This is a genomic window from Maribacter dokdonensis DSW-8, assembly GCF_001447995.1.
Classification (GTDB): domain Bacteria; phylum Bacteroidota; class Bacteroidia; order Flavobacteriales; family Flavobacteriaceae; genus Maribacter; species Maribacter dokdonensis.
In genome coordinates, this window is sequence record NZ_LDPE01000005.1 from 115,344 (window position 1) to 157,120 (window position 41,777).

The 41,777-nt window shown below is 36.1% G+C and carries 38 protein-coding genes (1 of these 38 only partly in view); 10 read left to right on the forward strand and 28 right to left on the reverse strand.

Annotation, left to right across the window (positions count from 1 at the left end; genetic code table 11):
* Positions 1-375, forward strand: partial view of a glyoxalase superfamily protein gene (locus tag I600_RS16270; protein ID WP_058105621.1) — the 3' portion only. The gene continues 6 nt to the left of window position 1, outside the view; 375 of the gene's 381 nt are visible here — the last part of the coding sequence; its start codon lies beyond the left edge, outside the window; it ends in the stop codon at positions 373-375.
* A 43-nt stretch (positions 376-418) separates the two neighbouring features.
* Positions 419-1,402, forward strand: coding sequence for an SDR family oxidoreductase (locus I600_RS16275; RefSeq protein ID WP_058105622.1), 984 nt, complete (start codon positions 419-421; stop codon positions 1,400-1,402).
* A 311-nt stretch (positions 1,403-1,713) separates the two neighbouring features.
* Here the strand turns inward: I600_RS16275 and I600_RS16280 are convergent, their stop codons facing one another.
* From I600_RS16280 to I600_RS16330, 11 genes are all read right to left on the reverse strand, one after another.
* The gene (locus tag I600_RS16280) at positions 1,714-2,457 is read right to left on the reverse strand and encodes a DUF6090 family protein (RefSeq protein ID WP_058105623.1); all 744 of its coding nucleotides are present in this window, start codon (positions 2,455-2,457) and stop codon (positions 1,714-1,716) included.
* A 52-nt stretch (positions 2,458-2,509) separates the two neighbouring features.
* On the reverse strand, positions 2,510-4,003 hold the full coding sequence (locus I600_RS16285) for a M28 family peptidase (protein ID WP_058105662.1): 1,494 nt from the start codon (positions 4,001-4,003) through the stop codon (positions 2,510-2,512).
* Positions 4,004-4,078: 75 nt separating this feature from the next.
* Positions 4,079-4,705, reverse strand: a complete 627-nt coding sequence (locus tag I600_RS16290) for a Pycsar system effector family protein (RefSeq protein ID WP_245188905.1) — start codon at positions 4,703-4,705, stop codon at positions 4,079-4,081.
* A 23-nt stretch (positions 4,706-4,728) separates the two neighbouring features.
* On the reverse strand, positions 4,729-5,769 hold the full coding sequence (locus tag I600_RS16295) for an adenylate/guanylate cyclase domain-containing protein (RefSeq protein WP_058105624.1): 1,041 nt from the start codon (positions 5,767-5,769) through the stop codon (positions 4,729-4,731).
* A gap of 4 nt (positions 5,770-5,773) precedes the next feature.
* Positions 5,774-6,148: a response regulator gene (locus I600_RS16300; RefSeq protein WP_058105625.1), complete on the reverse strand. Its 375-nt coding sequence runs from the start codon at positions 6,146-6,148 to the stop codon at positions 5,774-5,776.
* Positions 6,149-6,199: 51 nt separating this feature from the next.
* A complete protein-coding gene (locus tag I600_RS19020) occupies positions 6,200-9,847 on the reverse strand; it encodes an ATP-binding protein (RefSeq protein ID WP_082643013.1) in 3,648 nt (1,215 codons plus the stop codon).
* Positions 9,848-9,865: 18 nt separating this feature from the next.
* Entirely contained in the window at positions 9,866-11,980 is a 2,115-nt protein-coding gene (locus tag I600_RS19505) for a sensor histidine kinase (RefSeq protein ID WP_245188906.1), read from the reverse strand.
* A gap of 6 nt (positions 11,981-11,986) precedes the next feature.
* The gene (locus tag I600_RS19510; RefSeq protein WP_058105627.1) at positions 11,987-14,164 is read right to left on the reverse strand and encodes an ATP-binding protein; all 2,178 of its coding nucleotides are present in this window, start codon (positions 14,162-14,164) and stop codon (positions 11,987-11,989) included.
* Positions 14,157-14,384, reverse strand: a complete 228-nt coding sequence (locus I600_RS16320) for a hypothetical protein (RefSeq protein WP_058105628.1) — start codon at positions 14,382-14,384, stop codon at positions 14,157-14,159. Before I600_RS16320 ends, I600_RS19510 begins: the two co-directional genes overlap by 8 nt.
* A gap of 271 nt (positions 14,385-14,655) precedes the next feature.
* Positions 14,656-15,348 carry a Type 1 glutamine amidotransferase-like domain-containing protein gene (locus tag I600_RS16325; RefSeq protein ID WP_058105629.1) on the reverse strand — a complete coding sequence of 231 codons (693 nt, stop codon included), beginning with the start codon at positions 15,346-15,348 and terminating at the stop codon, positions 14,656-14,658.
* Between the two features lie 50 nt (positions 15,349-15,398).
* The gene (locus I600_RS16330; RefSeq protein WP_058105630.1) at positions 15,399-16,706 is read right to left on the reverse strand and encodes a DEAD/DEAH box helicase; all 1,308 of its coding nucleotides are present in this window, start codon (positions 16,704-16,706) and stop codon (positions 15,399-15,401) included.
* 467 nt (positions 16,707-17,173) lie between these two features.
* Between I600_RS16330 and I600_RS16335 the strand changes: the two genes are divergently transcribed.
* Positions 17,174-17,410 (forward strand): hypothetical protein, encoded by a 237-nt coding sequence (locus I600_RS16335; RefSeq protein WP_058105631.1) that lies wholly within the window; start codon positions 17,174-17,176, stop codon positions 17,408-17,410.
* Between the two features lie 260 nt (positions 17,411-17,670).
* Here I600_RS16335 and I600_RS16340 read toward each other — a convergent pair whose 3' ends face one another.
* From I600_RS16340 to I600_RS16365, 6 genes are all read right to left on the reverse strand, one after another.
* Complete coding sequence (locus I600_RS16340; RefSeq protein WP_058105632.1) at positions 17,671-19,221, reverse strand: NAD(P)/FAD-dependent oxidoreductase; 1,551 nt, start codon at positions 19,219-19,221, stop codon at positions 17,671-17,673.
* Positions 19,222-19,295: 74 nt separating this feature from the next.
* Positions 19,296-19,907 carry an alpha-ketoglutarate-dependent dioxygenase AlkB family protein gene (locus tag I600_RS16345; RefSeq protein WP_058105664.1) on the reverse strand — a complete coding sequence of 204 codons (612 nt, stop codon included), beginning with the start codon at positions 19,905-19,907 and terminating at the stop codon, positions 19,296-19,298.
* A 132-nt stretch (positions 19,908-20,039) separates the two neighbouring features.
* Complete coding sequence (locus tag I600_RS16350; protein WP_058105633.1) at positions 20,040-20,519, reverse strand: hypothetical protein; 480 nt, start codon at positions 20,517-20,519, stop codon at positions 20,040-20,042.
* 104 nt (positions 20,520-20,623) lie between these two features.
* Entirely contained in the window at positions 20,624-20,998 is a 375-nt protein-coding gene (locus I600_RS16355) for a hypothetical protein (protein ID WP_058105634.1), read from the reverse strand.
* A 1-nt stretch (position 20,999) separates the two neighbouring features.
* Complete coding sequence (locus I600_RS16360) at positions 21,000-22,472, reverse strand: potassium/proton antiporter (protein ID WP_058105635.1); 1,473 nt, start codon at positions 22,470-22,472, stop codon at positions 21,000-21,002.
* Positions 22,473-22,594: 122 nt separating this feature from the next.
* On the reverse strand, positions 22,595-23,011 hold the full coding sequence (locus tag I600_RS16365) for a hypothetical protein (protein WP_058105636.1): 417 nt from the start codon (positions 23,009-23,011) through the stop codon (positions 22,595-22,597).
* A gap of 116 nt (positions 23,012-23,127) precedes the next feature.
* Between I600_RS16365 and I600_RS16370 the strand changes: the two genes are divergently transcribed.
* Together I600_RS16370 and I600_RS16375 are read left to right on the forward strand one after the other, a co-directional pair.
* Entirely contained in the window at positions 23,128-23,397 is a 270-nt protein-coding gene (locus tag I600_RS16370; RefSeq protein ID WP_058105637.1) for an ArsR/SmtB family transcription factor, read from the forward strand.
* Positions 23,398-23,450: 53 nt separating this feature from the next.
* Positions 23,451-24,461 (forward strand): LLM class flavin-dependent oxidoreductase, encoded by a 1,011-nt coding sequence (locus tag I600_RS16375; protein ID WP_058105638.1) that lies wholly within the window; start codon positions 23,451-23,453, stop codon positions 24,459-24,461.
* Positions 24,462-24,472: 11 nt separating this feature from the next.
* Here the strand turns inward: I600_RS16375 and I600_RS16380 are convergent, their stop codons facing one another.
* The 3 genes from I600_RS16380 to I600_RS16390 form a co-directional block, all read right to left on the reverse strand.
* The gene (locus tag I600_RS16380; RefSeq protein WP_058105665.1) at positions 24,473-25,399 is read right to left on the reverse strand and encodes a carbon-nitrogen hydrolase family protein; all 927 of its coding nucleotides are present in this window, start codon (positions 25,397-25,399) and stop codon (positions 24,473-24,475) included.
* A 69-nt stretch (positions 25,400-25,468) separates the two neighbouring features.
* Positions 25,469-26,119: a peroxiredoxin-like family protein gene (locus I600_RS16385; protein ID WP_058105639.1), complete on the reverse strand. Its 651-nt coding sequence runs from the start codon at positions 26,117-26,119 to the stop codon at positions 25,469-25,471.
* Positions 26,120-26,396: 277 nt separating this feature from the next.
* Positions 26,397-27,266, reverse strand: coding sequence for an AraC family transcriptional regulator (locus I600_RS16390; protein ID WP_058105640.1), 870 nt, complete (start codon positions 27,264-27,266; stop codon positions 26,397-26,399).
* Between the two features lie 171 nt (positions 27,267-27,437).
* On the opposite strand from I600_RS16390, the gene I600_RS16395 reads away from it, so the two are divergent.
* Genes I600_RS16395 through I600_RS16405 form a run of 3 tightly spaced genes read left to right on the forward strand, consistent with a single transcriptional unit; the run spans position 27,438 to position 32,942 of the window.
* Positions 27,438-30,929, forward strand: a complete 3,492-nt coding sequence (locus tag I600_RS16395) for a PVC-type heme-binding CxxCH protein (RefSeq protein WP_058105641.1) — start codon at positions 27,438-27,440, stop codon at positions 30,927-30,929.
* A 9-nt stretch (positions 30,930-30,938) separates the two neighbouring features.
* Complete coding sequence (locus I600_RS16400; protein WP_209439208.1) at positions 30,939-31,802, forward strand: sugar phosphate isomerase/epimerase family protein; 864 nt, start codon at positions 30,939-30,941, stop codon at positions 31,800-31,802.
* Between the two features lie 3 nt (positions 31,803-31,805).
* Complete coding sequence (locus I600_RS16405; RefSeq protein ID WP_058105643.1) at positions 31,806-32,942, forward strand: Gfo/Idh/MocA family protein; 1,137 nt, start codon at positions 31,806-31,808, stop codon at positions 32,940-32,942.
* A 128-nt stretch (positions 32,943-33,070) separates the two neighbouring features.
* On the opposite strand, the gene I600_RS16410 is transcribed toward I600_RS16405, so the two are convergent.
* From I600_RS16410 to I600_RS16440, 7 genes are all read right to left on the reverse strand, one after another.
* Positions 33,071-33,949 (reverse strand): PhzF family phenazine biosynthesis protein, encoded by an 879-nt coding sequence (locus tag I600_RS16410; RefSeq protein ID WP_058105644.1) that lies wholly within the window; start codon positions 33,947-33,949, stop codon positions 33,071-33,073.
* A gap of 62 nt (positions 33,950-34,011) precedes the next feature.
* Positions 34,012-34,542: a sigma-70 family RNA polymerase sigma factor gene (locus I600_RS16415; protein WP_058105645.1), complete on the reverse strand. Its 531-nt coding sequence runs from the start codon at positions 34,540-34,542 to the stop codon at positions 34,012-34,014.
* A 47-nt stretch (positions 34,543-34,589) separates the two neighbouring features.
* Positions 34,590-35,078, reverse strand: a complete 489-nt coding sequence (locus I600_RS16420) for a GNAT family N-acetyltransferase (protein WP_058105646.1) — start codon at positions 35,076-35,078, stop codon at positions 34,590-34,592.
* A 156-nt stretch (positions 35,079-35,234) separates the two neighbouring features.
* Complete coding sequence (locus I600_RS16425) at positions 35,235-35,702, reverse strand: type II secretion system protein GspG (RefSeq protein WP_058105647.1); 468 nt, start codon at positions 35,700-35,702, stop codon at positions 35,235-35,237.
* A 199-nt stretch (positions 35,703-35,901) separates the two neighbouring features.
* The gene (locus I600_RS16430; protein ID WP_058105648.1) at positions 35,902-36,546 is read right to left on the reverse strand and encodes a hypothetical protein; all 645 of its coding nucleotides are present in this window, start codon (positions 36,544-36,546) and stop codon (positions 35,902-35,904) included.
* Between the two features lie 69 nt (positions 36,547-36,615).
* Positions 36,616-37,110 carry a hypothetical protein gene (locus I600_RS16435; RefSeq protein ID WP_058105649.1) on the reverse strand — a complete coding sequence of 165 codons (495 nt, stop codon included), beginning with the start codon at positions 37,108-37,110 and terminating at the stop codon, positions 36,616-36,618.
* 216 nt (positions 37,111-37,326) lie between these two features.
* Positions 37,327-38,034, reverse strand: coding sequence for an SIMPL domain-containing protein (locus I600_RS16440; protein WP_245188907.1), 708 nt, complete (start codon positions 38,032-38,034; stop codon positions 37,327-37,329).
* A 310-nt stretch (positions 38,035-38,344) separates the two neighbouring features.
* Here I600_RS16440 and I600_RS16445 point away from each other — a divergent pair, with 310 nt between their 5' ends.
* Positions 38,345-39,400: an IS110 family RNA-guided transposase gene (locus I600_RS16445; protein WP_058105650.1), complete on the forward strand. Its 1,056-nt coding sequence runs from the start codon at positions 38,345-38,347 to the stop codon at positions 39,398-39,400.
* A 349-nt stretch (positions 39,401-39,749) separates the two neighbouring features.
* Here I600_RS16445 and I600_RS16450 read toward each other — a convergent pair whose 3' ends face one another.
* Positions 39,750-40,346, reverse strand: a complete 597-nt coding sequence (locus tag I600_RS16450; protein ID WP_058105651.1) for a HEAT repeat domain-containing protein — start codon at positions 40,344-40,346, stop codon at positions 39,750-39,752.
* A gap of 343 nt (positions 40,347-40,689) precedes the next feature.
* Here I600_RS16450 and I600_RS16455 point away from each other — a divergent pair, with 343 nt between their 5' ends.
* The gene (locus tag I600_RS16455; protein WP_058105098.1) at positions 40,690-41,658 is read left to right on the forward strand and encodes an IS110 family transposase; all 969 of its coding nucleotides are present in this window, start codon (positions 40,690-40,692) and stop codon (positions 41,656-41,658) included.
* Positions 41,659-41,777: the final 119 nt, after the last annotated feature.

Here is a 41,777-nt window from a genome sequence, read left to right on the forward strand (position 1 = left end):
GAAAAAGGCTATTTACATCAAATTCACCCTGTGCTTCCGGTTTGGGATGTGGTTGAAGCGTTAGATTTTTATGTTAACCGATTGGGGTTTAAGATTGCCTTCGCAGATGATGCCAAAAACCCAAAATATGCGGGTATCTTAAGGGACGATATTGAGATTCATTTGCAATGGCACAATAAAAAAATGTGGGAGGTAGATATAGATAGACCTATGTTGCGCATTGTATCTCAAAACATAGAAGCTTTGTACAATGAGTATTCAAACGTAGATGTTTTTAATGCACATACATTGCTAAGGGAAACCGCATGGGGAACACGGGAGTTTGCTTTTTACGATCCATTTAAAAACGGATTAACATTTTATAGAGATGTTTAGACCGTTCAGTTTCATGGAATCATCAAGAATTTAAAATATAGAAATGAAAGTATTATTTATAGGAGGAACAGGGAATATAAGTACACCAAGTAGTAGATTGGCGGTTGCCAAAGGAATGGATTTGTACCTATTAAATAGGGGCAAAGCCAAAGTTGATATTAAGGGCGCACAAAGTATTATTGGTGATATCAACAAACCGGATGAACTTGAAGAGCTGAAAAAACATGAGTGGGATGTTGTGGTGAACTGGATAGCGTTTACACCTGATGATATTGAGCGCGATATTGAATTGTTTAAAGGAAAGACCAAGCAATACATTTTTATAAGTTCGGCATCTTGTTATCAAACGCCATTGAGCTATCCTGTAATTACGGAGTCTACTCCGTTACATAATAATCTATGGGATTATTCTCAAGGTAAAATTCAATGTGAGGACAGGTTACAGAAAGCATATCGTGAGGAAGGATTTCCTATTACCATAGTAAGACCATCCTTAACGTATGATACGGTAATACCTATAGCCGTTGGTGGATTTGATAAGTTCAATACCGCACAGCGAATATTAGAAGGTAAAGAAATAATTGTACATGGAGACGGAACCTCACTTTGGACAGTGACACATTCAGATGATTTTGCAAAGGGATTTGTAGGTTTATTAGGATTACAGACCGCAATAGGGCATGCTTTTCATATTACTTCAGATGAGGTGCTGACCTGGAATATGATTTATAAGATTTTGGCTGATGCCTTAGGGAAGGAAGCAAAAGTAGTTCATATAGCGTCGGACTTTATTTGTAAAGTAGAGCCGTCATTTACGGGTACACTTTTAGCGGACAAAGCAGAAAGTGTCTTGTTCGATAATACCAAGATAAAAACTTTTGTACCGGGGTTTAAAGCTACAATTCCGTTTTCAGAAGGGATAAAGAGGACCGTAAAGTGGTTGTTAGAGCATCCAGAACATCAAAACATAAATGAGGAGACAGAGGCTAAGATTGAGAATGTGTTGAAGGCTTATAAAGATTTGTAGATTTTTGAGAGCACTAGCAGGTTGATTCACTATTCGTATTACCCACCCCTTAATCCCCTCCCGGGAGGGGAGGAATACGTGATATTTGTGAGTATTTAGCGTTTTTAAATGTTAATTTACACGTATCATTCTATGAATTGGTTGGAGTAAAGCAATTAAACATTCCCCTCCTTGGAGGGGCTAGGGGTGGGTTCTTTGAGTCTGCTAAATTTTTCTTTTATGTGAAATGATAATAGAAGTATACACTGTGCACAATCATTTTCTTTACCTTGGAGTGGTAAGTGATGAGTAATTAAAAACTAGCTTGAATCTTACTTTTCATGATGCTCTAAATAATTATCTATTCTGTGATATAAGAGTGCAGCATCTTTTTTGACATACTCAAGCCTATTTAGAATGGAATAGGCATAGGTTAATTCTGAATTAGTGAGTTGGTAAAATTTATCCTTACGCATCATTTTTAAAAGAATGGGGATTTCGGCGGGGCTTACTGAATCTGGAAATTTAGGGTTAAATACTTTATATGAGTTCATAAAATGAGGATAATCACTACGTGAATCGGCCCCATATTCATATAAGAATTCTAAATTTAAATAGTACGCAACAATCTCATCACGAATGTCTTGGTCTGAGATTAGGCTAATATTACCTGTACTTGACAACTCATTATAAGTTCTGTTATTAGGGGTAAGCCTGCCGATGCCATAAATACCACCATAAGCTACATCATTTATAAATGTGATGGTATCGGTTGGTATAATACCGTTCAGATAATAATTTTTAGCTTTATTTAAGCCTTGTATTTTTTTATCACCTCTTTTAAACCAACTTCTTTCAAAATATAAAGAATCCGATAGTATATCTTCTTGAATGTTCTTGAGGTAATTCAGTTCTACTTCTCTGCTTTTACGATACTCATTCCAATTATTAATCTGTAATGCAATTAATATTCCAACAACAACGAGAATAATTTCACCGATGGCGTATTTTAAGTACTTGGAGACTTTGCCTTCTTCGAGCAGGTTTCTGCGGATTTTTCTAAAGAAATTAATCATTGGTCAATTGTTCTGATTTCTTGGCGTCAAATTGATTTATTTTAGAGGGGGTTCAATTTTTAATTGGAGCTTCAGGAACCTTACCATACAACACATTACCTGCAGCTTCATATTTATCATCTTTCATCCAAAAAGGAGTTTCAGGGTCATTGGCTATCAACCTACCTGAAAGCACATAGCCTTGGTAAAATTTCACTAGATAATCATAATCCAAACTATCCGCCTCATCACCAGGTTGGTGGTAATATTTGTTAATTTCATCATCAAAGGCATCAAAACCAGTTGAATAAGTAGGAGCGGGAACACCCTTACTGGCAAAGCTTACATTATCGCTACGATCAAATAGTCCTTGTTCAGGAGCAGGGTCATCAATGGCTTTTAAACCAAAAGTTGCGGCACCTGAAACAATATGTTTTTGTGCTGTTGTTCTATTTAATCCAATTACGGTAGCCAATTTTGTATTGTTATACCCTCCACCATCGGTATTGAAACCATATACTATTTGCTTGAGTGGAAATATAGGGTGCTCAACATAATATTGACTACCTAATAAACCTTTTTCCTCTCCGGTAAAAAAAATGAATATAGCTGACCGTTTTGTAGGAAACTTTCCAATATTCTCTGCCATACTTAAAACAGCAGTAGTGCCTATGGCATTATCCCGTGCACCATTATAAATACTATCACCCACAGCATCAGGTTTACCAATACCCACGTGGTCATAATGTGCAGAATACATAATGAATTCTTCTTTTAATTTTGGATCGGTACCTTCTAGAACACCTATTACATTTTGTGTTTCTAGTGTTTCTTCTTTTATTCCGTCAGTTTCTATTGCATATGCTAGCTTAGCATTATTGAATGTAGCAAGTTTATTAGCTGAGGAATTTACCCAAAGATGAATAAAATCTGGTTTTGGCATTTGTTCATTTTTAGTATCAGGTATCTTAACACCTTCTTCCATGAAATGAGAAACCCTGGTCCACCAATCTTCTTCAAGTAAAGTCATCTCAAGTAACCCTATTGCCCCATTTTTGATTGCTAATTCCTGTTTTTCTTTATGTGCATTATAAACTGCTCTAGCATCTGAAGCTTCTGAAGTTCCACCTTTTACTATAATAAGTTTTCCGTTGACATCTTTTCCTTTGTAATCTTCTTCAATTCCAAAATTAAGATAGATTGCTTCTCCGGAAAGATCACTCCCTTTTGCTTCCACTGCAATGGTGTGTGGATAGTTTTCCCCATTTATAGAAACCTTAAGTACTTTGGGTGCAGTGGTTTGTATTAAATTAAATTTCTGATAGTAAGAATTTATGGCAGAATGCGGTTTTATGCCATACCCGCGTAAAGTATTAGCTAGATAGGATGCCGCTATTTTTAATTCTGGAGATCCAGTAGCACGACCTTTTAGGGCATCATCGGCCAAAAAATATATATGTCCCTCAATTTCATTTTTATCAACGGTCATCTCTGCTTTTTCTGAATCTGTCTGAGCAAAAACCAGAGTGGTCAAGCATAAAGTTATAAGTAGTAGTAAAGGTTTCATAGTATTCATTATATGGGTTATTTGATGTTAGTTTTAAATAATACATTTAAGTGTTATAGCGGTGTGTGCTTATGGTCACATAATTCTTAACACTCCATAATAAACTGCTGTTAATAGCAGTAGCACAAGGCTAATAGCTAAAAAGAATATAGATCGTTGAACGTTTCTAAACTTCCACGCAGATATTTTTGAATTGATGTAAATCTGTTCCCCCAGTTGCTCAAAAACTTCTTGTTCATTAATGCTCACGTTGTAAAATTTCCTTGAAAATTCTTTGATGGTTCCAAATTTGGTAATGACATCTCCAAAATAAAACACATTATCACTGTAGTTCCCTTCAAGTTTTGGAATAAAGCAGCGTACACTAAAAAAAATGGAAACTACGGTAGCTACAAACCACAGTCCAATTAGTATATAGAACAAAATGGCATTTGACACGGAATGCATTACGGGAGCAGCACTTTGGTAGATGAAATTGAGAATAATACCGTAAAAAGAGAGTATAAGTCCCGCCTTCAATTCCGAAGCCTTTATGAGTCCAGATACATAATTAATGGTGCCCCAATAATGATCTACTAATTCTTCTGCATGTCCCTTGGATTTTAATTCATCTAAAAGACCTTTCTCAAAAGCGGACAATGGGTTATGCTCTTGTTTGGTTTTATTGGAATTCTTGTTTTTATTGTCAATCGGTTTGGTCATGGCTTTAAGTTTAATATCACAAACTATTCTATCACATTGTATACGGTAAGCGGTTGCGATTTATTTTTCATATTGATACTACCTAAGTTTTCACATTTAAAGGCTTCTTTTACCTGTTCATAACAACTTTCACAGATGATAATTTGATTTTCTTTAGCGGCATCTTGCAATCTAGCGGCAGTATTTACCGAGTCTCCTATAACAGTGTAATCTAGACGCTTAAGGGTAGCGGAACCAATATTTCCGGAAATCATTTCACCACTTTTAATACCTATAGAAACTTTTGGCTGGTATGTTTCTTTGCCTTCCTCTTTGGGTAAGCTGTTCACTTGATTTCTAATGGCCAATGCGGCATCAATGGCACGGTCTAAATGATATTCTCCTCTAAAAACGGCCATAACGGCATCACCTATAAATTTATCTATGATACCATCTTGCTCCATTATTTCTTTTACCATGGTATCGAAATAGGTATTTAGCATTGAAACAACAATGTCAGGACTAGTGGTCTCACTAATTTTTGTGAATCCGCATACGTCTACAAACATTATGGTACCTTCAATATTCTCGTTTGCCATTATCTTAGACTCATATTCTTGGCCACCCATAAAATTGAGTACGTTTTCATCAACATACATTTTTAGAATATTGTTTTCTTTAATGGCTTGCAGCGTTTTTCTAATTTCCATGGCATGCTTTAGGGTCTTTTCCATGGTAATGGTCAAGTCTTCAAAGTTTATGGGTTTGGTGATAAAATCAAATGCACCTCGGTTCATGGCTACACGAATATTTTCCATGTCACCATAGGCGGAAACAATAACCGATTTAATTAAAGGGCTAGATTCATGCAATTCCGAGAGTAGGGTAAGACCGTCCATCTCTGGCATGTTAATATCGCTCAAAACAATATCTATACCGGGATTTTTCCCAAGTTTCTCTAGCGCATCTCTACCGTTTATAGCAAATACAAACTCGTATTCGTTCTGCCGTATCTGTTTTCTAAATTTCTGTTTGATGAGTATCTCTAAGTCCGTCTCATCATCTACTACCATTATTTTTGCCATAGTCTTACGTTAAGGTTATAAGCTTGTCTTTAAGAAGTGAAAAATCTAAAGGTTTGGTTAGAAAGTCGTCTGCACCTAGATTTTTTGCCATTGTTCTATTTTCATCATCTCCATAAGCGGTAATCATCATAACCATTGGTGGTGGTTTCACATAATTTTTTTTGATATTCTCCAATAACTCTAAACCGCTCATGCCAGGCATATTGATATCTGATAAAATCAATACCGCTTCATGCTGCATTGTTTTCATAATTTTGAGTGCATCTTCTCCCGAGAATGCAAAAACAAATTCTAGTTCCTCTTTTCTTATTTCTTTTCTAAAACGCTGTTGAAAAAGCACTTTTACATCTTGTTCGTCATCTACAACTAATATCTTCATAAGGTGGATTTTTTATAATTTTTAATACTTTTTATGGGGAACATTAATTGTTTATTTCATTGGTAATGAGATGGTGAAGGTGGTGCCTTCTCCTTGTTTTGTTTCTACCGTTAATTCGCCACCATGTACCTTTACAATATCATAGCTTAGCGATAGTCCTAATCCGGTGCCTTCACCAGAAGGTTTGGTAGTAAAAAAGGGCTGAAATATTTTATCCAATACCTCTTTAGGCACTCCATTACCATTATCAGATACTTTAATGAGCACCATTTTGCCCAGTTTTTCTGTACTTACAGAAACGGTAGGTTCGTAACCTTTTGGGTTTTCTTCTTTTTTCTTTTTTACCACATAAAAGGCATTGGTAATGAGGTTTAGAATAACCCTCCCAATATCCTGGCCAACAATGTTTATTTTACCGATAGCATCATCAAAGTCGGTATTTAACGTGGCATTGAAGCTTTTGTCCTTTGCACGTAAACCATGGTAGGCTAGGCGTAGGTATTCATCTGATAAAGTATTGATATCAGTCATTTCTTTTTGACCGGTGCTGCTACGGCTATGCTGTAGCATTCCTTTCACGATACCATCGGCACGTTTGCCATGAAAGATAATTTTATCTTCGTTGGCAGATACATCTTTAGCCAAAGCTTTTACTTCATCATAATTACCATTTTCAATTTCTTCTTCCAGTTCTTCCAGAAGTTCTTTATTTACCTCAGAGAAGTTGTTGACAAAGTTTAGCGGATTTTGAATTTCATGGGCAATCCCGGCAGTGAGTTCACCCAAACTTGCCATTTTCTCGGATTGTATAAGCTTTGATTGTGTAGACTTTAATTCGTCTATTTTAGTCTTAAGCTGAACCGTTCTATGAGAAACACGTTCTTCTAAGATTCTATTCTCTTTAGTTAATTTTCTGGCTCTAAAAACAATATATGCCCTTAAAATACTAGCTGCAATTAAACCGAAGAGCAAGTATGCCCACCAAGTTTGCCACCATGGCGGATTTATTTTAAATGAAAGTGTATCTGGAACGGACCAGTCGCTATTCCCACTTCTATCAGCCACTTTGAAGGTGTAATCCCCTGGTTTTAAGTTATAATAGTTTTTGGTCTTGGTAGCATTTGCAGCATAGCTCCAATCTTCATCTTCACCATCTAGAATAAAACGATAGTTTAATTTATCCCTGTTGAATATATCATTACTTCCATAACTAAAACTAATACTGTTCTGGTCATAGGGTAGGATAAGGCCTTGAGGTAGGTTGTAAAGATGTTTTACCGACTCCCATGTTATACCATTGGTATTGGCATAGGTTGAAGTTTGCACCTTTGTAGAATCTTTCTTTAGATTGAACCCGAACCCCGGGTTTTCATCCATGACGAAAATGTTGTTAATTTTCACTGTTCCAGTAGTACTATCTTGTTGTGGTTCTGAATTAAGAACAAGTAGTTTCCACTCATTGGAATCATTCGTAACACCTGACCAAAACTGGCCGTTTTTTAAAAATTTAGGTGAATTTTGTAAATAATCATTCGATTTAAAACCGAGTCCACCATTAAAATTGTAGAAGCCTTTATCTGTTGTTTTTGCAGTGGCTTTTTCCATGGCAATTAAACCATTACCACTAGCCGCATACATAAAGTTCCCTCTTTCAACTAGGTCGTAAAAATCTAGTGGGTATAATCCATTTTCACTTTCAATAGTAGTAAGCGTATTTTGTTCTAAATTAAGTATGTCTATACCGTTTAAGGTTGCTATCCATAATTCACCTTCATTAGAAAGTTTTGCTGAAGATACATTTTCATGGCTAAGACCTTGCTCTTTACTAAGATAACTAACAGAGTTCGTTTTTAAATTTAGTTTGGCTAGTCCGTTTGTAGTAGGAACCCAAAGAATTTCTTTGTCATAAGCTATGATGGATCCGCTTCCTGCATTTAAAATTTCCTGGCCATTTTTAGAGACTGCTTTTTTAACGGTGTTGTTTTCAATATTAAATATGTACAGTCCTAATCTAGAGTAGTTCGCAATTGTACCTTCATTTAAAATAGAAATTCCTGCACCAAAAATGTTGGAAGAATTGGCATAGACGGAAAGTTTATTTTTCTTTTTATCAAGAATAGAAAAGCCGGGCCTTGTGCTTAAATAATACATGTCCGGTGATATTTCTTTGATAAAATTGATTGTATTGGGTGCACTATGTAATTGCTCAAAACTTAGGGTTTTTATAGTATTTTTATTTAAGTCAATAATATTTATACCCGCAGCGGTTCCAAGCCATAGTTCACCCTTTGAGTCTTCTTCTATTTCCCAAACTTGGTCATCTATTAAGCCTCTGGTGGTATCAAAATATTCTGTTTGTAAAGTAAATTCATTGGCGATAATTACTCCATTATCAGTGGAGGCAATCCAAAGTGACCCATCCTTACGCTTTAAGGGTGTTGGTATTTTAAGGGATTCTTCTCGTTTAGCGTTTAGCTTAATTTTTTTAGAGGCATTTCTATTTGCACTTAGAATATATGCCTCTCTAGGGCCAAATATCCATAAGTTGTCGTCAGAATCAAATTCCATATTGTCACCCTTTATGGTATATCCGTTTTCTTCACCTAATACACTAACTTTATTCTTATCTAATGCTATTCTTAAAATGCTTGGAGTGGTTTTAGTATCAGGATTTGGGTAAGGGTAACTTAACCAAATACCATTTTGTGCATCTTCTTTAAATTCATAAACAACAGAATTTATTTCTAAATTGGCTATAGTTGAGATTGTTTTAATCTCAGTTCTTTCTTTATTCAATACCGCAAGACCATCTATAAACCCTAACCATAAGTTATCTTTGCTATCTTCAAAAAGTTTAAAGGGCTTATTTCGTCCTATATTTGAAATCTTTTGCAAACTTTTCATTTCCGAGTCCATTTTGTATATCCCTTCACTATCGGAGATTATGTATAGGGTTCCCGTATGATCGCAAAGAATGTCAAACGGTATAAAGCTTGCCGTTTTAGTTATTGTATAGGCTGTATTGTTTATAAAGTCTAACACCGTTAAAAAATTTGGTCCAGGACTTACCAACCAAAGCTTACCTTGTTGGTCAAATGTCATTTTATACACTCCTGGGTAATCGTAAACTAAGGCGTTCTCACCATCATAGTAGGTTAGGGGTGTATTATTCATGGAAGATCCTATCCAAATACCACCATCCTCAGTTTCTAAAAACGATGTAATATCGTTAGAGGGCAATCCCTCATTTGTGGAAAGCTGTAGAAGATTCACATTTGTGCCAGCCATATTCGCTGGGGGTTTCATTTTAGTAATAGTTGGTTTTTTTATGGTAGATTTTGTAACTGTAAATGACGCAGAATCAAGCTTCAATTTCTCTACAGGAAAATTTTCCCAATCCAAATCGTATTCTTTCATGGGAGTTTCCAGTGGCTTAAATTCATTAAATTCAAACGGTTTGCTTGGCAAGGCATCTACGTTTAAATCATAAAAAACGGGAGTTGTCAGCGTATCATTGATTATGGTTTCCCATTCAAAAGGTTCGGGGTCCGTAAATTGTAATGGGATGGTTTCTGGAACCTTAAAATTACCTACTGTAGTTTCCGTTTCGGACTTGCTTTGTTTGTGGCAAGAAACCAAAAACAAGCAGCAGAAAAAGCCTATTATAAGTACAAGTTTACTTTGTTGTATATTTTTCATACTGGTTTGGTTGTTGGTCTAGTTTGGTAATTCTATAATAAATGTGGTTCCCTTATTTTTTGTTGTTTCCACTTTTAACTTTCCATCATGTCCTTTTGTCACAATATCATAACTCATGCTTAACCCCAAGCCGGTACCTTGACCGGTAGGTTTGGTGGTGAAAAAGGGCTGGAATATTTTCTCTTTGACTTTTTCAGGAATACCATCACCATTATCAGAAACACTAATAGTGATATGTTCATCAGACTTTTTGGTACTGACAGCAACTATGGGCTTAAAACTAACATCTCTTTGTTTTTTCTCGTTTACCGCATAAAACGCGTTGGTAATCAAATTAAGAATTACCCGCCCCATGTCCTGTGGTACAATATTTACTTTTCCAATGCTCTCGTCAAAATCGGTAATGAGTTCTGCATTAAATGATTTATCCTTTGCTCGCAGACCATGATAGGCTAAGCGCAAATACTCATCAGCAAGGGCATTGATATCAGTTGGTTCTTTTGTGCCGCTATTGCTTCTAGAATGTTGTAACATACCTTTTACAATATTGTCCGCACGTTTGCCGTGATGGTTTATTTTTTCTAGGTTTTGTTTGATATCCAATGAAATAGCCTTCACTTCTTCAAGATCTCCTTTATCCAATTCCTCGTTCATTTCATCAACAAGTTCGTTGCTTACCTCAGAGAAATTATTGACGAAGTTTAACGGATTCTGAATTTCATGGGCAATGCCGGCAGTGAGTTCACCAAGGCTCGCCATTTTTTCAGATTGGATGAGTTGAGATTGGGTGGTTTTTAATTCTTCTAAAGATTGATTAAGTGCTGCTGTGCGCTCCTTAACTTGTTGCTCTAAAGTATTTTTTTGTTGAGATAAAATGGATTCTTTTTCTTTGGATAATTCTTGGACACGATTTAAATTTAATCTTAAATCTTGACTGCGCTTTCCAAATGCGTAACCTAAATAGATAGCTAAAACAACAGGAACGAGCATAAAAGAAAAAGGAATAAATTTATCTATCCGCTGGTCTACTAAACCCATATACCAACATATCATTAAAATCCAAAAGGCCAGGTTAATACAACTAGAACTTAAAAATAAAAAGCTGGCAACTTTATTTTTGTTCCAAGATTTTAAACTTAAACGTATAATACCAGCATAAAGGAAAATTGACCAGATTGGCCCCAACTGCTCAGGATCATATAAAAAGTAACAACCTATAGTTAAAAAACATAAAAAACTAATAGCTTTAAAAACAAGGTCTATAGGCTGTGCTAATATTTTGTAAAAACAGAACAAAAGAATAAGGCTTGAAATAAGAATGCAAGTGTCATAATAAAAAGTTAGCCAAAAATAAGTGCCAGTATTATGATAGAACGACAATACTCCTAATGTAAATAGAATTAAGAATAATAAAGAGGCAGCAAAATAACCGTTAATTTTCTCTTTAGGAAAGAAAATAAAAAACGATAGGAAAATAATAAACATTAGAATAGCAAGACCAAGTGAGATATAATAACTATTGACATATTGTTGAAAAAAAGCTACACGTTTATTCTTTACCACATCAGTTGAATTGGCATTACGCAAAGACGATATATAAATTCTAATTAGTCCGTTATGATAGTAGATAGGGTATTTGTATTGCGCATTGACAAAACGTACAGCTAAAATTTGTTCCTTGCCTATCTCTAAAGGTAAATGAAGCACTTGGCTAAATGGGTTATGGTAGATAACTTCATCCTTATTAGAGCTTACACTGCCCAATTGGTGAATTAGTTTGCCATCTAAATAAATTTCTGAAGCTCCTTCTTGAAAGATATTTAAAACCAGTGCATCATTTAATGACTGGTCTGCCATAATACGTTTACGCAACCATACAATTTCGCCCCTATCTGCAATTACGTTTTTTCCATCAAGCAGATTTAAGTTATTACTAGAGAATTTATTCCAGGTAGAATCATCAAATTCTGGATTTGCCCATAATTTATTATCTCCTTTTTGATAACGCCAATCCATTCCAAGAATCATCCAGTTATCAGCAACAGTACTATCTGTAATGACTAACACTTTGTCCTCTTGACTAAAAACTGTCAACGAAAGTAGAAAGCCAATAATGTATAATATATGTTTCATTATCATTTAAATTATAGGAAAAATGATTTTAAAAGTGGTTCCTTCACCTTGTTGTGTTGTTACCAGCAATTCACCACTATGCCCCTTAGTAATAATATCGTAACTCATACTTAAACCCAAGCCGGTACCCTGCCCGGTAGGTTTGGTGGTGAAAAAGGGTTGGAATATTTTCTCTACAATTTCCTTCGGAATGCCATTACCGTTATCGGAAATAGAAATTTGTACACTTTGAGACCCTCCCCCAACCCCTCCAAGGAGGGGAGTTCGCTTTGAGGTAATTTTTACGGTAGGTTTATAACCTTCAATGTCAGAATTAGCTTTTTCATTTACCGCATAAAAGGCATTGGTAATCAAATTGAGAATTACCCTCCCCATGTCTTGTGGTACAATATTTACTTTTCCAATGCTCTCGTCAAAATCGGTTATGAGTTCTGCATTAAAAGATTTATCCTTTGCTCGCAGACCATGATAGGCCAAGCGCAAATACTCATCGGCAAGGGCATTTATATCCGTAAGTTCTTTTGTGCCATTACTACTTCTAGAATGTTGTAACATACCTTTTACAATATTGTCTGCACGTTTGCCGTGATGGTTTATTTTTTCAAGGTTTTGTTTGATATCCAACGAAATAGCCTTCACTTCTTCAAAATCTCCTTTATCCAATTCCTCGTTCATTTCATCAACAAGTTCGCTGCTTACTTCAGAGAAATTATTGACGAAGTTTAAGGGGTTTTGAATTTCATGGGCAATACCAGCAGTTAACTCTCCAAGACTCGCCATTTTTTCAGATTGGATGAGTTGAGATTGGGTGGTTTTTAATTCATCTAAGGATTGATTTAATTCTGATGTTCTTTCTTTTACTTTTAATTCTAACTTTTCATTTTGAGAAGCAATAAGCGCACTCTTTTCAGCTTCGACCTTTACAAGTTCCATTGCATTTTTACGCATATCCTCATTTTTCTCTCTCATGCGATATGCGACAAATGCCAACATTCCAAAATAAAAAATTCCCTTACCGATTAAGTCACTGTTTACAGAAACTAATCTTAAACTAAGATGATCACCAGAAGCGAGCCATCTATATATAAGTCCTAGATAAGAAGTAGTAAATGATAAAAATAAACTAAACATGACTACCCTGACAGATATTACTTTTTTTCTGGATTTTAATGCGAAAATGAGTAAAAATATGGCAATCCCTATTACCGTAATTAGGTAGGAATAAGAACTGAAATACATTGCTAAAGATGCTATTATACAGAATAGAATCAACCATTTTTTAAGGTTTCCATATAACATCCTATAGCCCAATAAAAGACATAATATAGGGAAGAAGAAAAATAAAATATTACTTACATAATCTAATGTAATCATGATGTTAGAAGGTAGGGTGAAAAATAAACTATCTCCACCAAAGAATGCCGATGCAATGGTTTCTAGTAACATTACAGTGCAAAAAAGAGCTATAATTAATAACTCCTTTTCATCTCTAATTAGAATATAGAGAAGCCAGAAAAGAATTGAGAATATAAAAGAGCTGATCAAGTCAAATAAAGCTTTAAAACTCAATAAACTCATATAGTCAAAATACGCGTTGGATACAATTCTGGTTGAACCCACTAGAGCTTTGGTTATGTTTCCATAAGTGCTATAGTCAACATAATGTATCGTTAATGTATGTACTGTATCAGGTTCTAAAAATATTGGGGTTCTTATTTCAAAATCTTGAATGTGTTCTTTAAATGAGGCTCTATCGTTCCCTTTTTCGCCAAATTGGCGGAACAACTTTCCATTTAAATAAATATCCTCAGCAGCATGATCTTCTTTATCTAAATAGAGAGGAAGCTTTGCTATAGCACTATCAATAGTAAACTGCAATCTGAACCATCCTTCAAATTTTCCAGAACTATCTACCATATCATTAGTTATCTCAGAAGGACTTAATCGTTCCCAGCCAGCTAAATCAATCTCTACAGGAGATAAATCTTTTTCATTGCCCGATTTAAAAATCCAACCTTCTCTATTTTTCAACGTTAAACCAAATAGTGGATCTACATCTGCTTTCGTAAAATGTATAATGGTATCTAGTGCCAATCCATTTTTATCTACCGGGTTTTCTTGCCCACTTGCCGTAATTAGCATAGAGAAAAATAGCGTGATGAATAGGAGGGATTGTTTAATCATTAATTTTTAAGTTATTAGTTGAACCTAGTTCAAAAATGGTTCTAAAGAAATTGGAGGTTGAAGAGATAATTAAAGATAACTTATTGACAGAAGTACCATTAAAACAAGTGTCATCATTGAAAATGTAAGTATGGGTTGTTTGGTAGACATTTATGTAACCAAGTAGCCATTTGGTATTGATTTCAATGACTTGATTTTCCCTTTTTAAAGCTAATTTCATGCACAATTGGTGGTTGGTTTAAAAAAATAGCACTGATTACAACTTCATCCTCGTATTTAATTTTTTGAATTAAACACAAGACAAATAAGGCTACACATCAGGGGGCGATGAGCAACATATTGTGAATCAGAAAAATAAAGGGGAATTTTACACCCTTAAAGTACGTAATAACTTTTACTTTAAGAGTGTTTTATTAAGAATTTAGATGCAAGAGATGAACTAGAATCCTTAATAAGGATATTAGCACATAAAATATAGTTATAGATTGAAGTTATGTAATAACAGTACTCGGTATCAGTTCTTCTACAATTTCACCATCTTTTAAATATACGTAGTACGAATGGTTTTCATTGTTCAATGAGACTGAAGTATGAACTTCACCATCAATAAAATGAATAGCGGAACGGTCGTCGCAGGCATAACCATCGGATAGTTTGCCGGTCTTTATGTTTTCAAAGTATAAAGGTCTTCGTGAAGTTTCAGAATTGTAATGCGGGCAGTGGCTCTTGTCTATAAATGACATGCCGCCAACAATACTTAATTCTTTTGGTCTAGAATCTGTAGTACCGCCATTAAACCAGCATAAAGAACCAGCGCTGCCACCACCCATAACTACGCCGTTGTCATAAGCTTTTTTAAGGGCAACATCAATGCCTTGCGCTTTCCAAATGGCGAGCATGTTCAACGTATTTCCACCACCAACGATTATGGCATCCATCCGGGAGATGATCTCATCGAACGATTCTTTTTGGTCGTAAGAATTAATCCAGACCGAAAGTACATGTGGGGTAACATCTATCTGTGAGCACACCTCATAGAAAGAAGCAATATACTGAGCGTCTTCACCACTAGCTGTAGGAATAAAACACATATTCGGTTTTTCCTTGCCAGTAGCTTTGGCAATGTAGTTTAAGAAAGGTACGGTATGGCGGCCACTGCCGTAAATTACCATTTGCTTTTTCATAAAGACGATAAAATTTTTATGCTAAAGATAAAATGAATTATTAACAGAAGCTATTCGCTTCTGCTAGAATCTGTTCGTTTTTTAGGTCTGCTCGAATTCCTATTATTCTTACCTCTAAAGTTGTTACCACCAGGCCTGTTTCTGTTTTTGTTTTTATTACGGGAGTTGCCTTGTTTTCTTTGTTGTTGTGCCGGTTGACTGTCCGTATCTTGCGGAGTGTCTTCATCTACGAATTGATGCTCTGGCATGCGAGGTACAGATTGTTTTATTAATTTCTCGATATCACGTAAGTAGGGTCTTTCTTCTTTGTCACAAAAAGATAGTGCCGTACCACTTGCATTTGCCCTACCTGTTCTGCCTATACGGTGAACATACGTTTCGGATACGTTTGGTAAATCATAATTAACGACCAATGAAAGGTCTTCTACATCAATACCCCTTGCGGCAATATCGGTTGCAACCAATACCTTAAGATCTCCCTCTTTAAAAGCGCTTAGTGCCTTTTGTCTTGCAGTTTGCGATTTATTACCGTGTATGGCTGCAGAACGTATACCTGCTTGGTCTAATTTCTTGACAATTTTATTGGCACCATGCTTAGTTCTGGAGAAAACAATAAGGGTACTCTCAGGGTTCTCTTTAATGATATGGATAAGCAGTTTTGGTTTGTTAGGCTTGCTAACAAAATATACCCCTTGTTCAACTTTCTCTGCTGTAGCTTGTTCTGGCTTAATGGTAACGCGTTCAAAATCGCCCAACATTTTTCTAGAAAGCTCAACAATGTCTTTTGGCATAGTTGCCGAAAAGAATAATGACTGTCGTTTAGGAGGCAATTTTGCTATGATTTTCTTAATATCATGAATAAAGCCCATGTCCAGCATTTGGTCAGCTTCATCAAGTACTACGTGTTCTAAATCTCTAAAAGAAATAAAACCTTGGTTCATTAGGTCTAATAAGCGACCGGGAGTAGCAATTAATATATCAACGCCTCCTCTAAGGGCGTTTACTTGTTTACCCTGTTTTACTCCGCCAAAAATAACGGTATTACGTAGGCCTGTGTATTTTCCGTACGCCGTAAAACTTTCGGCTATTTGAATGGCAAGTTCACGGGTAGGTGTTACTATCAGCGCCTTAATTTTTCTTTTATTCTGGCTAAGGCTTATACCTTCATATAATTGATGTAGGATAGGAATACCAAATGCAGCCGTTTTACCGGTTCCCGTTTGTGCAACGCCCAATAAATCTTTGCCTTTCAGTAATATGGGTATGGATTGTTCTTGAATTGGAGTAGGGTGAGTATATCCTTCAGCCTCTAATGCCTTAAGGATAGGTTCGGCTAAGCCGAGTTCTTTAAATGTCATAAAATTTTAATAAGCTGCAAAGGTACGCTTTAATGTGGAAGGAATTGTAAAGTGGGGTTAAAGTACAAAGTAAGAAGTATTAGGTATTAAGTATTAAGTAAGAAGTATAAAGTAGTTGGAAGTAAGAATATAGAATAAGGAGAATAGACTTTTTTTGATTAGTTCCTAATCAATCGTATTAAGTAAAGCTAAATTTTATAGTTTCTAACAACTAACAACTAACAACTAACAACTAACAACTTATTTTGAATTTGATTTTTGAGATTGCGCTTGTATTTAAAACATCGATTGTCGATTAAAGACACTAAAAATCGGTAAGGTGAAAATAGGGGCAATGTCGTTAATCGACGAGATTTTACACTTAATCCGAATCTTTGTCAAGTAACGAGAATACGGTGTTTTTCAGCGATTCATCACCTAGTAAAACAAGGTCTACGGCGTTTTATAATTGTAACAAAACGCAAGTCATGAAAACATTAGCAACTATCATCTTCATCATCTTTTTAAGCTTTAATGCTCAAGCTCAAAACACAACTTCAGAGGTTAAAGTTGAAACTATTGAAATGAGCATTGTTACGGAAACTACAAATGAAGTTAAAACGGAATCTACTACTGAGGTTGCTCGTTTATACAAATTCAAAAATTCAAGAATTAAAAGAGATTTGAATTTTATCACTAAAGCTAACAAGCCTAAAATGGCGTAATTACAGTAGTTGGTATTAAGTATTAAGTAAGAAGTATAAAGTATAAAGTATAAAGTATAAAGTATAAAGTAGTTGGAAGTAAGAAAATAGAATAAAGAAAATAGACTTTTTTTGATTAGTTCCTAATCAAATCTATTTAGCAAAGCTAAATTTTATAGTTTCTAACAACTAACAACTAACAACTAACAACTAACAACTAACAACTAACAACCAACAACTCATTTTGAACTTGAACTTGAACTTGAATCTTGCACTTAAACTTACAACCCTGCCATAGCAGCTTCGGCACATCTTTCGCCATCCATTGCTGCAGAAACAATTCCACCGGCATAGCCACCACCTTCACCACATGGGAAAAGTCCTTTGATTACTGGGTGTTCCAGTTTTTCGTTTCTAGGGATGCTCACAGGTGATGAGGTTCTGGATTCCACGCCCACAATATTTGCTTCGGCCGTGTAATAACCATGCATTTTATCACCAAAAGCTTTAAAGCCTTGTCGCAATCTACTACCAATAAGTTTAGGTAACAGGGAGTGTAGGGGAGCGGAGTTTAATCCGGGTTGGTACGAGGTAGGATTAAGATCTACGGATAAGTTTCCTTCCACAAAATCGGTCAATCGCTGAGCTGGGGCAGTTTGCGTTCTTCCGCCAGAAGTGAATGCCAGTCGCTCTAAATTCTTTTGATATTCCAATCCTTTCAAAGCCCCGAATTTCTCATATTTAGGAATATCTTTATCCACATTAATTTCCACTACGATACCGGAATTGGCATATAGGTTATTTCGTTTTGATGGTGACATGCCGTTTACAACCACCTCGCCAGGGGAAGTGGCAGCAGGCACAATGAATCCGCCAGGGCACATACAGAACGAATACACGCCACGTTCCTTCACTTGTTCCACTAAACTATAAGAAGCTGCAGGTAACAATTCGCTTCGGTCACCAGAGCAGTGGTATTGAATACTGTCTATAATATGTTGCGGATGCTCTACACGCACGCCCATGGCAAATGATTTTGCTTGTAGCGCAATATCTTTTTTATGTAATAAGTCAAAAATGTCACGAGCGGAATGTCCCGTAGCCAATATTACGCGATCCACGGCCATTTCATTATTGTCATTTAAAACAATGGCTTTTAATGTATTGTCCTTGATAACAAAATCGGTCACCTTGGTATTAAAATGTAATTCACCACCGTGCTGCTGTATAACTTCACGAATATTCTGTACAATTTTTGGGAGTTTATTGGTTCCTATATGCGGATGTGCATCTACCAATATTTGGTCTGTTGCACCATGAAATACCAAACTTTCGAATATGCGACGTACATCGCCACGTTTAAGACTACGGGTGTATAGTTTTCCGTCAGAATACGTACCTGCGCCACCTTCACCAAAACAGTAATTACTCTCAGGGTTTACCTGATGGTCTTGATTAATGGCTTTTAAATCTCGTCTTCTATCTTTTACATTGTTTCCACGTTCCAAAACAATAGGCTTGTAACCCATTTCTAAACAACGTAATGCCGCCCACATACCTGCAGGTCCAAATCCTACAATATGTATGGGTTTGGCATTTGATACATCTTTATATTCAAAATGCAATGTATCGTTTGGTGCAGGTTCATTAATGTATACCGCCAATTTGTAATTGAATACAATTTTAGGTTTACGAGCATCAATGGATTTACGTAAGACTTTAAGGGTAAACGACCCTTCTTCGAGTCCAAGATATTGCGCTGTACGAATTTGTAATCCGTTTGGGGTTGCTTCTTCCTTTAAAGTTAACCTTAGCTGTACATTTCTAATCATGGGGCAAAATTAAAGTAAAAAGATGATGTAAAGCTGTAGCGGCTTAAAAATGCATAAGGTCTGTAGCGGTAAAATTATTTTTCAATGATGGTTCTAAATGTGAGGTTTACTCTTGGCGTTTTACTTTTTGTAGTGGGTGGCAATCTATGTAACCAGTGGGTCTGTGTTGCATCTTTCATAATTAAAAGGCTACCGTGCTCTAAAACGAGTTCAACCTTTTCTTTCGTTTCTTTGTGTTTAAATGCAAATTTTCGCTCCGATCCAAAACTGACTGAAGCTATTGCGCCATTTTTTTTCAGGTCTTTTTCTCCATCACTATGCCACGCCATGCCCTCGCTGCCATCATGATATAGGTTTAATAGGCAAGAGTTAAAGGTTTCGCCACTTTCTTGCTCTACTTTAGATTTTAATTCAAGCAACTCTGTAGTCCATGGTAGGGCTAGTTTAGTGGTTTTAGAGTAGGTATATTGATATGGTTTTTCGCCATACCATGCTACTTTTCGTTTCGTTATGATCTTTTTGCCAAAGATGATGGCTTCATCATTCTTCCATTCTATTTTGTTCAACAAGACATTTAGGTAGTGTATAGCGTCTTCCTCATTTAATATTTTACCAAAGTAATGTACCGTTCCGTCACGTGGAAGTAGGTTTTTCTTGTGGTCAACCTCTATATCAAATAATTTCATAATGCTTGCTTTATAACAATTCAGAGAACTAAAGTACTTGGTAATCATCTCAAAAGCAAAAGCGAATAGTTAACCTTTTTTATAAGATTTTCTATTCGCTTTTATAATTAAAAAGAACTTTTTTGATATATACTAATTGCTTTTGAGCAAGTTTTTAATCGCTTTGTTCCATTTTTCTATAGACTGAAATTCTCCACTCAGTTGGTAGTTGACTTCAACATCATAAAATTCAAAAACTACATCTGGTGCATTGGTGTTTTTTGGGAAAAGTTGCAGCAGCAATCGCTCTGTAATTTTCTCTTTTCTTGCAAAGGATTTACCAATGTTCGCAATTTCAGTAGTTTTAATAGTGGCTAAATCGGCATACTGTTCATGTAATTCTTCGCCATTTTTTGAGACAAAGAATACAAATTTCTTTTCAGTGTCCATACCTATAGCATAGTGACCAAAAATTTCATATTCCGTTAGTCTACAATGATGTGTAGTTGCGATGTCGTTTAAAGATGACATCATTTTTTTTTCTTTTATTTTTCTGTTTCTGTTCGTTAAAACAAAAGGCATTGCACATAGTGCAACAGATGCTAAACCAATAGCAGTTACTCCAAATTCCATGTTGTAAATTTTAATTTTTTAATACTGATTATTGTATGATGTAAAGTGATACATCATAAGACCTAGTTGTTTAGCTATCAAATTGATAGCCTATATGAAGAGGTCTACCAGAAATTATGGAAAGGATAAATAAGATCAGTTTTTCTAAACTTGATCAATAGCGTTTTGGCATAAAGAATATATTGCCTATATCTAGAAATAGAGGCAAAATCAATACCGTTAAGGCTAGCGGTAAAGCCAGTAAACGGAAGCTTGTAATTAGGCGAAACAACTTCGGCAACATCTGAAACCGAAACTTCAGTTTGCTGAGCATGTGGAGATAAAAGTTTGGTGGACGCTGTAAAATAGCTTTTTTGCTCGCTATTTTCGCTTAATGGTGTTTGGTTAAAGTTAGTTAAGGCATCTGCAGAGTTAACCAGCCCGAAACAATAAATTGTAACGAGGAGTAGAACTTTTACTATGTTGTTAAAACTTTGCATTTTACGCTATAACTACTTGGTCCAGTATTTCATTAACTTCTTTTAAGCTTTCTTCATTATCTAGAAGTAAAACCAAAATATCATTTGCTTCAATCACCGTAGCACCGCCCGGACGTACAAATTTACCATTTCTCTTTATCATGACAATAAAAGCCGACCTGGGAAAATGTAAATCGATAATTCGTTTTTCTACAGCAAAACTGTTGGGAGCAACCGTAACTTCTTCCATAGCGGATTTAGGTAGATTAAGAATGTATCTATCATTTTCTGCAATAGGTTTTACTTCCTCCGGTAAAGCAACATTAAGCCATTTGGCAAAAATAGATAGGGTAGTACCTTGGATTAAAACCGATGAAACCGATATAAAGAATACGATACTAAATATAATATTGGCCTTATCAATGCCTGCCAATAGGGGATAAGTTGCAAATACGATAGGCACTGCACCACGTAAGCCCACCCATGAGATATAGAAACGTCTCCCTAGTTTCATTTTAAAGAACATAAGGCTTAATAAAACACTTACAGGCCTTGCCACAAGAATTAAGAATACCGATATAAGCAGACCAATACCTAAATAAGGTAAAATCTGAGAAGGGAAAACGAGTAGGCCTAAGGTCAAGAACAATACGATCTGCATTAGCCAAGCCATACCATCGAACATTTTTAAAATGGTTGACTTATGTATTAAATCTTGATTGCCTAAATACACGGCACAAATGTAAATAGCCAAGAAGCCATTACCGCCAACAGCGTCTGTAGCGGAAAAGGTTATGAACATTAAGGCAATGACCAGTACAGGGTACAAACCTTCAAAGCCTAATTTAATTTTGTTTATGATAATTTCACTGAGCTTTCCAAATACAAAACCGCCAATGCCGCCCAATATCATTTGTTGTAAAAACAAGGGAATGATAGAGAGAACGCTCAGGTCTTGATTAATGACCAAGGTCAAAAAAGCAAGAGTAAGCACATAAGCCATGGGGTCGTTACTACCACTTTCAAGCTCTAACGTGGGTCTTAGATTACTTTTTAAAGCTAAATTTTTAGAACGTAAAATGGAGAAAACCGCTGCGGCATCTGTAGAAGATACAATAGAGCCCAACAACATGCTTTCGTATATGGTAAAATCGGTAATATAATAGACGAAAGTTCCAAGGGTGACCGCTGTGAGCAAAACCCCTAGGGTAGATAGCACAAGTCCCTCTTTTAAAATAGGTTTTACAGCGTTCCAATTGGTATCTAAACCACCAGAAAACAATATAAAGTTAAGAGAGACAATACCAATAAATTGGGCAAGCTTAGGATCATCAAACTGAATACCGCCAATACCATCAGATCCGGCAAGCATACCTATAGCCAAGAAAAGAATCAATGTAGGTACCCCGAATTTGTACGAAGTTTTACCGACTATAATGCTGATAAACAGTAATATAGAGCCTACAAGAAGTATGTTTTCTATGGTAAGGTTCATTGGTGGTCAGTTGCCTTAATTTTAAGGCAACAAAGTTAGATTATTTATCAAAAAACCAATACAAATGTTAAGGTTTGGCACAATGTTAACATGTTGTATTATAACCCTGATTTATTAAAAAACTAATTAATTTTTCTAATGAAGGCAGTTATAATATTTATGAGGTATAGTAATTGCACACAGACTGCCGCAAGTGTACATAAAGTCACGGTTAAATGAGAACCAAAATCTTGATTTGAATCTGATAAGAAAAATGGAATGAATAAAATTAAGCAGAAGCCAATAACGGTAATTATTAAATGAATTATGGTCAGCCAATTTACTAACCTTCTGTTCAGTTTAATTACGACCCAGTATCCAAAACCTATAATTGCAAATATAATAGAGATTAGTACCGCTAAATTGATCAACCCCAGTACATAATAGGTGTCATGAATATTAAAGTAGAATGTTTTATCAGGTTTTAGAAATCCTGTGAGTAGTATTATGGGAATCAGAATCCAGAAAACAATATGGGGTGTTTTGGTAATTTTAGTCATCTGTTGGTTGTAGTATTATTCCTAAAGTCAAGTTAATCATTTTTAAGATAATCACAATAAAAGTTTAGTGTCAATATTTATCTATATATTTACATGTATCTATATAATATATCATCATGGAGCTAAAACAAGTGGAGAAAATATCTAAAGCATTAAGTGATGTAAATCGTTTAAAAATACTGCAGTATATGCAGAAAAATCAAGGCAAGGTTGAATGCACCAAAGCGTGTAACCTGCTGGATTTAAGTCAACCTTCCATCAGTCATCATATAAAAAGGTTGGTTGAGGCAGAACTCATCAATCAGCATAAAATAGGACGTAATTATCACTATTCCTTAAATCATGAAGTTTGGGATAATTACATGTTACGACTGAAGCAACTGTAGTTTTTTTGATAAAACATATAGATACTTTTAAATGTATTAATGAAATTATTTGAATGAAAAATATTAAATATTCTATATTGGATTTGGCCATTGTATCAGAGGGTACAACGTTAAAAGATACTTTTGACCACTCTTTGGCATTGGCACAAGCTGCGGAAGAAGTGGGGTACAACCGATTTTGGTTGGCAGAGCATCATAATTCTATAGCTATTGGTAGTAGCGCCACGTCTGTATTAATGGGCTACATTGCCGAAGGAACAAAAACTATAAGAGTGGGGTCAGGTGGTATAATGCTACCAAATCATTCCCCATTGATAATTGCAGAGCAGTTTGGAACTTTAGGAATACTGTACCCAAATAGAATAGACCTAGGTTTGGGGCGTGCACCCGGAACCGATCAATTAACCGCCCAAGCCATACGGTCAGATTTTTTCCAAGCGGCACAGTCTTTTCCTTTAGAAGTGGAAAAAATTCAGCGCTATTTCTCTACTGAAAATGCAGATGCAAAAGTGCGTGTTACCTTGGCAGAAGGGGTAGAGGTACCTTTATACATTTTGGGTTCAAGCACGGATAGTGCACACTTAGCCGCCAAAAAAGGATTGCCATATGCATTTGCGAGTCACTTTGCAACGAATCATTTAATGAATGCCTTGCAAATTTACCATCAAGAGTTTCAGCCTTCTAAGGTTTTGGAGAAACCGTATACCATGACCGGCGTAAATATTATCATTGCGGATACAGATGAAGAAGCGGAACGCATTTCAACATCCCTTTATAAAATGATCATTGGTTTGTTGACAGGAAAAAGGGGCTATATGCAACCACCGGTACCCATGACTCCTGATTTACGTGAATTGAGTAAAAATCCGTCTGTACAGCAAATGTTGAAGTATTCCTTTATTGGTAGCAAAGAAACCGTTAAAAAACAAGTGCAACAGTTTATTGCCGATACCCAAGTAGACGAACTTATTGCGGTTACCAATATTTATGACGGTAAAGACCGCATAAAATCATACCGTATGTTTGCCGAGATTATGAAAGAATTGAATGGGGAGAAGGGATAATTCTCCCCTTATTAATCCTTGATTTCTATGGTAGACTGTCTTTCTCTGTTCACGGAAAGTTTAGTGACATCTGGTCTAGAATAGTGCCCTACGGGATCAAAATTCTGACGTTCTTCTAAAACCCTGTTGAAATCTATAGTTGTTGTGATCAATCCCTCTTTATCAATTACAGGAGGTAAAATCCATTCCCCATCCGGTCCGGCAATACAAGAACCACCGTTTGCCAATGTTTCCGGGCAATTTTCAAGAATGGCGTTTAAATGTGGAGTGTCATCTGGAAAATCGGTTTTGCTCATTAAGCTAGATACAGAAACTACAAAAGACCTGGATTCTCGTGCAATGAACCTGGTGATATCGGCGGTATTGTAATCCGATCCGGGCCAAACGGCAATGTGTAAGTTTTCTCCCAATCCGTACAGGGTAGCTCTAGGCAAGGGCATCCAGTTCTCCCAACAGTTTAATCCGCCAACACTAAAGTTCTTAAGATCATGTACTTGTAATCCGTTACCATCACCCGGTGCCCATGTCAACCGCTCTTCGTAGGTAGGCTGTAATTTTCTGTGAACCGATTTTATTTCGCCCTGGTTGTCAATATATGCAAGGGAGCAGTAAATACTATGACCGCCTCTGTTTTGTGCTCGTTCCATGAGACCTAAGTAGATGGCAATCTTATGTTGTTTCGCAAGCGCACAGATGTCATCTAATTCTCCAGCCTCAATTTGAACCGAATTTTTAACGTAATGCGCATGAATCTCTTTCTGAACTTTAGAATCGAATTTTGCACCATTGGTCATAGAAACCCAAAAAGGATAACCCGGTAACAATGCCTCACCAAAGACAACGAGCTCACAACTGTCTTTGGCCGCCTTTATAATATATTCCTTAATTCTATCAATAGTAGCAGATTTGTTGAGCCAAACCGGTGCTATTTGTGCCATGGCAATTTTAAGGTGGTTTTGCTCTGGTGTGTCTATAATTTTCACTGATAAAAGGTTTGGTGGTTTTATTTAAGAGATACTTTTTAAAGCTTCAACAATTTCGTCTGGCTCTGAACGTGTGCGGTAATCAACGTTAACGTAGCTCCATTGAATTGCACCGTCTGTGCCAACAATAAAGGTAGCAGGTATTGGCAATACCGTTCCATTTCCGTTGTTTATTTGTTTTAGATCAAGATTTCGGTCAACGCGCATATGGTCCAAAAGAAATTCTGGTACTTCCCAAGCTACGCCGTACTTAGACGCTACTTTTGCATCTTGGTCAGACAAAACTGTAAAATCCATCTCACTAATTTCATTCTTGGTCATTGATGCATCTGGAACTTCTGGACTAATGGCGATCAGCGTAGCACCAAGAGATTGAATTTCCGGTAGCTTAGCTTGTAATGCACGTAATTGTAAGTTGCAGTATGGGCACCAGCTACCACGATAAAAAGTGACTACTACCGCACCGTTATCCAATAAACCGGATAATTTTATTTGATTGCCTAAAGCATCCGGTAACTCAAAATTTGGAGCTTGTTCTCCTACCTTTAGCGCATTCTTACCTTTTTCAAAAGCCTTTGCTTCTTCGATGATCTCATCGACGCCTTTCATGAATTCAGGATTTTTTTGTCTGCCAAAAGCTATTTTAGCATCGGTCTGTTCTCTTAGTTTTTGCATTATGTAAGTCTAAATTTTCTATGTATATAGCTACTAGGTAGTCTAGCGTATTTTTTCGAAATATAGTGAAAACCCTTTGTGCTATTGGTCTGTATTAGGAATAATATAACATTGTTCTTATGGGTAAGATGAGCATATATACCTTTATTTTGTCAAAGTTGAAACGTTGTGGTAATTACTTTTAGCTTTGCCTTATATTTGTGCGGATGGTACAAGAAATCTATTATTGGAAATTCAAAAATTCCGCAATTGATTCCATTAAACTAGGCATTGACGTTTAGTATATCTCGTATTTCTTTTTGTATGCCAAAGGGGTTAATTTAGTGATATGCTTAAATTGTTTGTTGAAATTTGAAAGCGTTTGATATCCGCTTTGATAACAAGCTTGTGAAACATTCATTTTCTTCTCGATTAAAAGTTTACAAGCATGACCAATTCTAATTTCACTTACAAAATCTGAAAAAGGTTTATTAGCGTGTTGCTTAAAATATCTACTGAATGATGTAGGGGTCATATTCGTTAGTTTGGCTAAATCTGTCAAGAATATTTTTTGCTTAAAGTTTTTCATGACAAAAGCATACACTTTGAACATACGTTCCGTATCTGCTTCCCTTAGGGTGTTGGTATAACCAGCGCTGGCCAAAAGATTAAATTCGTTGGTTGTACTTATAAAATTTAAAATTTTTAGTAATTGTAGCACACCATCAAACCCGGTCATGGCTACAAGGTCAATCATCATTGTTTTTAAGGTTGCAGCGGTCTTATGGGTAAACTCAATTCCCCGTAGACTTTTATGGAAAACATTTCGTAAACGTATGGCTTCATTGCTCTGCAAAAGATTTTTTCCTAAAAAATCTTTATGAAAATAAATGACGATCCCTTCAGACCAAGCAATGTTCATTTCTTGCTCTTCCTCATTTTCACTACGCCAAAGATGTGGAAGGTCAGGACCTATAAAAGTGATATCACCAGCAATATATGATTTAACGCTATCGCCAATAAATCTTGTGCCACTACCTTTTAGAACTAGAAAAAGCTGATGTTCTGAATGAAAATGCCAATGAGGATCAAAAACAGGCTCTTTAAGCATTCTAGCTAAATAGGCATGATGCTTGGGAATCGGTGATTTTTGTAGAGCAGATTTCATGACATAATGTTGGCTTAATACATTCCATTTTTAAATGGAATTTATACTAATGTATCAAAAAAATATAGTTATTATGATTTGAATGATAATATATAGTCGGTTTGTGGTAAATGAGAGTAATTTTTCAGCTTGTTTTTTGGGTAATATTGACCTGAGAAAAATAGACCACCTATGAAAACCTATTCTTACCCATTTTTATTTTTATCACTGATTATCTGTCTATCGGCTTGCTCGCCAATGGGTAAAGAACGGTTAGATGATAAGCCGAGAAGAATAGAATTACTTTTTTTAGGTCATGAATTGGAGCATCATAATTCAAGAACCTATTTTCCCATTTTGGCATCTGCATTAACTAAGGATGGTATAAATATTACATATACCGAAAAACAATCTGACCTTAATGAAGAAAATTTAAGATTGTATGACGGACTCATTATGTATGGAAATCAAGAAGAGATTTCTCATAATGAGGAAAAAGCATTATTAAGCTTTGTAGAAAATGGTAATGCATTCATTCCTATACATTCGGCTAGTTTTTGTTTTAAGAACTCCAATGAATACATAAAACTAGTCGGTGCGCAATTTAAAAGCCACCATACAGGTACATTTATGGCAGAGATTGTTAATAAAGATCATCCTGTTACTAAAAATTTGGCTCCATTTAGAACTTGGGACGAAACTTATGTTCATGATAAAATAGCTGATGATATTACCGTTTTAATGGAGCGTGTAGAAGGTGATCACCGTGAACCTTACACATGGGTAAAAGAAGTAGGAGAAGGCAAAATATTTTATACAGCTTTTGGTCATGACGATCGTACATGGAACAATAAAGGATTTCAAAGCTTAATTAAATCTGGAATTCTTTGGGCTGTAAATAAAAAGGTTAAAAAGAATTGGACAGCATTTATGGCCAATATGCCAATATTATCCTATGAAGAACGAGCAAACATACCAAACTATGAAAAAAGAGATCCTGCGCCAAAATATCAACTACCGTTATCTGCAGAAGCATCAAAAAAATTAATTCAGGTACCTGCGGGTTTTGAAGTACAACTGTTTGCATCTGAACCAGATATTATAAACCCAATTGCTATGGATTGGGATGAACAGGGTAGGTTATGGGTTATTGAAACTGTCGATTATCCAAATACTGTTCGTAATGATAATAGTAAAGGTGATGATAAGGTAAAAATTTTGGAAGATACCGATGGTGACGGAAAAGCGGATAAGGTAACCATCTTCGCAGAAGAATTGAATATACCTACAAGTTTTACTTTTTATGATGGCGGTATTATAGTTTCACAGGCACCTCATTTTATTTTCTTAAAAGATACTGATGGTGATGATAAAGCAGATGTAAAAGAGATACTAATAGATGGATGGGGAACTTTTGATACACATGCAGGACCATCAAATCTGCAATATGGTATTGACAATAATCTTTACGGTGTAGTAGGGTATTCAGGGTTTGATGGAAATGCTTTTGGACAAGATTTAAAATTCAATCAGAATGTCTATCGTTTTAACCCCAAGAAGAAAACTTTTGAAGTTATTACTAATACCAGTAATAACACTTGGGGGTTGGGCATAACGGAAGATAACGAGATATTCGCATCTACAGCGAACAACACGCATAGTGCATTTGTAGCTATTCCGAATAAAAACCTAAAGGATGTAAAAGGAATTGGGGCTGACGGAAGTGCTAAAATAGACGGGCATTATTATATGCAGCCAATTACTTCAAATGTAAGACAAGTAGATGTTTTTGGAGGGTTTACTGCAGCGGCGGGTCACTATTTCTATACTGCACGTGCATATCCGGAGCCGTATTGGAACAAAATAGCCTTTGTATGTGAGCCAACGGGTGGGCTAGTGCACCAAGCTAAAATAGTCAATAATGGTTCTGGTTATGCTGAAGAAGATTATGGTAATTTATTTGCATCTGCGGATGAATGGAGTTCACCGGTAGATGCCAAGGTTGGACCTGACGGAGCTGTTTGGATTGCAGATTGGTATAATTTTATAGTACAGCACAACCCTACACCTAATGAAGATCGTGGCGGATATAACGCAGAAAATGGAGACGGTAATGCCTATGTAAATCCTTTAAGGGATAAAGGTCATGGTAGAATTTGGCGTGTGGTACCAAAAGATGATGATACCTATGAGCCAAAACAATTGTCAAAAAAACAACCAGATGTTTTATTGAAAGCATTAAGTGATGACAATAAATTTTGGAGGTTAACCGCCCAACGCCTTATAGTTGAAAATGAGTATGTTGACTTATTAAGTGGTCTTTATGAATTAGTGAATGACCAACATGTTGATCAAAACGGATTAAATAATGCTGCAATACATGCCCTTTGGACTATTAATGGATTAAATGCCATTGAAAATAATAATGAAGCACTTAAAGTAGTACGTAGTGCATTATATCATAAAGCATGGGCAGTTAGAAAAGCTGCATTGCAAATGTTACCTAGAAATACACAGACCGATGCAGCTATATTAAAAGCCAATACACTTTATGATACAGACCCTCGTGTTCAATTGGCAACATTACTTTATTTTACAGAAAGACCCTCTTCCACGAAAATGGGGCAACTAATGTATAACCTTTCACAAGACCATAAGGTGATGAGTGATCCTTGGTTATATAAGGCACTTTATGCCAATGCGGCCATTCATTTAAGCGGGTTTTTAAATGCGTTTCATAAAGCCAATCCTACACATGAAATTTCTTTTGAAAAAAGAGTTGATATGAGTTTGGTCAATTACGATGACAGCGATTGGGAAACTATGGAGTTGCCCCAGTATATTGAAAATGCCGGACTGGATATTGATGGTGTTATTTGGTTTAGAAGAGAAGTACATATACCGGCCAACATGGTTAAGGGTGCTGCAATATCGTTAGGTCCCATTGATGATTCAGATATTACCTATATCAACGGAATTGAAGTAGGTAGTATGGCATCAAGTTATAGTTCCAATAGACATTATAAAATTCCAGATGGGGTATTAAAACCAGGTAAAAATACGATTGCCATTAAAGTTGAAGATACTGGAGGCGAAGGTGGTATTTATGGTAATTTTTGGCAGATGTATATAGAAGCAGGTGAATCCTTGGTTAGGATCAATGGAGCCTATAAATATAAAGTCGAAAAAAGCTTTTTGGATCAAGAGGAAAAAGTAACTAACGTTTTTGATATGGTCAACCTCTTATATAAGTACTACGATAATCAATCTAACAAAATTGAAGCTCAAGAAAACATTGATCAAAATGACGCTAAGGTGATTGAAATCAAGGTTTTAAAAAATGAAATGAAGTTCAATGTTACCAGGTTTGAGGTAAATGCTAGTGAACAAGTAGAATTGGTATTGAAAAATCCTGATTATATGCAGCATAATTTGGTCATAACTAAACCCGGTAAAAAAGATATTGTAGGAAAAGCGGCAGATAAAATGGCTGCGGATCCTAATGCTGCGACACTTAATTATGTACCGCAATTGGGCGATGTGCTATTTGCAACACCAATATTGAATCCAGATGAAACGTATTCCCTAAAGTTTACGGCCCCAAGTAAACCAGGTGAATACCCATATATCTGTACCTTTCCCGGACATTGGAGAATTATGCAAGGGGTAATGATCGTTAAATAGATGAGAGATTTGAATAAGAATAAGTTGGTTTTCGGAGTGAGTACTTGGCTGTGGCAATCACCATTTTCCACTGAAAGTATTGGATTGTTTCCAAAAATTAAAAAAATGGGTTTTGATGTTGTTGAAATCCCCATAGAGGATCCGTTATTAATCAATGCGGCAGAAGTAAAAAAAGCGCTAGATGATTATGGTTTAAAAGCTTCTATTTGCGGGGCATTTGGACCAACTAAAGACCTGACCAGTAAGGATGAGAAAGTACATTTGCATTGCTTTGAATATTTAGAGCAATGTTTTGAAATCTGCAGTGTATTTGGCGCAACATCTTTTGTTGGCCCTTTATATTCGGCTGTAGGAAAGGCGCGTATGTTATCTACAGATCAAAGAAAGACAGAATGGGATTTAGCGGTAGCCAATGTAAAACATGCTTGTCATTTAGCTTATGCATATGATCTTAAAATAGGAATAGAGCCATTGAACAGGTTTGAGTCAGATATGGTCAATACGGCAGAAGATGTAATGCAGTTAATTGCAGATGTGGATCATAAAGCCGCTATGGTATCTTTAGATAGTTTTCATATGACGATAGAAGAAAACAATCTACGTAAAGCTATAAATGTAGTAGGTGATAAACTTATACATATTCAAGTCTCTGAAAATCATAGAGGTACTCCTGGTACCGGGCTCACCCCTTGGAACGATATTTACCTAGGTCTTAAGGATATTAATTATAACGGAGCTATGGTCATTGAAAGTTTTACTCCGGAGATAAAGGAATTGGCTAGTGCCGTTTGTATATGGAAGACCAAGGCAAAGAGTCAAGATGAATTTGCACAAAATGGACTAGAATTTTTAAGAAGAACATTTAAGGATTAACATATGAATTTAAGTGATAAAAAAATTAAGATCGCTATAATAGGACTTGGCTTTGGAGCAGAATTTATTCCTATTTATAAAAAACATCCTAATGCGGAATTGGTAGCATTATGTCAACGAAACGATAAAAAACTCCAACAAATAGCGGATGTGTTTAATATAGAAAAAAGATATACTTCTTACGAGGAGCTTTTGAAGGATCCAGATATAGACGCAGTGCATATAAATACACCAATACCTCTTCATGGTCAGCAATCTATACAAGCATTAAGGGCAGGTAAACATGTAGCCTGTACGGTGCCTATGGCAACAACTGTTGATGAATGTAGGCAAATTGTGGCCTTGATCCAAGAAACCGGGTTAACTTATATGATGATGGAAACCGTGGTATATGCTAGGGAGTTTTTATTCATGAAAGAGTTATATGAAAATGGTAATCTGGGGAAAATTCAATTTTTAAAAGCAAGTCATCAACAAGATATGGATGGTTGGCCCAATTACTGGCCGGGCTTACCGCCAATGCACTATGCTACACATTGTGTAGGACCGGTTTTAGGATTAACTCAGAATGAGGCAGAATATGTCTCTTGCTTTGGGTCTGGTACAATTCGCGATGAACTAATTAAAGAATACAATTCACCATTCGCTGTAGAAACTACCCATATTAAATTTAGAAATTCCGATTTAAGTGCTCAGGTATATCGCTCTTTGTTTGATGTAGCACGGCAGTATAGGGAAAGTTTTGAAGTATACGGTTCCAAGAAATCTGTAGAATGGCCCTTGATCAAGGGTAAACCCCTTGTAATGCATACGGCCAAGAAACCAGAACAGGAAATACCTGAAGAGGTTGTCTGTCCGGATTTTGCAAAGTTGTTGCCCAAAGAAATTCAGTCATTTACCACACACGGCGTATATGATGAGGATGATAATCAACATTTATCCTTTACCCAAGGGGCTGGTCATGGTGGTTCTCACCCTCATTTAGTACATGCTTTTGTAAACGGTTTGCTCAATGACACTACTCCTTATCCGAATGCAAAACAGTCTGCTAACATTACATGTGTGGGTATTTTATCACACGAATCCGCTTTAAAAGGAGGAGAGATCATAAAACTGCCAGATTTTACTTTTACAGATTAAAATACAGTAGGGCTTTAAATTATAAATACAGTCTTAATGACCATTTTAGGGCATTAAGACTGTGTAATATTATATTAATGGTTCCAGATTATTTTTATTAAATAATTAAATGAATGGTAAGCTCATTTTCAAACATCGATCTCAACAACTAATTGTTTGTTCAAAATGCCTATGCCGCCAGCCATTAAACCGCTTATTTCTTCCTTTTCAATTTGTAGTTTAACGGTAATTAAACTGGGCGAAGGCGGTACCATATATTTGCCTTGTTGAATATGAAAAGTACTTTTCTGTTGCTTTAGAATATCAAATAAATAGCTCCCCAGCGGACCGGCGGCCATACCTGTACCGGCTTCTTCCAAAATACCATAACGCGGACCGAACATTCTTGCGGTAGCATCATATGAAGTATCTGTGGTAAACGCATAGTAACCAATGAGATTCAACTCGTCGCTGATTTTATTGATCATGTCAAAATCGGGTACTATATTCTTTAATGTTTCGCTGTTTTTAACGGGAATAAGCAAAAATGAATTACCCGTATGTACGGATAGCATAGGGGCATTTGGTAAAACATCCGCTGTACGTAATCCAAGTGATTGTAAAACGGCATGTTTGTCGCTTATTTCAGTATATTTTGGGGGCAATTGCTCCATAAACGCTAAATCCCCTATGATTTCTATTTTTCGACTGCCATCAATCGTTTCTTTTGAAGAGCTATTTTTGGTTAATATGCCCATTTGCTTTAAATAAGAGAATGTGGCAACAGTGGCATGACCACAATGCGCAATTTGCTTGTTGGGCGTAAAAAAATCCAATTTAAAATCATCGGTTGTAGACTTTGATACGAATGCTGTTTCAGATAAACCAACCTTTTTGGCAATTTCAAGTTTGTTTTTGTTAGTTAGGGCATCTGCGTTTAGCACAACTCCTGCAGGGTTGCCACCTTTACCATGTTCGGCAAAAGCATTTAAAATTTGTACGGTTATCTTTTGTTTTGACTTTTCCATTTGTAATAATTTATGTGTTATACAAGATGGACGCTGTGCACTGGAAAAAGACGTAGTAATTATTACTTTTTTTCAAAATCTATTAATTTGCCCGTATCATCAGATGCTACATTTGGGCAATCTAGAATATTCTCCTTTAAAATTTCCTTGGCTTTTTGTACCCTGGATTTTGTACCGGAATAGGAGATGTTCAAATGCTGGGCAAGTTCTTTTTGCGAATAATTTTGAAAAGAAGTCAATATAATGGCTTCTTTATGATGAGAGGATAGGTCTTCAATTTTTTGATTGATACAATTTGTTAGGTTGGCGTATTCAAAATTTTCACTATCCACTTCGGGGAAATCCATATCGTTTATTGAAATAGTTTTATTGGGAGATTTTCTATAGTGGTCAATAATACTGTTCCGTGTGATTTGATATACCCAAGAGGTAAGCTTAGAGGTGTGTTTAAGCTGATGTATTTTAGTTTGAACCTTTAAAAATACTTCTTGATGAATATCTTTAGCAATGTGTTCATCCTTAATTCTCCCTAAAATAAAGGTATACAGTTCTTCATTTAAATCTATCCAAATGGTGTTAAGTTCGGTTTTCACAATGGTAAGTTTTAAAGGGTTTAGGTCATATATTAGAATTGATGCGTTTATGAATAAGAATTTTCGGAATTGTTAGCTTTGGTTTGATCCATACCCTTATATACATTGGTGTTATGTTTTTCCATATATAATTGAGGATTGGGCAATGCTGTAAAACCATATTTTTTATAAAGCCATTCAGCGGTGTCGGTTAATAAAATCCAGCGTCTTAATCCTTGGAGGTTAGGGTGTTCCGTTATTTCGTTCATGAGCCATTTACTCAATCCTTTTCCTCTATATTCCTTTAAGATATAAACATCTCCTAAATAGGCAATGGTAGAGAAGTCACTAATTATTCTGGCAAAGCCAATTTGCTTGTTTTTGTAATACACCCCAAAATTTAGAGAATTTTCAATGGATGTTTTTAAAGTTTGGATAGGAATTCCGTTAGCCCAATCGGTTTCGTTAGCAAGAAATTTATGAATGCTTTCAATATCTAACTTGTTCTTGTCCGTTGAAATGGTATAATCATTTTTATGTACTTCTCTAATTTTCATTTTACTGTATTCATTTTATTTTGATTGATGCAAAGCTAAATTTGAACATTTCGTTTACACGCAATTTTAAATTTAACTACCGTATAAATATACATAGTTATTGGTGTTAAAACCCTAATTCCGTATTGTTTATAGGTTTTGTTGTCGCAGGTTTTATTATTGCGATTCAATGTCATCTTCTGTATTAAATTCTCCATCAGAACCAGCAGAGGTGATTAAAAACGTTTTTACGTTTTCCGAAATCGTAAATTCATATTCTCGGTTCCAAGCGTCTTTTTTCCAACTTTGTCTTACAGGACTATTTCCAATTAACTCATTAAGGTTTGATGGGTATCGTCCGAACTTTTGGTTCCAATTTTCCATTCTGTCACTCATTTCAGAGATTTCTTTCACAGTTCTTTCAGGAAAAACAGATGTTCTTTGATAAGTAAAAAACAGAATAAAGATTAAACTCCCAATGACTAAAACAGAAATGAAAATTAATGCACTTGGTTGCAAAAAATATTTTTGAATAGGTCTTTTAGTACCATCTTCTTTTTCTTTTTTACTTATTCGTTTCCGATGTTTATAATCCTCACGGATTAGTCCAAATTCTGCTAAAGTCGAAAGTATTAATTCAAGCATTTAGTTGGTTTTGGTAAATGTGCTACAACAGACTTATTTATAAAGCAAAGCGTACAAAAAGACACTAATATTTCAGATTAAAACAGAGCCGAATTTTTACATTTTGTTTTTAATTTTCTCTTTTTAAAAGCCAAATTAAAAATTTGGCGGACTTTCTAATACACACAAACCTTTTGGATAAACATTTATTAGCTATGTTTTATACACCGTGTTGTGCAACGATTTTATTCAGTTTGTTTATTCCGATAATTTCTGTCAGTTTATTTATACCGCTTTTTGATATAATTCTAAACCCTAATTCCATAAAAATATATCTCATTACTAAAACTGTCATAATAAGATGAAATATTACTTCGAATTCTTTTTGGATTATAGCAGTGATTATGCCAGAAAGAGCAAACAACAATATCGCAATAAAAATGATTTTAAAAATTCGACCAGTACGAATTTCTAATGTCCCTTTTTTATTTTCCAATTTCCCTTTTAGAATACAAATTTCTCCAATTAACTTTTTTGAAAGTTTCACTTCAAATTCATTCTTCTCAATTATACCGATGAATGTCTGACTATTCCAGTCTGTAACAAACTGTTCTTTGGATAGAGTTTGATTTTTTAATTCCGAAATACCTACAAAGTAGTCATTGTTTAATTCTATTGAGTAGACATTTTCAGGAAACATTTTCATTAAGTTCAGATTTTTCTTAAATGTTGCACAACGGTTCGGTTTAGCGTAGTGCGGAGGCAAGGAAACTTTTCGTTTCCTTCTGCGCACGAAGCTAAAGCTTTTGGTTTTGCTTTTTCTTTTTTTGTCCAAAGCTAAATTCCAAAGATTTAGCGACTTCATAAATATACAAAGACCTTTCAATTTTGCGCTAAAGTCCGCATGATCTTTAGGTTTTGTTGTGTTTAGTTTTTACTTCCCATCCTCTGTGTCCACCTCAAATTCGAAATAATATTTCCTACTTTGTGAGGGTATAATCGAGTCCGTATGTTCAAAACCATAAAAGTCCCAAACGTAACCTCTAAGCTTGTTTTTTCCAGGCTCATAGAATGTTCTTCCAAATACTGCACTATGTCTTTTATCTTTGCTTTCAATCCATTTCTGATTTAGCGAATCAATTTCTAAGTTAGCAAATCCTTCAATGTCAATTTCATATTCGTTTGATAAGTCCTTTTTTAAAAGTTCATCTCCGCCAGACTGCAATACGACAAATATTTGTGAATTTTTATCAGCGAATTCCGAGTCTAGTAATATTGCAACTGCTTTAACGGGCTCATTAATCTTTGACGGTGTTAAAAGTTTAACGACAACCGTTGGGTCATAAGATTTTCTTTTTTTATCCGTTTTCCCGCACCCAATAACAAGAAGAAAAAGAAATAAAATTATGATGTTAATTAAATTTTTCAATGTTTTTTCAAATTAAACACAACGTTAAATATATGGCATTTAGGGCAGAGGACAAGTGATTATTTTCGATTAAGCACTAAGCCAAACTTTTGCATTTTGTTTTAATTTTTCTCTTTAATACCAAATCAAAAGATTTGGCGACTTTGCAAATAAACAACAACCTTTCGATTAAACACTAATCGCCCTATTTGCTATATATCGTGTTAAGCAACGTTTTTACTCGATTATAAATTTCACTTTTACTTTTGAGGAAAACTTCATTTTCTCAAAATCAATAATGATATCTTCTTGTGCACGACTTCCATAAATGCTTGAATATCCTCTGATTTGAACTCCAGCCACTTTTCCTTGCAACTGACTAGTTATCGATTCAGTTTCTAAATCCGAAATGTATATCGCTTTACCAACTTTTTGATTTATAGGTTCGACCATTTTTTCGGCATTCTGTTTTGCTTTCAGAATAGCTTTTGATTTTAGCTTAAGTAATAATTGGTCAGATTTCGAATATTCAGTTTTAGTAATAGATACGTTTGATATTTCTTCACGCTCTAATCCTGCCATTACTTTTCCAACAGTTTGAGCGTCATTTACAATTAGAGAATACATTTTTGTTTTCAGAATTTTTTGTCCACTTAAAAAGTATTTTTTGAATTCACTACTATAATCCAAAAGAGAAAGATTTTTTTCTAGATCGATTTTCAATGAGTTCAGAACTCTCATCATTGAAGCCTCTAATTCCTCAGTTGATTTTCGATTCCGATTGTCGTCTTCGTTTAATATAATTACTAAATGAATTTTGTCAGGTTTCACCAAAGTGTCGATTTCCGCAATCGTTTCTATAAATGGTTGGTCAATAAAGTTTTTGTTTTGTGCAAAAGTTTGAATTGCTAAAAATCCGAAAAGAATAAGTATGATGTTTTTCATTGGTTTAATTTATTTTTTAATCCATTTGTTACATCAAAACTATAATTTCAAGCAGTTTTTTAAAAGTTAGAATGAGTGAATAGTACATTTCAATTAGGTTGCTTGCTTTTTTGCAGGGTTTCACCCAAATGTTGCCTAACGGTCTCGTATAACCGTCAGTTACGGGATTAAAGTTAATGATTTTCGGTTAAGCACTGACGTTAGCAATTCCGAGTGGATTCGGACGTAGTCGAATCCGCCGTAATTGCGGTTAGCATCTATGTAAAAGCAGTAAGTCGAGTATCTTTAAGATGAACTAAAAATCAAAGATATGAACACTCAAATTACTGCTACACCTAAGTTATTCATTGGTATCGACATACACAAACGCAGTTGGAAGGTACACTGTGCGACGGATCTGTCATCCGGAAAGACTTTTAGCATGCCGCCCGATGCCGAACTGCTCTATGAATATGTAGCCAAGCATTATACAGGTTATGAAGTGTCCACCGCTTATGAGGCGGGCTGTTGCGGATACCGTGCACACCGGTGCTTTGTAGGTTATGGCTGGCGCAGCTTGGTGGTCAATCCGGCCGATATATTCAGGCGGGGCAAGGAGCGCCATACCAAGACGGATAGGATCGATGCCCAACTCATAGCACGGGAGCTCAAGGACGGCAGGTTGAGCGGTATTTGTGTGCCGGACAAGTGCAGGGAACAACTGCGGAGCCTTTTCCGTCGCAGGAACGATCTGGTCAAGGATATGCGCCAGATCAAGAGCTATATCAAGATGCAGTTGCTGTATTACGGTATAAGGATACCCCAAGAATTCGATAACGACCATTGGAGCCATAAGTTCAGGGATTGGCTCGATGAACTGGATTTCGGGTACGATACGGGCAATGAGGTCCTGCGTAGCCGTATGCGCAGTTTTCGGTTCATCGACCGGGAATTCCGGGAAGTTTCTACCTTATTGCGCCGGTATACCAAGAAACACTTTAAGAAAGATTATATGCTTTTACGGAGCATTCCCGGTATAGGTCCCATAGTGGCCAGTGGTATTTTGAGCGAATTGGGCGACCTGCGCCGTTTCGGTAATATCAAACATTTGGCCGGATATGTAGGTCTGGCACCGGGCATTTACCAAAGTGGCGATACCATCCGACATACGGGGGTGAGCATGCGTGCCCACCGGTTGATACGCAGTTATTTCATCGAGGCCTCTTGGCAGGCCATTCGAACGGATCCCGTGATGCAGGGCTATTACCGCAAGCATCACGGAAAAAATGTGAAGAGTGTCATCGTAAAGGTGGCCAGAAAACTACTGAGCAGGACATTGGCGGTGATAAAGACGGAGACCCCTTATGCGATAGGGGTATTGGAATAGAATATAGAGAAAGTAAAACAACAGGATAACCGAGCTCACAATAGAAGTAGAAAAGTCCGGATCACAGAACAATGTAGGTGGTCCCGCCGCTGGCGGGAACCACATCGGTTAGCAAGTGACCGGGCTTATTATAACTTATGATCATACAGATGCCGGTGGCCATGCCCAAAGCACGGACCACATATAGGATGCGGAGCAAGTTATATATGGTGTTGAAGTATTGACAACCAAGCATTATGCTGGAAAGGGTTGCCAACAATCCAACACCCCAAAATCAACATTATGGACCAATAAAAAATAAAATATTAACTTTAGAGAACTGGACTAGGGCTTTTCATAGGACACATTGTTAGCTGCTGTATTTTTTTCTTTCCAATCGACGTATCGCTGTATGTTTGGCTTTGAACTCATACTTTCCTTTTTCCACCTCAATTTTTTCCAATATTTCTAGCGCATTGGGATTTCCAAGCCTACCGAGACCCTCTATTGCATGTCCTTTCACAGTGGAATCGAAAAGACATTCGACTAAAACTCGGTATGCTTTTTCTGATTTCATTCGGGCTAATGTTCCCATTAACATTTGTCGACCTATTCCATAGGATTTGTCTTGACATAATTTGAGAATCTCATCATAGGAATTTTTATCATCAATTACATAGAGGGCGTTGCCTATAACCCATAAGTCAACATCTTTTCCACTTTTAAACATTTCCAAAAGCATAGGAACCGCTTTTTTATTTCCTTTTTCCGTTAAGGCTCGGACTACCATTTCCGATTCGTTCCGATTTAGTTTTCCGAGATATTTTATTAGAATTTCGACGTATGGCTTGGATGAAAGTTTTGAATTTACAAGTCGATTAACAGGTCCATATGTTTCTCCAAAAGCATCAATGTCGTCAATCCCATGCTTTTTAAGTTCGGCGTTAAGTTCTTTATATGCACTCATGGAATATAGCAGCTAACGGACTTGTGTATGGCTCGTTGCGGAAAATCAGCTATGATTTTCCGCCGTAACCGAAAGATAGCAAATTGCAATGAATTCCGATTAGGAATTCAGCCGCAATGAGCTATACACGTCTTAAGTTTGATTCTCAGTAAATTGTTGATATAACTAGAAAGAACAAAAGAGAGAATTAAGGTTACTATATACGGTGAAGCTTTAGACTTCGACAACATTGATAATCCTCTCTCTTTTACTACTTAGATCACGTTCAGTTCTGTGAGACCTTAGATCTCGTTTTCAAGTTGTTGTGAGCAGAAGTAGCCGGTTCTTTCGTAAAACATATCTTATGAATAAATATAAAGAAACTTTTGGAGTCGACATCAGTAAAGATGTCTTTGATGTACATGGTAGTAACAAAGGTCACGACCAGTATAAGAACGATGAAACTGGATTTAAGAAATTCCTTAAGGAACTGCCCAAATGTTCATTGGTCGTTATGGAAGCTACCGGTTATTATCATTATAGACTTGCCCAGTTTCTTTACAAAAATGGGGTAATAGTTTCAGTAGTAAACCCATTATCCGTAAAACGTTTCATTCAAATGAAACTGGCTAAAGTAAAAACGGATAAGAGCGATGCCAAGGCTATATGTGAATATGCACTGGTCAACGAGGTACCTATTTACAATGCCTTGACGGATATCCAGAGCGAATGCTTACAGTTGTTCCGGTTATTGGATATCTATTTAAAACAACGTACCGCGACCAAGAACAAGATACACGGAGAAGCTGTTCTGGGCATACCTTCAAAGTTTGTTTATCGTTCCTTGATACGTAATAAGAAACTGCTCAATAAAGAGGTAGCCGCTATCGAATCAAAGATTCTGTCATTGGTAAAAGAGGACCAACAGGAGCAATTGACTTTATTGATGTCAATACCCGGTATAGGTCAAAAGACTGCATTGTTCCTAATAGTGGTCACCGATGGGTTCAATAAGTTCGAAAATGCGGCACAGCTTTGTAGCTATGTAGGTATAACCCCAACGATACGGGAATCGGGGAGCAGTGTGAGAGGTCGTGCGCGAATAAGTAAGGTCGGCAATAGAAAACTTCGCAACCTATTATTTCTATGTTCTTTTAACGCTTGTAAGCACAATAGGGCATGCAGAGAGGTTTATGAGCGGATCGTGAACAGGGGAAAGAGCAAGAAACTGGCACTGATAGCCGTTGCCAACAAACTTTTAAAGCAGTCTTTTGCCATTGCAAAATCTGGCAGGCCATATGATGAAACTTACGTTTCAATATTGCCTAGATAAATAGAAGCTAGATCGAATAAAAAAAGCTCAAAGAATCAAGTTATTGAATCTATGAGCCTGAAATAATATTGTCTCGGATTAAAGAAGAATTTGTTTGTTTTTTATCTCAGTTCTTTGTT

What these genes read in the sequence shown, in the direction of transcription:
- I600_RS16370 (WP_058105637.1), top strand. Translation starts at nt 23,128, where the DNA reads ATGGAGCTAAAACAAGTGGAGAAAATATCTAAAGCATTAAGTGATGTA.
- I600_RS16275 (WP_058105622.1), top strand. Translation starts at nt 419, where the DNA reads ATGAAAGTATTATTTATAGGAGGAACAGGGAATATAAGTACACCAAGT.
- I600_RS16285 (WP_058105662.1), bottom strand. Translation starts at nt 4,003, where the DNA reads ATGAAACCTTTACTACTACTTATAACTTTATGCTTGACCACTCTGGTT.
- I600_RS16405 (WP_058105643.1), top strand. Translation starts at nt 31,806, where the DNA reads ATGAATTTAAGTGATAAAAAAATTAAGATCGCTATAATAGGACTTGGC.
- I600_RS19505 (WP_245188906.1), bottom strand. Translation starts at nt 11,980, where the DNA reads ATGAAACATATATTATACATTATTGGCTTTCTACTTTCGTTGACAGTT.
- I600_RS16360 (WP_058105635.1), bottom strand. Translation starts at nt 22,472, where the DNA reads ATGAACCTTACCATAGAAAACATACTTCTTGTAGGCTCTATATTACTG.
- I600_RS16300 (WP_058105625.1), bottom strand. Translation starts at nt 6,148, where the DNA reads ATGAAGATATTAGTTGTAGATGACGAACAAGATGTAAAAGTGCTTTTT.
- I600_RS16395 (WP_058105641.1), top strand. Translation starts at nt 27,438, where the DNA reads ATGAAAACCTATTCTTACCCATTTTTATTTTTATCACTGATTATCTGT.
- I600_RS16440 (WP_245188907.1), bottom strand. Translation starts at nt 38,034, where the DNA reads ATGAAAAACATCATACTTATTCTTTTCGGATTTTTAGCAATTCAAACT.
- I600_RS16325 (WP_058105629.1), bottom strand. Translation starts at nt 15,348, where the DNA reads ATGAAAAAGCAAATGGTAATTTACGGCAGTGGCCGCCATACCGTACCT.
- I600_RS16320 (WP_058105628.1), bottom strand. Translation starts at nt 14,384, where the DNA reads ATGAAATTAGCTTTAAAAAGGGAAAATCAAGTCATTGAAATCAATACC.
- I600_RS16330 (WP_058105630.1), bottom strand. Translation starts at nt 16,706, where the DNA reads ATGACATTTAAAGAACTCGGCTTAGCCGAACCTATCCTTAAGGCATTA.
- I600_RS19020 (WP_082643013.1), bottom strand. Translation starts at nt 9,847, where the DNA reads ATGAAAAATATACAACAAAGTAAACTTGTACTTATAATAGGCTTTTTC.
- I600_RS16385 (WP_058105639.1), bottom strand. Translation starts at nt 26,119, where the DNA reads ATGCAAAAACTAAGAGAACAGACCGATGCTAAAATAGCTTTTGGCAGA.
- I600_RS16340 (WP_058105632.1), bottom strand. Translation starts at nt 19,221, where the DNA reads ATGATTAGAAATGTACAGCTAAGGTTAACTTTAAAGGAAGAAGCAACC.
- I600_RS19510 (WP_058105627.1), bottom strand. Translation starts at nt 14,164, where the DNA reads ATGATTAAACAATCCCTCCTATTCATCACGCTATTTTTCTCTATGCTA.
- I600_RS16450 (WP_058105651.1), bottom strand. Translation starts at nt 40,346, where the DNA reads ATGAGTGCATATAAAGAACTTAACGCCGAACTTAAAAAGCATGGGATT.
- I600_RS16355 (WP_058105634.1), bottom strand. Translation starts at nt 20,998, where the DNA reads ATGCAAAGTTTTAACAACATAGTAAAAGTTCTACTCCTCGTTACAATT.
- I600_RS16290 (WP_245188905.1), bottom strand. Translation starts at nt 4,705, where the DNA reads ATGACCAAACCGATTGACAATAAAAACAAGAATTCCAATAAAACCAAA.
- I600_RS16295 (WP_058105624.1), bottom strand. Translation starts at nt 5,769, where the DNA reads ATGGCAAAAATAATGGTAGTAGATGATGAGACGGACTTAGAGATACTC.
- I600_RS16350 (WP_058105633.1), bottom strand. Translation starts at nt 20,519, where the DNA reads ATGGAATTTGGAGTAACTGCTATTGGTTTAGCATCTGTTGCACTATGT.
- I600_RS16455 (WP_058105098.1), top strand. Translation starts at nt 40,690, where the DNA reads ATGAATAAATATAAAGAAACTTTTGGAGTCGACATCAGTAAAGATGTC.
- I600_RS16425 (WP_058105647.1), bottom strand. Translation starts at nt 35,702, where the DNA reads ATGCTTGAATTAATACTTTCGACTTTAGCAGAATTTGGACTAATCCGT.
- I600_RS16410 (WP_058105644.1), bottom strand. Translation starts at nt 33,949, where the DNA reads ATGGAAAAGTCAAAACAAAAGATAACCGTACAAATTTTAAATGCTTTT.
- I600_RS16380 (WP_058105665.1), bottom strand. Translation starts at nt 25,399, where the DNA reads ATGGCACAAATAGCACCGGTTTGGCTCAACAAATCTGCTACTATTGAT.
- I600_RS16390 (WP_058105640.1), bottom strand. Translation starts at nt 27,266, where the DNA reads ATGAAATCTGCTCTACAAAAATCACCGATTCCCAAGCATCATGCCTAT.
- I600_RS16365 (WP_058105636.1), bottom strand. Translation starts at nt 23,011, where the DNA reads ATGACTAAAATTACCAAAACACCCCATATTGTTTTCTGGATTCTGATT.
- I600_RS16335 (WP_058105631.1), top strand. Translation starts at nt 17,174, where the DNA reads ATGAAAACATTAGCAACTATCATCTTCATCATCTTTTTAAGCTTTAAT.
- I600_RS16375 (WP_058105638.1), top strand. Translation starts at nt 23,451, where the DNA reads ATGAAAAATATTAAATATTCTATATTGGATTTGGCCATTGTATCAGAG.
- I600_RS16445 (WP_058105650.1), top strand. Translation starts at nt 38,345, where the DNA reads ATGAACACTCAAATTACTGCTACACCTAAGTTATTCATTGGTATCGAC.
- I600_RS16280 (WP_058105623.1), bottom strand. Translation starts at nt 2,457, where the DNA reads ATGATTAATTTCTTTAGAAAAATCCGCAGAAACCTGCTCGAAGAAGGC.
- I600_RS16430 (WP_058105648.1), bottom strand. Translation starts at nt 36,546, where the DNA reads ATGAAGTCGCTAAATCTTTGGAATTTAGCTTTGGACAAAAAAAGAAAA.
- I600_RS16420 (WP_058105646.1), bottom strand. Translation starts at nt 35,078, where the DNA reads ATGAAAATTAGAGAAGTACATAAAAATGATTATACCATTTCAACGGAC.
- I600_RS16345 (WP_058105664.1), bottom strand. Translation starts at nt 19,907, where the DNA reads ATGAAATTATTTGATATAGAGGTTGACCACAAGAAAAACCTACTTCCA.